79 protein-coding genes and 1 pseudogene (1 of these 80 running past the window's edge) are annotated in these 50,565 nt (G+C 59.0%); 74 read left to right on the forward strand and 6 right to left on the reverse strand.

The features are described 5' to 3' along the window. Positions 1-180: 180 nt before the first annotated feature. The 4 genes from ACHMW6_RS06145 to ACHMW6_RS06160 all read right to left on the reverse strand — a co-directional run bounded on the left by ACHMW6_RS06145 (position 181) and on the right by ACHMW6_RS06160 (position 1,973). The gene (locus ACHMW6_RS06145) at positions 181-309 is read right to left on the reverse strand and encodes a hypothetical protein (RefSeq protein ID WP_395406248.1); all 129 of its coding nucleotides are present in this window, start codon (positions 307-309) and stop codon (positions 181-183) included. Between the two features lie 2 nt (positions 310-311). Further along, entirely contained in the window at positions 312-458 is a 147-nt protein-coding gene (locus tag ACHMW6_RS06150; protein WP_395406249.1) for a hypothetical protein, read from the reverse strand. A gap of 627 nt (positions 459-1,085) precedes the next feature. Next, positions 1,086-1,472, reverse strand: coding sequence for a hypothetical protein (locus ACHMW6_RS06155; RefSeq protein ID WP_395406250.1), 387 nt, complete (start codon positions 1,470-1,472; stop codon positions 1,086-1,088). 138 nt (positions 1,473-1,610) lie between these two features. Beyond that, complete coding sequence (locus tag ACHMW6_RS06160) at positions 1,611-1,973, reverse strand: hypothetical protein (protein ID WP_395406251.1); 363 nt, start codon at positions 1,971-1,973, stop codon at positions 1,611-1,613. Between the two features lie 253 nt (positions 1,974-2,226). Here ACHMW6_RS06160 and ACHMW6_RS06165 point away from each other — a divergent pair, with 253 nt between their 5' ends. Further along, positions 2,227-2,451, forward strand: coding sequence for an Arc family DNA-binding protein (locus tag ACHMW6_RS06165; protein WP_395406252.1), 225 nt, complete (start codon positions 2,227-2,229; stop codon positions 2,449-2,451). A gap of 143 nt (positions 2,452-2,594) precedes the next feature. Here ACHMW6_RS06165 and ACHMW6_RS06170 read toward each other — a convergent pair whose 3' ends face one another. Further along, a complete protein-coding gene (locus ACHMW6_RS06170; protein WP_395406253.1) occupies positions 2,595-3,005 on the reverse strand; it encodes a hypothetical protein in 411 nt (136 codons plus the stop codon). A gap of 219 nt (positions 3,006-3,224) precedes the next feature. Here ACHMW6_RS06170 and ACHMW6_RS06175 point away from each other — a divergent pair, with 219 nt between their 5' ends. After that, on the forward strand, positions 3,225-3,377 hold the full coding sequence (locus ACHMW6_RS06175) for a hypothetical protein (protein ID WP_395408812.1): 153 nt from the start codon (positions 3,225-3,227) through the stop codon (positions 3,375-3,377). Between the two features lie 195 nt (positions 3,378-3,572). Here the strand turns inward: ACHMW6_RS06175 and ACHMW6_RS06180 are convergent. Further along, a pseudogene (locus tag ACHMW6_RS06180) lies at positions 3,573-3,794 on the reverse strand (helix-turn-helix domain-containing protein); the annotation flags it as partial. A gap of 26 nt (positions 3,795-3,820) precedes the next feature. Between ACHMW6_RS06180 and ACHMW6_RS06185 the strand changes: the two are divergent. The 72 genes from ACHMW6_RS06185 to ACHMW6_RS06540 all read left to right on the forward strand — a co-directional run. Beyond that, on the forward strand, positions 3,821-4,042 hold the full coding sequence (locus ACHMW6_RS06185; RefSeq protein ID WP_395406254.1) for a YdaS family helix-turn-helix protein: 222 nt from the start codon (positions 3,821-3,823) through the stop codon (positions 4,040-4,042). Between the two features lie 57 nt (positions 4,043-4,099). After that, a complete protein-coding gene (locus ACHMW6_RS06190) occupies positions 4,100-4,372 on the forward strand; it encodes a hypothetical protein (RefSeq protein WP_395406255.1) in 273 nt (90 codons plus the stop codon). A gap of 379 nt (positions 4,373-4,751) precedes the next feature. Next, complete coding sequence (locus ACHMW6_RS06195; RefSeq protein WP_395406256.1) at positions 4,752-5,096, forward strand: hypothetical protein; 345 nt, start codon at positions 4,752-4,754, stop codon at positions 5,094-5,096. 17 nt (positions 5,097-5,113) lie between these two features. After that, the gene (locus ACHMW6_RS06200) at positions 5,114-5,527 is read left to right on the forward strand and encodes a hypothetical protein (RefSeq protein WP_395406257.1); all 414 of its coding nucleotides are present in this window, start codon (positions 5,114-5,116) and stop codon (positions 5,525-5,527) included. Continuing rightward, on the forward strand, positions 5,524-5,817 hold the full coding sequence (locus ACHMW6_RS06205; RefSeq protein WP_395406258.1) for a hypothetical protein: 294 nt from the start codon (positions 5,524-5,526) through the stop codon (positions 5,815-5,817). Before ACHMW6_RS06200 ends, ACHMW6_RS06205 begins: the two co-directional genes overlap by 4 nt. Beyond that, a complete protein-coding gene (locus ACHMW6_RS06210) occupies positions 5,814-6,062 on the forward strand; it encodes a hypothetical protein (RefSeq protein WP_395406259.1) in 249 nt (82 codons plus the stop codon). The genes ACHMW6_RS06205 and ACHMW6_RS06210 overlap by 4 nt, the downstream gene beginning before the upstream one ends. Continuing rightward, complete coding sequence (locus tag ACHMW6_RS06215) at positions 6,059-6,406, forward strand: hypothetical protein (RefSeq protein ID WP_395406260.1); 348 nt, start codon at positions 6,059-6,061, stop codon at positions 6,404-6,406. Before ACHMW6_RS06210 ends, ACHMW6_RS06215 begins: the two co-directional genes overlap by 4 nt. Beyond that, entirely contained in the window at positions 6,403-6,924 is a 522-nt protein-coding gene (locus ACHMW6_RS06220) for a hypothetical protein (RefSeq protein WP_395406261.1), read from the forward strand. Before ACHMW6_RS06215 ends, ACHMW6_RS06220 begins: the two co-directional genes overlap by 4 nt. Beyond that, the gene (locus ACHMW6_RS06225; protein ID WP_395406262.1) at positions 6,921-7,067 is read left to right on the forward strand and encodes a hypothetical protein; all 147 of its coding nucleotides are present in this window, start codon (positions 6,921-6,923) and stop codon (positions 7,065-7,067) included. Before ACHMW6_RS06220 ends, ACHMW6_RS06225 begins: the two co-directional genes overlap by 4 nt. Continuing rightward, entirely contained in the window at positions 7,064-7,834 is a 771-nt protein-coding gene (locus ACHMW6_RS06230; protein ID WP_395406263.1) for a hypothetical protein, read from the forward strand. The genes ACHMW6_RS06225 and ACHMW6_RS06230 overlap by 4 nt, the downstream gene beginning before the upstream one ends. 28 nt (positions 7,835-7,862) lie before the next feature. Beyond that, complete coding sequence (locus ACHMW6_RS06235; protein WP_395406264.1) at positions 7,863-8,075, forward strand: hypothetical protein; 213 nt, start codon at positions 7,863-7,865, stop codon at positions 8,073-8,075. A 92-nt stretch (positions 8,076-8,167) separates the two neighbouring features. After that, positions 8,168-10,789, forward strand: a complete 2,622-nt coding sequence (locus tag ACHMW6_RS06240; protein ID WP_395406265.1) for a DNA methyltransferase — start codon at positions 8,168-8,170, stop codon at positions 10,787-10,789. Positions 10,790-10,889: 100 nt separating this feature from the next. Continuing rightward, complete coding sequence (locus ACHMW6_RS06245) at positions 10,890-11,105, forward strand: hypothetical protein (protein ID WP_395406266.1); 216 nt, start codon at positions 10,890-10,892, stop codon at positions 11,103-11,105. After that, complete coding sequence (locus ACHMW6_RS06250) at positions 11,102-11,542, forward strand: Ref family recombination enhancement nuclease (RefSeq protein WP_395406267.1); 441 nt, start codon at positions 11,102-11,104, stop codon at positions 11,540-11,542. Before ACHMW6_RS06245 ends, ACHMW6_RS06250 begins: the two co-directional genes overlap by 4 nt. Next, positions 11,539-12,015 carry a hypothetical protein gene (locus ACHMW6_RS06255; RefSeq protein ID WP_395406268.1) on the forward strand — a complete coding sequence of 159 codons (477 nt, stop codon included), beginning with the start codon at positions 11,539-11,541 and terminating at the stop codon, positions 12,013-12,015. The genes ACHMW6_RS06250 and ACHMW6_RS06255 overlap by 4 nt, the downstream gene beginning before the upstream one ends. Beyond that, a complete protein-coding gene (locus tag ACHMW6_RS06260) occupies positions 12,012-12,779 on the forward strand; it encodes a hypothetical protein (RefSeq protein ID WP_395406269.1) in 768 nt (255 codons plus the stop codon). The genes ACHMW6_RS06255 and ACHMW6_RS06260 overlap by 4 nt, the downstream gene beginning before the upstream one ends. A gap of 11 nt (positions 12,780-12,790) precedes the next feature. Beyond that, on the forward strand, positions 12,791-13,762 hold the full coding sequence (locus tag ACHMW6_RS06265) for a phage Gp37/Gp68 family protein (protein WP_395406270.1): 972 nt from the start codon (positions 12,791-12,793) through the stop codon (positions 13,760-13,762). Beyond that, positions 13,759-13,965 carry a hypothetical protein gene (locus tag ACHMW6_RS06270; RefSeq protein WP_395406271.1) on the forward strand — a complete coding sequence of 69 codons (207 nt, stop codon included), beginning with the start codon at positions 13,759-13,761 and terminating at the stop codon, positions 13,963-13,965. Before ACHMW6_RS06265 ends, ACHMW6_RS06270 begins: the two co-directional genes overlap by 4 nt. A gap of 1 nt (position 13,966) precedes the next feature. Beyond that, entirely contained in the window at positions 13,967-14,929 is a 963-nt protein-coding gene (locus ACHMW6_RS06275) for a DUF1376 domain-containing protein (RefSeq protein WP_395406272.1), read from the forward strand. Positions 14,930-14,936: 7 nt separating this feature from the next. Continuing rightward, positions 14,937-15,698, forward strand: a complete 762-nt coding sequence (locus ACHMW6_RS06280; RefSeq protein WP_395406273.1) for an ATP-binding protein — start codon at positions 14,937-14,939, stop codon at positions 15,696-15,698. Between the two features lie 235 nt (positions 15,699-15,933). Continuing rightward, a complete protein-coding gene (locus tag ACHMW6_RS06285; RefSeq protein ID WP_395406274.1) occupies positions 15,934-16,227 on the forward strand; it encodes a hypothetical protein in 294 nt (97 codons plus the stop codon). A 7-nt stretch (positions 16,228-16,234) separates the two neighbouring features. After that, positions 16,235-16,492 carry a hypothetical protein gene (locus ACHMW6_RS06290; protein WP_395406275.1) on the forward strand — a complete coding sequence of 86 codons (258 nt, stop codon included), beginning with the start codon at positions 16,235-16,237 and terminating at the stop codon, positions 16,490-16,492. 8 nt (positions 16,493-16,500) lie between these two features. After that, entirely contained in the window at positions 16,501-16,965 is a 465-nt protein-coding gene (locus ACHMW6_RS06295; RefSeq protein ID WP_395406276.1) for a hypothetical protein, read from the forward strand. Then, complete coding sequence (locus ACHMW6_RS06300) at positions 16,965-17,330, forward strand: hypothetical protein (RefSeq protein ID WP_395406277.1); 366 nt, start codon at positions 16,965-16,967, stop codon at positions 17,328-17,330. Before ACHMW6_RS06295 ends, ACHMW6_RS06300 begins: the two co-directional genes overlap by 1 nt. Then, on the forward strand, positions 17,327-17,668 hold the full coding sequence (locus ACHMW6_RS06305) for a hypothetical protein (RefSeq protein ID WP_395406278.1): 342 nt from the start codon (positions 17,327-17,329) through the stop codon (positions 17,666-17,668). Before ACHMW6_RS06300 ends, ACHMW6_RS06305 begins: the two co-directional genes overlap by 4 nt. Before the next feature lie 151 nt (positions 17,669-17,819). Then, complete coding sequence (locus ACHMW6_RS06310) at positions 17,820-17,990, forward strand: hypothetical protein (RefSeq protein WP_395406279.1); 171 nt, start codon at positions 17,820-17,822, stop codon at positions 17,988-17,990. Continuing rightward, positions 17,987-18,133: a hypothetical protein gene (locus ACHMW6_RS06315; RefSeq protein ID WP_395406280.1), complete on the forward strand. Its 147-nt coding sequence runs from the start codon at positions 17,987-17,989 to the stop codon at positions 18,131-18,133. The genes ACHMW6_RS06310 and ACHMW6_RS06315 overlap by 4 nt, the downstream gene beginning before the upstream one ends. Positions 18,134-18,136: 3 nt before the next feature. Beyond that, the gene (locus tag ACHMW6_RS06320; protein WP_395406281.1) at positions 18,137-18,562 is read left to right on the forward strand and encodes a hypothetical protein; all 426 of its coding nucleotides are present in this window, start codon (positions 18,137-18,139) and stop codon (positions 18,560-18,562) included. 63 nt (positions 18,563-18,625) lie between these two features. Beyond that, entirely contained in the window at positions 18,626-19,027 is a 402-nt protein-coding gene (locus ACHMW6_RS06325) for a hypothetical protein (RefSeq protein ID WP_395406282.1), read from the forward strand. Position 19,028: 1 nt separating this feature from the next. Then, a complete protein-coding gene (locus ACHMW6_RS06330) occupies positions 19,029-19,352 on the forward strand; it encodes a hypothetical protein (protein ID WP_395406283.1) in 324 nt (107 codons plus the stop codon). 190 nt (positions 19,353-19,542) lie between these two features. After that, positions 19,543-19,821, forward strand: coding sequence for a hypothetical protein (locus ACHMW6_RS06335; protein ID WP_395406284.1), 279 nt, complete (start codon positions 19,543-19,545; stop codon positions 19,819-19,821). Positions 19,822-19,838: 17 nt separating this feature from the next. Next, positions 19,839-19,982: a hypothetical protein gene (locus ACHMW6_RS06340; protein ID WP_395406285.1), complete on the forward strand. Its 144-nt coding sequence runs from the start codon at positions 19,839-19,841 to the stop codon at positions 19,980-19,982. Between the two features lie 520 nt (positions 19,983-20,502). Continuing rightward, positions 20,503-20,661, forward strand: coding sequence for a hypothetical protein (locus tag ACHMW6_RS06345; RefSeq protein ID WP_395406286.1), 159 nt, complete (start codon positions 20,503-20,505; stop codon positions 20,659-20,661). After that, the gene (locus ACHMW6_RS06350; protein WP_395406287.1) at positions 20,642-20,851 is read left to right on the forward strand and encodes a hypothetical protein; all 210 of its coding nucleotides are present in this window, start codon (positions 20,642-20,644) and stop codon (positions 20,849-20,851) included. The genes ACHMW6_RS06345 and ACHMW6_RS06350 overlap by 20 nt, the downstream gene beginning before the upstream one ends. 396 nt (positions 20,852-21,247) lie before the next feature. Further along, the gene (locus ACHMW6_RS06355) at positions 21,248-21,577 is read left to right on the forward strand and encodes an HNH endonuclease signature motif containing protein (RefSeq protein WP_395406288.1); all 330 of its coding nucleotides are present in this window, start codon (positions 21,248-21,250) and stop codon (positions 21,575-21,577) included. A 100-nt stretch (positions 21,578-21,677) separates the two neighbouring features. Continuing rightward, complete coding sequence (locus tag ACHMW6_RS06360) at positions 21,678-22,154, forward strand: terminase small subunit (RefSeq protein ID WP_395406289.1); 477 nt, start codon at positions 21,678-21,680, stop codon at positions 22,152-22,154. Positions 22,155-22,156: 2 nt separating this feature from the next. Next, positions 22,157-23,815: a terminase large subunit gene (locus tag ACHMW6_RS06365; RefSeq protein WP_395406290.1), complete on the forward strand. Its 1,659-nt coding sequence runs from the start codon at positions 22,157-22,159 to the stop codon at positions 23,813-23,815. 64 nt (positions 23,816-23,879) lie between these two features. Further along, entirely contained in the window at positions 23,880-24,602 is a 723-nt protein-coding gene (locus tag ACHMW6_RS06370; protein WP_395406291.1) for an NUMOD3 domain-containing DNA-binding protein, read from the forward strand. Positions 24,603-24,604: 2 nt separating this feature from the next. After that, entirely contained in the window at positions 24,605-25,213 is a 609-nt protein-coding gene (locus ACHMW6_RS06375) for an HK97 family phage prohead protease (protein WP_395406292.1), read from the forward strand. A gap of 19 nt (positions 25,214-25,232) precedes the next feature. Then, the gene (locus tag ACHMW6_RS06380) at positions 25,233-26,633 is read left to right on the forward strand and encodes a phage major capsid protein (RefSeq protein WP_395406293.1); all 1,401 of its coding nucleotides are present in this window, start codon (positions 25,233-25,235) and stop codon (positions 26,631-26,633) included. Positions 26,634-26,684: 51 nt separating this feature from the next. After that, on the forward strand, positions 26,685-26,924 hold the full coding sequence (locus ACHMW6_RS06385) for a hypothetical protein (protein WP_395406294.1): 240 nt from the start codon (positions 26,685-26,687) through the stop codon (positions 26,922-26,924). A gap of 1 nt (position 26,925) precedes the next feature. After that, complete coding sequence (locus ACHMW6_RS06390) at positions 26,926-28,293, forward strand: phage portal protein (RefSeq protein ID WP_395406295.1); 1,368 nt, start codon at positions 26,926-26,928, stop codon at positions 28,291-28,293. Beyond that, complete coding sequence (locus tag ACHMW6_RS06395) at positions 28,284-29,660, forward strand: phage portal protein (protein WP_395406296.1); 1,377 nt, start codon at positions 28,284-28,286, stop codon at positions 29,658-29,660. Before ACHMW6_RS06390 ends, ACHMW6_RS06395 begins: the two co-directional genes overlap by 10 nt. Beyond that, complete coding sequence (locus tag ACHMW6_RS06400; protein ID WP_395406297.1) at positions 29,657-30,304, forward strand: phage head-tail connector protein; 648 nt, start codon at positions 29,657-29,659, stop codon at positions 30,302-30,304. The genes ACHMW6_RS06395 and ACHMW6_RS06400 overlap by 4 nt, the downstream gene beginning before the upstream one ends. Next, entirely contained in the window at positions 30,301-31,011 is a 711-nt protein-coding gene (locus ACHMW6_RS06405) for a hypothetical protein (protein WP_395406298.1), read from the forward strand. Before ACHMW6_RS06400 ends, ACHMW6_RS06405 begins: the two co-directional genes overlap by 4 nt. Further along, on the forward strand, positions 31,008-31,730 hold the full coding sequence (locus tag ACHMW6_RS06410) for a hypothetical protein (RefSeq protein ID WP_395406299.1): 723 nt from the start codon (positions 31,008-31,010) through the stop codon (positions 31,728-31,730). The genes ACHMW6_RS06405 and ACHMW6_RS06410 overlap by 4 nt, the downstream gene beginning before the upstream one ends. 32 nt (positions 31,731-31,762) lie before the next feature. Next, a complete protein-coding gene (locus tag ACHMW6_RS06415; protein ID WP_395406300.1) occupies positions 31,763-32,437 on the forward strand; it encodes a hypothetical protein in 675 nt (224 codons plus the stop codon). Beyond that, a complete protein-coding gene (locus tag ACHMW6_RS06420; RefSeq protein ID WP_395406301.1) occupies positions 32,427-33,020 on the forward strand; it encodes a hypothetical protein in 594 nt (197 codons plus the stop codon). The genes ACHMW6_RS06415 and ACHMW6_RS06420 overlap by 11 nt, the downstream gene beginning before the upstream one ends. Positions 33,021-33,022: 2 nt before the next feature. After that, positions 33,023-33,697 carry a class I SAM-dependent methyltransferase gene (locus ACHMW6_RS06425; RefSeq protein ID WP_395406302.1) on the forward strand — a complete coding sequence of 225 codons (675 nt, stop codon included), beginning with the start codon at positions 33,023-33,025 and terminating at the stop codon, positions 33,695-33,697. Further along, positions 33,678-34,070: a phage head closure protein gene (locus tag ACHMW6_RS06430; RefSeq protein ID WP_395406303.1), complete on the forward strand. Its 393-nt coding sequence runs from the start codon at positions 33,678-33,680 to the stop codon at positions 34,068-34,070. The genes ACHMW6_RS06425 and ACHMW6_RS06430 overlap by 20 nt, the downstream gene beginning before the upstream one ends. Continuing rightward, entirely contained in the window at positions 34,063-34,617 is a 555-nt protein-coding gene (locus tag ACHMW6_RS06435; protein ID WP_395406304.1) for an HK97-gp10 family putative phage morphogenesis protein, read from the forward strand. The genes ACHMW6_RS06430 and ACHMW6_RS06435 overlap by 8 nt, the downstream gene beginning before the upstream one ends. Beyond that, a complete protein-coding gene (locus ACHMW6_RS06440) occupies positions 34,607-34,960 on the forward strand; it encodes a hypothetical protein (protein WP_395406305.1) in 354 nt (117 codons plus the stop codon). Before ACHMW6_RS06435 ends, ACHMW6_RS06440 begins: the two co-directional genes overlap by 11 nt. Positions 34,961-35,200: 240 nt before the next feature. Continuing rightward, a complete protein-coding gene (locus ACHMW6_RS06445; protein ID WP_395406306.1) occupies positions 35,201-35,842 on the forward strand; it encodes a phage tail tube protein in 642 nt (213 codons plus the stop codon). Between the two features lie 68 nt (positions 35,843-35,910). Then, positions 35,911-36,261, forward strand: a complete 351-nt coding sequence (locus ACHMW6_RS06450) for a hypothetical protein (RefSeq protein ID WP_395406307.1) — start codon at positions 35,911-35,913, stop codon at positions 36,259-36,261. Between the two features lie 53 nt (positions 36,262-36,314). Continuing rightward, complete coding sequence (locus ACHMW6_RS06455; RefSeq protein ID WP_395406308.1) at positions 36,315-36,572, forward strand: hypothetical protein; 258 nt, start codon at positions 36,315-36,317, stop codon at positions 36,570-36,572. A gap of 2 nt (positions 36,573-36,574) precedes the next feature. Beyond that, positions 36,575-36,955: a hypothetical protein gene (locus ACHMW6_RS06460; RefSeq protein WP_395406309.1), complete on the forward strand. Its 381-nt coding sequence runs from the start codon at positions 36,575-36,577 to the stop codon at positions 36,953-36,955. Next, positions 36,930-38,699: a hypothetical protein gene (locus tag ACHMW6_RS06465; RefSeq protein WP_395406310.1), complete on the forward strand. Its 1,770-nt coding sequence runs from the start codon at positions 36,930-36,932 to the stop codon at positions 38,697-38,699. Before ACHMW6_RS06460 ends, ACHMW6_RS06465 begins: the two co-directional genes overlap by 26 nt. Beyond that, entirely contained in the window at positions 38,615-39,580 is a 966-nt protein-coding gene (locus ACHMW6_RS06470) for a hypothetical protein (RefSeq protein ID WP_395406311.1), read from the forward strand. Before ACHMW6_RS06465 ends, ACHMW6_RS06470 begins: the two co-directional genes overlap by 85 nt. After that, positions 39,580-40,161, forward strand: a complete 582-nt coding sequence (locus ACHMW6_RS06475; RefSeq protein WP_395406312.1) for a DUF2460 domain-containing protein — start codon at positions 39,580-39,582, stop codon at positions 40,159-40,161. Before ACHMW6_RS06470 ends, ACHMW6_RS06475 begins: the two co-directional genes overlap by 1 nt. A gap of 5 nt (positions 40,162-40,166) precedes the next feature. Then, positions 40,167-41,009 carry a DUF2163 domain-containing protein gene (locus ACHMW6_RS06480; protein WP_395408547.1) on the forward strand — a complete coding sequence of 281 codons (843 nt, stop codon included), beginning with the start codon at positions 40,167-40,169 and terminating at the stop codon, positions 41,007-41,009. After that, positions 41,009-41,413 carry a C40 family peptidase gene (locus ACHMW6_RS06485; RefSeq protein ID WP_395406313.1) on the forward strand — a complete coding sequence of 135 codons (405 nt, stop codon included), beginning with the start codon at positions 41,009-41,011 and terminating at the stop codon, positions 41,411-41,413. The genes ACHMW6_RS06480 and ACHMW6_RS06485 overlap by 1 nt, the downstream gene beginning before the upstream one ends. Continuing rightward, a complete protein-coding gene (locus ACHMW6_RS06490) occupies positions 41,414-44,113 on the forward strand; it encodes a phage tail protein (RefSeq protein ID WP_395406314.1) in 2,700 nt (899 codons plus the stop codon). Next, positions 44,110-44,961, forward strand: a complete 852-nt coding sequence (locus tag ACHMW6_RS06495; protein WP_395406315.1) for a hypothetical protein — start codon at positions 44,110-44,112, stop codon at positions 44,959-44,961. The genes ACHMW6_RS06490 and ACHMW6_RS06495 overlap by 4 nt, the downstream gene beginning before the upstream one ends. Next, positions 44,958-46,520, forward strand: coding sequence for a hypothetical protein (locus ACHMW6_RS06500; RefSeq protein ID WP_395406316.1), 1,563 nt, complete (start codon positions 44,958-44,960; stop codon positions 46,518-46,520). Before ACHMW6_RS06495 ends, ACHMW6_RS06500 begins: the two co-directional genes overlap by 4 nt. A gap of 63 nt (positions 46,521-46,583) precedes the next feature. Beyond that, positions 46,584-47,108, forward strand: coding sequence for a hypothetical protein (locus ACHMW6_RS06505; RefSeq protein WP_395406317.1), 525 nt, complete (start codon positions 46,584-46,586; stop codon positions 47,106-47,108). A 2-nt stretch (positions 47,109-47,110) separates the two neighbouring features. Then, a complete protein-coding gene (locus ACHMW6_RS06510; protein WP_395406318.1) occupies positions 47,111-47,911 on the forward strand; it encodes a hypothetical protein in 801 nt (266 codons plus the stop codon). Positions 47,912-47,913: 2 nt separating this feature from the next. After that, positions 47,914-48,519 (forward strand): hypothetical protein, encoded by a 606-nt coding sequence (locus ACHMW6_RS06515; RefSeq protein ID WP_395406319.1) that lies wholly within the window; start codon positions 47,914-47,916, stop codon positions 48,517-48,519. Positions 48,520-48,551: 32 nt separating this feature from the next. Next, a complete protein-coding gene (locus ACHMW6_RS06520) occupies positions 48,552-48,830 on the forward strand; it encodes a hypothetical protein (RefSeq protein WP_395406320.1) in 279 nt (92 codons plus the stop codon). Next, positions 48,827-49,777 carry a hypothetical protein gene (locus ACHMW6_RS06525; RefSeq protein WP_395406321.1) on the forward strand — a complete coding sequence of 317 codons (951 nt, stop codon included), beginning with the start codon at positions 48,827-48,829 and terminating at the stop codon, positions 49,775-49,777. Before ACHMW6_RS06520 ends, ACHMW6_RS06525 begins: the two co-directional genes overlap by 4 nt. Before the next feature lie 68 nt (positions 49,778-49,845). Continuing rightward, positions 49,846-50,115 carry a hypothetical protein gene (locus ACHMW6_RS06530; RefSeq protein ID WP_395406322.1) on the forward strand — a complete coding sequence of 90 codons (270 nt, stop codon included), beginning with the start codon at positions 49,846-49,848 and terminating at the stop codon, positions 50,113-50,115. Beyond that, positions 50,112-50,348: a hypothetical protein gene (locus ACHMW6_RS06535; protein WP_395406323.1), complete on the forward strand. Its 237-nt coding sequence runs from the start codon at positions 50,112-50,114 to the stop codon at positions 50,346-50,348. Before ACHMW6_RS06530 ends, ACHMW6_RS06535 begins: the two co-directional genes overlap by 4 nt. Beyond that, a protein-coding gene (locus ACHMW6_RS06540) for a hypothetical protein (RefSeq protein WP_395406324.1) crosses the window boundary here: on the forward strand, positions 50,345-50,565 show its 5' portion. 205 nt of this gene lie beyond the right edge of the window; the window shows 221 of its 426 coding nt (coding positions 1-221); it begins with the start codon at positions 50,345-50,347; the stop codon falls past the right edge of the window. The genes ACHMW6_RS06535 and ACHMW6_RS06540 overlap by 4 nt, the downstream gene beginning before the upstream one ends.

The following is a 50,565-nucleotide window of genomic DNA, read 5'->3' on the forward strand; positions in this document are numbered from 1 at the left end:
ACTCGAATGAAGAATTGGAAACGCCGGATACGGTATCAAGTCGATGGTCTTGACTTTTTCGCCGGTTACAGACTCCGCGGCCTCACGGCCCGACTCGATGCTCGGGGCCTTGACGCAGCCTGGGCGGGCTTTGCCGGTGAAGGTGACCCAATATGACGACATTCGACTCTCCGTTGCTTGTTAGTTCGCCACGACAGGAACAGGGCGCATTGCCTCTTCGCGCTCAACCGTGTCCGCGTAATCCATCGTCCCGAAAATCAGGTAGACGAGCAGGATGATCGCGATGGCGACTCGGTTATCCTTGAACATGGTCAGCGGCCCGTATCACGAACCGACTGTTTCAGGCCCCAGCCGAGCTGACGGCGAATTTCCTCTGGCGATGGCGGCGGCAGTCGCGAATCGCGGCGCTCGGCCAGGTAGGATCGGATTTGCTGCTGCGACGGGCGGTTCGTTTGCATTGCTGTCTCCGGGTTGTTTGTTTGGACCGGCCTTCCACCGGCTCAGGGATTCTGACTGCACCTCTCGCAGGCCTGTGAGCGCATACAGGCTCGCTCCCTTGCTCGGTACCGCATTCCCTTGTGAGGGAAAAAGCGGGTTGGCTCCCGCAGCTGCCGAATCGCAGCGCCTTCTTGCGGACCCGCATCCAGCGACGGCTACGGGGATTGCGGCGGCAGGCTACCTTCACCTTGCCTATTGGCCTGGGCGGGTACTAGCCGCCCGGATCCAGTCATGTACCACCACACAGCGAACAACCATGATTGGCCGTTGTGTCGGGCCTGGCGGACGTGCCGCCAAGCCCGGTATCGCGCTACTTCAACTCTCAACTCCCCATGCTTCCTACAGCCGCTTGCGTGCACCCAGCGCTGGGCTTATAGACCACCGGAACTTAGGCCGGGCCTGCATCTATCACTGGAAGGTAAGGTCGTGATGTGCCAACCCACTGTTCTGCGCCTTCCTCGCCGCCATGCCCACTTAACCAAAACCCCAACTAAACCGCCTGGACCGATACACCGGCCTGTCCCGCTGAATGAATTCGAAGAGGCGCATAAGGCGCTGCTCTTTACGGGGAGGGAATGCGATGACCATCACGACCCCAACTGCTCAAGCGCTGTTCCCATCGAATCCAGGGCCGCCGCGCGGCGCGCATCGAGAGGCGCGTGACTGGACATCATTCCCAGCTGCAGCGCGACCTCGATTCCCGCATCGGCAAACATCACTTCCTTGACGACGCGCAGCAGTTCGCCGCCGGCGACATCGCGCCCTTGGGACAGGGCGGTGCGGGCCAGGCGGCGCAATACGTCGGAATGGAGGCACAAGTCGAGCAGGCTCGCTTCGATCTCGCCGAGCGCGGCTTCATCTCCAGCAACGATGGCATCGCGCTTAACGAGGAAGCGTTCGACGGACAATTCACCCAGGCGTGCGGCGTCGCAGCTGATGCTGGAGTTAGCGATGCTGATTTCGATGGCGCCCATGCAGATCCTCCAGTTAGTTAGTCGTTAGTCACGCCAGCGCAGCAGCAATCGGTCCAGTAAGAACCTCACGTACAACCCCGGCGGCATAGATGCCAAAGACCAGGACTATGACGACGATTAGGGCCGCGCGTTTCATGGCTATTCCTTCATTTCACCAGCTGCGACAAGGGCTTGTTTTGCAAAGGCCGCTGTAGTCTTGTTTGGCGACACTGCGTAAATCATCTGCAGCGCGCCAACGAGCGTTTCGTAAGAGTTGACCGCGTTGATCATGTACTCGATCTCTTTCACGTACTCCGCAGTCAACTCCGACTGCCTGGCTTGTTCGACCGTCATCCCCTTGAGGACTCCGAACGTGCTGCCAATCACGATGCTGCTAATTGCCACACCGTTTGCGTCGTACACCAGGTGAGCGTTACTGCCATCAGGCATACCGAGCCGGAGTGGCAGCGCCGCTGGTGATGGGCGCTTGGGTATTTCTGTGCTGCGTTTTGCTGAGTTCATGGCTGCTTTCCTGCTTCGCCTTAACCGTAGTTAAATGGTAGGTGAAACCTTCATGCAATGCAAGGTAAAACCTGAAATATTTTTCGGTTTCACCTTTATTGCGGAAATGTAATGTGCTCGGGGCGGGTGTAAGTCGGGGACTGGATCTTACTTGCCAGATAAAAGCTTTGCGGTCGCTCAAGTATGCCTGAATGTGACTCCTAATCGCAGTCACTTTGCGTAATCGAGCGGAAGGCTCCGTCAAAATCTTGGGATGCCAAGAAAACCAAGACCAGAGCTACATACAAAGACCTCGATTCGGCTGCCGCCGGCGCTGAAGGAGGCAATCCACAACGCAGCCGCACATAACGGCAGATCAGCCAATGATGAGATGCTGGCGCGCCTGGCGGCGCCAGATGACGAGCGCTTAAACGCGATCGAGCGTGAGTTGCATGAGATGAAGGGGATGCTGCGGAAAATCCTGGACGCTACAGGATAAATGTCCCGGCTCGGCGCGCCCGCACCAGGACATTGCGGCTGATTTTGCTAATGTGACAATCGGAGAGACTGTTGTGGAAAAGTGACGTCATAATGGGGTCACTTTCAGGTTTTCTTTTAGCCCGCCAAGAGCGGGCTTTCTTTTTACGCAGGCTGAAGGGTCGCGCAGGACTGGTTAATTCGATTGTCCGAGAGCACGTTTCTCCCATCAGTGGCGTCATAAAAAACTATCTTGTCGTTCCGTATCAAGAAGAAATACTGCTGCGCGCCAGTGTACCCACCAAAGCTATTCTTCGCGTTGATCATGACGCAGGTCGCCCAGCCAAACACCCGCTGCCGACCAGCGTAGCCTTTCACTGGCTCAATGTAGAAGCCATACCGAGCGCTATCCGGGTCCTTGAGCAGCATCTGCATATGAGCGGTCACTGTGACCTTGTAGTTCTTGGGCGCTGGCCCGTAGTCCGCTAAAGCCAGTTCTTGAGTAGTAGGAGGGGATGCGCAACCCGATATTGCCACAATCAATACGGCGACCCCGAAGTGGAGTGCGGTCTTCATGCTTCCTCCTATCATGAAAGGTGAGAATTGAGTGAGAATTGCCCCGTTTTCTATCAAAACTGAAGGCATAAAAGCCTTCTTCTTTTGCGTTTAAAAAATTGCACCCAACAATTAAAGTTGGTCATACCCCAAACAACATGACTGACGACAATGAAGAATTTAGACCTGGTTGTTGCGGCATATAAAGCGATGGATCAACGCGCCAGAGAGGAGACTGTAATGTTCGTGTTGATGCAAGCCAGGGAGTTCCCTGGTCCAAAAAGCTCACTCACCTTGGTCACGCCCTTGGTCGCCGCGCCGGACGAGATTGTCGACGTGAAGAAGAAGGGCCTTCCTCCCCCGGCTATCAAGTTGGTGAAATCCAGAAAGTAACTCGCAGTCCTCCAGGTTGACCCGCATCAGGAACCGCCCTGGCTCCTGGTCTACCGGCTCATAAGGTTGTGGCGGCGGGGGCTTAATCGGCTCATCCCATGAGTATCCCGCTGCGGCCGCCTGAGTGGCATTCTCAAATAGTAAATGCGGCGGGATTTCGGCCTCGCCGAGCATTTGAGCAACCCCTAGGCCAAGACCTCGCGCAAGCGGCTTTAACCGACTCGACTCAGGCCAGCCATCACCTCTTTCCCAATCGGCGCAACTAACCCCTGCCTTTAGGCCGGCTAGGTTAGCGACCTCCTTCTGAGTCAAGCCCAAGCGGTCGCGGCGAAGTTTGAGGATTTCAGGAAATTCTAATTTTTTTGGTTGCATAAGGTAAAGCCTAACAAAAAATATGCAGGCAAAACCTTGACTCATATGAAGGTTTCACCTACCATGGCTCTATGAGCACTGAACTGAAAAAAGCGCTAGACGACGCTGGCGGCGTACCAAAGATTGCCGAGCACTTCGGCATCAGCACCGTTTCAGTCTACGAGTGGATTACGCGAGGGTCAGTGCCTGCAGATAAGTGTCCGGAAATCGAGAAGTTTAGTGGCGGAGTTGTCCGCTGCGAGAGGTTGAACGACAAGGTTGATTGGACCTATCTGCGCAGCACCGCCGCATAGCGGCACGAAAAGCAGCAGCGGCACCGAAGTCCAGTAGTACGACATTGGGAGAGAAGTATGAAATCGAATAGCAGCAAGCGTGATCCGCGTGTGATCGTCGTCCGGGTACTGATGAACGCCGACGAGTTCGTCAGGTTCAGCAAGCAGTGCCAGGACGATGAAGTTTCTCATAGCGGTGCGCTCCGTATGTTGGTTAAGCAGTGGGTACATCTGAAGGATAGCGCCAAGAGTCGGGCCCAGGAATGGGCACAACATAGCCATGTTCTGCCCAGGTTGTCGTTCGGTAGCAGGGTGAACTTCGGGACCGCCCCAGCGCGCTTGCGTCCCTGATGCGATCGAGTCAGGAGCAGGGGCCGGTGAACCGTAATCCGATTCGCCGGTATGGAGCCCACTCACAAAGGTGGGCCTAACGCAAGTAAAACGAAGGATGACCGCCCATGCAGCGCGCATCAGGAGCGAAAGAGGACAGCCGGATACCAGTGGCTACTCCTGAAGAGAAGAGGCTTCGTCTGCAGGATTATTGGTTGGAGTGTGAAAAGGCCCGTCGGGCCAACCCGCGTGACCAGGCGACACAGCGCGCTGAGTACCTGGCGCGTCAAGCGATGTTTGACCAGGGATGCCAACTCCAGCAACGCAAAGCAAAGCCGATTTGACAGTGCAAACCCCCGCCGGCTCCGGCCGGCACCTATTTCAACCCGCGAGGATGATCATGAAGACGAAACAAAACTGGTTGGTGTGGTTTATCTTCTACGGCGCACTCGCGGGAATCTATTTCTTGGCGCGCGGTGATGAATACGCTCCCGCCGCCTTCCGCGGCATCCTGTGGTTCCGCATCATTACCGCCGGCCTGGTCTGCTACGCCATGCATGACCCGAACCGCATCCTGGTCGCCAGCCCGCGCTCAAAACCCTTCGGCGCCGCCATCCTTGTCGCTGAATTCTTCGTCTGGCTCGCCATGTGGCAGATGGGCCTCATCACTGAACTGATCTGCACTCTGCTGGCGCTGGCTGTCTACGAAGACTTCCGCCGCGAAGCACGAATCGCTAATTCCTGACCCTGTAGGAGGACATCATGCATACGCATAGCAATGCGGGGGTAGTCACGCCCGCTGATTCCATCACGCACCCCGAAGTCCGCATGGTCGTCGGCACACTGAGCGACCCCCTGATTGGGAATCATCACTGCATTCGCATTGAAGGCGACACGAATGCGCAGGCACTCACTGGATTCGTCGGCGCTCCTGATGACACACAGTCTCGCGCCACCGCTCGCCGCCTCGCCGACTGCTGGAACGCCTGTAACGGCCTGACCCAGGATCACTTCGACGGCGGCTGGACGGCGAAAGGCCTGAGCCGCCACGCGAGCGCAATGGAAGACAGGCTCGCCATGGCAATCGCGTTGTTGAAGCGGACCGAGGAGTATTCGACCACCCATTCCATCACCGGCCAGAGCATCCGCAAATTCCTTGCTGGAGGCGAGGTATGAGCATCCTTAAAGTTGGCGACATCTGCGTCTGGCAGAACCAGGCTGGCGCCCATGCCTACCTCAACGGCACTGAATGCACCAGCACTGCCCCGCTCGACATGCGCCTGGTTCGCGACGCACATGGCGCGGTATCCCTCGAACTGGTCTACGGCGTCGATGCCCAAATCCCATGGTTCACGGAAGTGTATGCATCGCCAAGCGAACTGCGCCTGAAGGATCAGCCATCGCCGGAGGCTGAGCAGGAATACGCTGCGCTGATCGAGCGCCTTACCGGTCGGGTGATGGCATGAAGGCATCCGTCGAAGCATACGTCGGCTACATCGACGTCGATGTCGAACTGACCGACTTTCGGACTGAGGATCTTGCTGCGGAACTTGCGCGGCGCCAGCAGGGGCCTAACGGTACGCCAGGCCTGAATACCGAAGAACGCCACCCGCTGCATGACATCTTCTATTCGCTCAAATCCGGGCAAAGTGATCGCGCCATCGAATTGACGCGCCAGTACGTATGCGACGAGCTGGGAGTCGTGCTATGACCATTACCCGCGCCACAACAGACACCGAAGTCAAAGAAGGCCAGTGGGTGCATGGCTCTCCTGTTGGTGAATACAAGCTCCAGTACGGCCTGCATTCCGAGCCCCGCCAGGTAACCCGCATCGCCGGTCAGCGCATCCACTACCGCCGCACCGATGGCACTGAGTCCTTCATGCTGAAAAGCGCGGTGCTGATCGTTTGCGACACGGAAGCGGAAGCGCAGTCCGTCTACCTCCTATCCCTCCAGCGCAACAAGATCATGACGGAGAAGATCCGCGCCACAACCGAGGCATGCGAGTCGGAATTTGCGGTGCACCTCAATCAACTGATCGAGGTTGCCGCATGAACATCAGTCTTCTGCATCACTCCTTGGGAGTGCGCCCCGACCGTCGCGAACCGTTCCGCAATCACTTCGTTGCTGGCGAAGGGCATCACGATATGCCCGACCTGCTGAAGCTAGTGGAGGCGGGCTACATGGTGCGCCGCCCAGCCCCTGCGTTCTGCGGCCATGGCGACGAAGTGTTTTACGTGACCGAAGCTGGCCGCGCCTTCGCGCTGGACAACCTGCCGCCGCCACCGAAGAAGTCCCGTTACGACGAATACCTGGACGCCGATTACGGGCACTCGTTCGCCACCTGGCTCTGCATTGATGTTCCGCAGGTCGAACATCGCACGATCTACCTTGAGGGCGGGAAGTGGCGCGAGGAGTGCCGCCTTGTTCGTACTGGTTATGGCGATTACCGCAAGCCGCGCATCGAGGGCGAGTGGAAGCCGACGAAGAAGGAGGCTAAGGCCAGCTACAAGACCGCGCTGAAGAAGCATCAGGACCAGATGCGCGCTTGGATGAAACCGGAGGCCGCATGACGTTCTTCATCCTCTTCCTGCTCGCCTTGAGCTTCGCCGGCTACTGGTCGCAGCGCAAGGCCCTGCAGCCCTTTACCCAATCCGTCATCGCAACCGGTTACGTGTGGTTGCTGGTGTTTGTCGTGTTCGGAGCGTACGCATGAAAGAGCGGCCAATTTTGTTCAGTGGTCACATGATCCGCGCGCTGTTGAGCGGCAGCAAAACTCAAACGCGCCGCGTGGTGAAACACCAACCTTCAGACCATCACTGGCAGTGCCTGCCGGGCTATGAATTGCTCGCCGGCTTGTCTGAGTACTCGGATGCTATGGGCGTGGCATTCCATCACACGATTCCGCAGAATCCAGCCACGGATAGTGATCGGCCCGTGATGTGCCCATTCGGCAAGCCAGGCGACCGCCTGTGGGTCCGCGAGACGTTCTTCGCATACGGCCGCTGGATTACTCGATACAGCGAAAAGAAGGGCCGTGACGAATGGCACTTCATCGACATGACCCTGGAATGCGACCGCGCCTACCAGTACGAGGCCGACAATCCGGATGTCCCGGTGGCGAGTGGGCGCGGCGGGCCGCTGCCAGGCTGGTACAAGCGACCGGCTATCTTCATGCCGCGGGCGGCAAGCCGAATCGCCGCTGATGTCACCGCAGTGCGCGTGGAGCCGCTGTGCGATATCAACCAGGGCGACGCGCTGGCCGAGGGCATGCTGTCTGTGCGCACTCGTGAGTGGGACGAGCAGTATTTCCCGGAATGGCGCCGCGCATTCGATGAAGCGTGCGAGCAGGGCCGCAAGCCTCCGGTTGGGCCGCTGCCGAGCCAGGCTTTTCGTGAACTGTGGAAGGACATCAACGGCGCCGACAGCTGGGACGCCAACCCTTGGGTCTGGTGCATCGAATTTCGCAAGCTATCCACATAACCCACTAACAACCAAAAAGGAGAAACCCATGTCCGCCAATACCCTGCTTGACGCCGTATCGCATCACATGGACTGCAAAAACGATCGCATGCTGTCAGCGCTGCTGGACGTGGCGCCGCCAGTGATTAGCAAGCTGCGCCACGGTCGACTGAACGTCGGCGCAACGCTGACACTGCGCATCCACGAACTGAACCCGGCGCTGTTCACGATTGCCGGTATCCGCGAACTGGTTCAAGCCTGACGCGAGCTCCACATGACCCCTCGTACCTGCTACTCCACCGAATCCCGCGACCGCGCTATTCGCGCATCTGCGGCTCCTGGCAATACTTTCGTATGTCCTTGCTGCGGGCAGTTCAAGTCTATCTGCGGTCGAAAGCTGACCAGCATGATCGGTCGCCGTCAGGTATTTCACTGCGCGCAGTGTGCGGGAGGTGGGAAGTGATGATCGAAAATACTGAAACTCGTTTGGCCGAACTCGAGCGCAACTACCTGGACTTCCTCCGCGGGAAAATCAAACTGGCCCAGGCAAAGGGCTTTGATGTTCCGCTGAGCGATATCAATCCAGCACTGAAGCCGCATACCCGCGACATCGTGCGGTGGGCCCTGCAGGGCGGCCAGCGCGCAATCTTCGCATCCTTCGGCCTGCACAAGACCGCAACCAACCTGGAAGTGATGCGTCAGATTGGCATTCACCGCCCAGGCCTGCGCCTGATCGTACTGCCGCTTGGCGTGCGCCAGGAGTTCTTCCGTGAGGCAGCGCGTCGATTTACCGACGAATGCACGCTCACACTCAAATTCATCCGCAGCGATGCCGAGGTGGACGGCGAAGACACGATTTACCTCACCAACTACGAATCGGTACGCGACGGGAAGATCAACGTGCGCCGGTTCCGCGCCGCGGCGCTGGATGAGGCGAGCATCCTGCGCAGCTTCGGCAGCAAGACCTATCAAGAGTTCCTACCGCTGTTCGAAGGCGTTGAGTTCAAATTCGTCTTCACAGCCACGCCGAGCCCGAACCGCTTTAAAGAGCTGATCCACTACGCCGGCTTCCTGGGTGTAATGGACACTGGCCAGGCCTTGACCCGCTTCTTCCAGCGCGACAGCGAGAAGGCCGGCAACCTGACGCTCTACCCGCACAAGGAACAGGAGTTTTGGCTTTGGGTCGCCAGCTGGGCCTGCTTCATCCGCAAGCCGAGCGACCTCGGACACTCGGATGATGGCTACGTGCTACCTGCGCTCGATGTGCGTTTCCATGAAATCCCGAGCGATTACGAGGCGGCCGGCGCCGAAAAGAATGGCCAAGGCCTGCTCATCCCGAATGTGGCAATGGGCCTGTCGGCCGCGGCCGGCGAGAAACGCCAGAGCCTGGAAGCACGTGTAGCGAAGGCTGCCGAAATCATCAGCGAATCGCCAGATGACCATTTCGTGATCTGGCACGACCTGGAAGACGAGCGGCACGCCATTCAGGCCGCCATTCCCTGGGCCGTCAGCGTTTGGGGAACTCAGGACTTGGACGAGCGCGAAGCGCGCATTGCCGGCTTCAGTGACGGTGAATTCAAGATTCTTTCCACCAAGCCGATCATCGCCGGCTCCGGCTGCAACTTCCAGGTGCACTGCCATCGTGCGATCTTCGCCGGCATCGGGTTCAAGTTCAACGACTTCATTCAAGCCATCCACCGCATTCAACGCTTTCAGCAGGCGTACCCGGTGCGGATCGACATCATCCACACGGAGGTGGAGCGCGCGGTGCTCGCAGAACTGCGCGAGAAATGGCGACGGCACGACGAAATGCAGGACAAGATGGGGGAGATTATCCGCTCCTACGGATTGGATCGCCTGTCCATGCAGGACGCGCTCGCTCGCACCATCGGCGTAACTCGCCAGGTCGTCACTGGAGAGCGCTTCCATGTTGCCAACAATGATTGCGTGCTCGAGGCAGCAAAACATGCCGACAATTCCGTTGGCATGATCGTCACATCCATCCCGTTCGCCAATCACTACGAATACAGCCCAAGCTACAACGACTTCGGCCACACCCAGGACAATGACCACTTCTGGGCGCAGATGGACTTCCTGACGCCGGAACTGCACCGCATCCTGCAGCCTGGTCGGATTTACGCCTGCCACGTCAAGGACCGGATCAACTTCGGCAACGTGACTGGCGCCGGCATTCCGACCGTGAGCCCATTCCATGCTGAGGCGCTATTCCATGGCCTGAAACACGGCTTCGACTACATGGGCATGATCACGGTCGTCACCGACGTGGTCCGCGAGAACAATCAGACCTACCGCCTCGGATACTCGGAAGTCTGCAAGGATGGGACAAAGATGGGCGTTGGCTCGCCCGAATACATCCTCCTTTTCCACAAACCACAGAGCGACCGCAGCCGCGGCTATGCCGATACGCCGGTAACGAAGGGTAAGCCGCTCTGTCAAGCCGATGACGGCACGCCGGTGGACTTCGACCGAAAGCTGGCGCCCATTCCTGGCACCGGCTACAGCGTTGCGCGCTGGCAGGTTGATGCACATGCCTTCTGGCGCTCGAGCGGCGACCGGCTTCTGAGTGCTGACGAGCTGGCCAGCTACGGCCCGACGCGCCTCGCGAAGATGTTCACCGACCTGTCGCTGTCGAACGTCTACAACTACGAATATCACGTGGCTGTAGGCGAAACCATGCTAGCGAATAAGGCCCTGCCGTCCGACTACATGAGCCTGGCGCCGGGCAGCAATGATCCGATGGTTTGGCACGACATCCTGCGCATGAAAACCCTGAACGGCGAGCAGTCGGCCCGCGCTGTCGAAAAGCACGTCTGCCCGTTCCAGATCGACATCGTTGACCGCCTGATCAACCGCTACAGCAATCCTGGTGACTTGGTCTATGACCCGTTCTGCGGCCTGGGCACGGTACCGGTGCGCGCGATGAAGCTCGGCGCCGCGGCGCCGGCTCGGAACTGAACTCCGCCTACTTCGCCGACCAGGTGCACTACTGCCGAATGATGGAGCGCGAACTGGATATGCCGACGCTCTTTGACTTCGAGAACGATGCGGAGGCCGCATGACCGCGCGTTCAGTCCTCAGCCTGGACCAACTCCAGCGGACCATCAGGCTTGCCAACGTTCTTAAGGTTGTTTCTGGCATCGCATTCAGGGCACGCGAAAAAGCAACCCTTGTTATCGACCGTTGGTTCGCAGTCGGAAAACTCCAGTTCCACACCGCAGCTTACACATTTCCACATGGCCGCCTCCTTGGTGAAAAGGGAATCGTAGCATGAAGCCCTCTACACCCCTGAAACGCAAGACCCCGTTGAAAAGCCAAGGGTTCGCCCGCGCCGACCGCATCGAAGCCCGCGAGGTATCGAAGCTACAGCGCAAGGCTCCAGCCCGCAAAGCCACGATGAAGACGAAACAGCGCGCGGTGACGACAGAAGAAAAAGCCTTCTGGGATCGGCTCGCGGGCCTTGGCTGTATCGCCTGCATGAAAGATGGAGTCTACCAGCCGGTTGTGAGCATTCATCACGTCGACGGCCGCACTAAGCCAGGCTGCCACAAGCTGGTTCTCCCGCTGTGCGCCGGCCACCACCAGGACGGCACAGGCGAGGATAAGTCCTTGATCGCAGTGCATCCGTGGAAAGCACGCTTTGAGAAGACATACGGCACGCAGGAGGAATTGATGGCCGAGTGCGCGCAACTGCTGGAGACTGCCAAATGAGCATCCTTGCACTTGACCCCGGACCTGAGCAAACCGGCTGGTGCCACTTCGACGGCAGCCGCGTTCTTGCCTCCGGCGTGGACAAAAACAATTCCGTGCTCGGGATTCTTCTTCGACATGAAGGTGAACTATTGGCCATTGAGATGATCGCATCTTATGGCATGCCCGTAGGGCGCGAGGTCTTCGAGACGTGCGTTTGGATCGGCAGATTCATGCAGACCTGGCGTCAGCCCGATCAAGTGCAATTAGTCTATCGCAAAGACGTGAAGATGCACTTGTGCGGCTCCAATAAGGCAAAGGACGGCAACGTTCGGCAGGCACTGATTGACCTCTTCCCGCGCGCCGGCGGCGGCGCCACCCCACAAATCGGAACAAAGGCCCAGCCGGGACCGCTGTATGGCGTCAGCACGCACGTATGGCCGGCATTGGGCGTGGCAATTACGGCATTGGCACTGAAGGAGGTGCAACCATGAGCAAAGTCGAAGTCCGCTGCATCTGCTGCGACAAGCCCTTTATCACCTATCAGGGCAGGGTTGATCGAGGCGAATCGAAGTACTGCTCTCGCGCCTGCGCATACGCCACCTTTGGCTATCACAACCTGGTCCTTGCTGCTTTACCCGGCACAACCGCCACTCTGGCAGAAAAGACCAAGTTGTCCATTGATTGCGTGGTGGATGCCATCACGAGGATGATGAGGGCCGACAAGTGCTACCCCACGGGCCTCGAGATAGTTCCCGAGGGGCGCGGGAGCGGTAAGACCGTCTATCAGCTCTCTTTCGCCGCCGGCCCATACCCTGAGGATTGCGACCTGCCGCGCACGCAGCGCGAAGCACTGGCAACGCTCATTGATCGCAAAATCTTCGACGCGCTACCGGGAACGCAAGTCTCCATAGTGGAGAAGACTTTGCTTTGCCCGTCTACCGTCAGCAAGCTAATTCGGCGCATGAGAGCTCGCGGAGAATGCCACATCGGCCGCTGGAAGCGCGCAAAGATGGGTGGCCCCGTCGCCGTCTACAAGTTAGGCCCAGGCATTGACGCGGTCTGCAATGTCGAAAAACTCACAAACCGGCAAAAGTATCTGCGCCTGGTGGCCAAAGTCACGAAGGCCGGAAAGCTCGATGAGCACCGCGCCACTCGCGCTGCATACGCCCGTGCGCGCTATGTACGCGAACACGGGGATCAGGTTATCAACGCATTGTTCGGCCGCCCGGCTGAACGGAACCGCGAAGCGGCATAAGGAGAAGAGAGATGAGCGAGAACAGCAAAATCGAGTGGACTGACCACACGTTTAATCCCTGGGAAGGCTGTCAGAAGGTAGGCCCGGGCTGCGACCACTGCTATGCGGAGACGCGTAACGCGCGCTTTGGTGGCGGCACGGCTATCAACTGGGGTCCTGGCGCTCCGCGTCGTCGCACTAGCGTCGCGAACTGGCGCAAGCCTGTCGCATGGGACAAAGCGCACGCCGAGTTCTTCGCCACGCATGGCCGGCGCCAGCGTGTATTCTGCGCCAGCCTGGCCGACATCTTCGATAACGCGGTCGACCCAGTATGGCGCCGCGAGCTTTTTGACCTGATCGAACTGACACCAAATCTCGATTGGCTGTTACTGACGAAGCGAATCGGCAATGCGGCCGAAATGATTTCTCGCGCCAAGGTCAGTGACTGGCTCAAGGGGCAGCCCAACGTCTGGTTGGGTGCCACAATCGTCAACCAGAAAGAAGCTAACCGCGACATTCCGAAACTCTTGGACGTGCCAGCGCGCGTGCGATTCCTCTCAATGGAGCCACTGCTTGGCCCGGTTAGCCTTCGCTTGCGTCGGGCCGCCACAGAGAGTGACCGGCAAGACATGGATGGTCCATGCAGTCACATCACCACGAAAGCGGGGGCTGGGATTCATTGGGTTATCGCTGGTGGTGAATCCGGTGCTGGTGCCCGTCCGATGCACCCTGACTGGGCGCGCGATCTTTACATGCAGTGCCACGAAGCTGGCATACCGTTCCTATTCAAGCAATGGGGCGAGTGGGCGCCACGCGGGCCAGAATCGATGGGATACCCAATCATCGACAACGTGCCTCGCATCAGGCTGACGGATGCCGGCCATAACGGCCAGGATCTGACTGCGCGCGGCGGCAATGACGTCTGGATGCAACGCGCTGGTAAGAAGGCGACTGGCCGAATGCTCGACGGCGAACGGTGCGATGGCTTCCCGAGGGCAGCATGAAACGCAAACTCTGGCAATGCCTCGTCAACGGCCGCCCGCAATTCATCGTCATCCTCGTGCTACTGACAGTTCTTGAAACCATCTACCAGATCGTCACGGGCCGCGATCTGACTGGCGCCATTGCTACGCACACGGTGCTGCTCGCCCTGAATTGGTACTCCTGGGATTACCAGCGTCGCCACAGTGGAAGGCAGGGGAAGTGATATGAGCGAACTCCCGGCGCCATTAACGCAGCCAGATTGCGACCTGACGGACTTCCCGTTCATGCCGCTGCAGATCATGCGCCTACGCCGGTCGAAGGCCTGGCTGCTCGCGAAGCGCAATCCTGCGCTTGCCTTCTACATGGTCAACCTATGGACTGCGTCATGGCATGAGGTGCCAGCCGCATCGCTTGAGGATGACGACGACGTGCTGGCCGAATTCGCAATGTGCGACCCGATCAAGTGGGACAAGCTGCGCGGCAAGGTAATGCACGGCTGGATCAAGTGCAGCGATGGCCGGTTGTATCACCCTATTGTTGCTGAGAAGGCAGTAGAGGCATGGGACGCAAAGACCGATCAGCGATGGCGTACAGAGTGCGCGAGGATCAAAAAGCACAATGACCGGCACAAGATGTCTATACCACGTCCCACATTCGAGGAATGGATGTCACAAGGCTGTCCTCAGGGACAAAGGCTACCTGTCCCTAGGGACACATCAGGGACGGGTGCGGGACAAGGCGGGGAAACGCCATCCAAGAGAGAGGGAGAGGGACAGAGAGAGGGACAGGGACAGGGAGAATTAAATACTTCCGTTCCTAACGGAACGGGCGCTGCCGCGCCGCCGGAAGGCATTTCCCCCTCCGATGCGATTTTCCAAGTCGCGGTTCCTTGGCTTGTGGAGCGCGGCATGCCCGACAAGTCCGCTCGCTCATTGCTCGGTGGCGCCCGGAAGCAGTTGGGCGACGACGGCGCCTGGGCTCTCGCGCAAGAGTGCATGGATGAGAAGCCGCTCGAGCCGGCATCTTGGCTCGCTGCCGCACTGAACGCCCGTATTGGCCGCAAGCGCGGCAACGACAAATTCCAAGTGGCGAACGCGGACCACACAAGCACAGAAGCTGCAGCAGCGGCCAGCGTGGAGCAGCGCGGCACCGTAGTGCCAGAAACCGGCGAAGTACCTTTCGATTGAGGCGATCATGACGTTTAAATCCGTAGGCGAGATAGCAGCATTCCCTGGCACAAATCCATTCACTGGAACGTGTCCTGAGCATGGCGAGAGCACCGTCCTGATCTTTTCCTTCCAGAAGAATCAGGCGTGGTTTTGCTCTGAATGCGCAAGCGTCAAAGTGCGCGCCGAGGACGGGGCTAGATGGCTAAGGGAGCGCCGCGAAGCCATCTATCGATCCGCGACGCTGCCGGAGAAGTATCTCGGCCGAACGTTCCCAGCCACATCAGCGGCGATGCGCACGGCCCGCGCACAAGCTAAGGCGTTCCTGGATCAACTCAAACGGGAGAGGCTCTGGGCCACGCTGATCATGATCGGCAAAAACGGCACCGGCAAGACGCTACTCGCGACCGAACTGGCGGAATACATGATCAATAAGATGTCGCTCACCGTTCGCTACTGCACGGCGAATCAGATGGTCTCCGAGATTCAGGCGTCCTACAGCACGGAAGGTAAAACGCAGGAGGGTGAAATCCTGCGGTTCGCGAACTATGACGTACTGATCATCGACGAAATCGACGCGAAGCCTGATAAGGAAAACGCCAACATCCTGCTCACGGAAGTCATCAACAGGCGCTACAACAGCCTGCGTCCAGTGATCGCAATCAGCAACCAGCCGCTCGACATGCTGCACAAGTTCGTCGGCGATCGCGTCGAATCGCGCTTGCATGAGAACTCGTTTGTCTGCTCGTTCAACTGGCCCGACTTCCGTAAGTTGCCAATGAAGCCATGAAATGCCTCGACTGCATCCGCATCTTGCCGCCGCATAAAGGGCCGAACGGTCAGAGCATGCCGCACCAAGGCAAGTGCCCGGACGATCCAAGTGGCGCAACCAAGAGCCTGCGATACGAACGCCAATGCGCAAGGTTCAGGGCGATGACAGATACCGAGCGCATAGCAAAGCGCGCTGAATGGGAAAAGATTTTGAACCCGCCTAAGAGGGCGAAAACGGAAGAAGGAGAAGAGGGATGAGCAAGCTGTTTCGAAAGGACGTGGTGAGCCGCGAGATCGATCGAAAGCTACCGCAAGCTGGCAGGATTCAGATTTCGTGGCATTGGGGCTTCTTCCCTCGTTACTTCGGGAAGAACAGCTGGTATCGATTTTATACGAGCATGCGCGGTGCGAATTTCGGCCAAATGAGCATCGGGCCGCTTTTCCTCTCTTTCCCCATGCGCTGGCTGGAGGATGTGGCTCGATACATGCACCCTGAAGTGTTTGAGTCGCAACCACCGGCTGCGCGCAAAGTCCACGCTGATTGCTGAGGCCACCATGCCCGACAAAGAGAATCTAAAACTCCGCAAGATGGCCGCCGATTGGCTGCGGGCCCTGGCCACCCAGGTCGAAGCGGAACCGTTTTGCAACGCCACGTTTTATCAAAAACATATTCATGGTGCGGTGCCCTTTGACCCGAATGACCCTTGCTATTCGCTTGGCCCGGTGATCGGAACGGAATACACCATCACCTTCGCATTGCGTGAACCGGCGAAGCAGCCGTCCTCGCGTCCTGATCGTGTTCGCAACTGGTGAGCCCAACTATGAACCACAACGAAATCCCAAAACTCGAACGCCTGCGCGCCAGCCTGACCAGTCTCATCGCGCTCGCAGAAGCGAAGACCATAGAAGCAGACCCAGACGGCCGAACGATGGCCGAACTGGAGCACGACGGCGACTTGCCGGTACCGATTATGGATGCGAGGGTACAGCTGGCGCTGCTTGGAAGGATGATCGAGGCGCAGCCGGTTCAGGATGGCCATCAGCTCGTGCCTATGGAACCGACCGAAGATATGGTGATCGACGGCTTTGAGGCGGCATCCGAATTCCGTGACTCTCCCGAGTGTGCGGAAATGAGCGGCTGCCAGGCATCCGCCGAAGCGGCAAGAATCTGCTACCGCGTCATGCTGGCGTCGGCGCGCGGCGTGCACCTCTCGTATGCGGACGGTGAGCTAGTGTCGAAAGTCCCCTACGGCGCCATCATTGAGCGCGTGAAAGGTGGTGCGTGATGGGTTGGAGTATCGGATACGACGACAATCTGAAGCGGGATGTTGGATACGGTGTCCCGGCCTTCTGCGACCATCCTGATTGCAACAAAGTCATTGACCGTGGGATTTCCTACGTATGCGGCGGAGGCATCTTTGGCGGAGAGCATGGGTGCGGCATGCATTTCTGTGGCGATCACATGCGCCACAACAATGAAGCCCAGGTATGCGAGCGCTGCCTTAAGGGTAGGGCGCGATTCCCGGTAAAACCTGATCACCCGAAGTGGATTCGGTGGAAGCTCAGGGATAAAAGCTGGGCGACCTGGCGTAAAGAGAATCCTGAAGCAGTCAAGGCGATGCGCGCTGCGCTGAAAGGCGGCGAGGCATGAGCGCAAGCGAGTTAATAGCTGCTGGTCAAGTTCTGGTTTTTCTTGACTCCACGTCGGATGGCGACATGTTCGAACGGCTGCTTGTGGCAAGCCGTGAGTTCCGCGTGGCTTCCGAGGTCGCCCGATTCAATTCTGAAGGTCCTTTGATCGAGGGGGATCGAACTGACTGGCTTGCCCATGTGGGTGCGGAAAGTAGGTTCATCAATTGGATGGTGACAGAGGGACTCATTGCTGATGCGGTGGGGTATGTCAAGTTCGGTGTGTATGTGGCGCAAGATGCGCGCAATGCTCTGGAGTCGCGCCAACTTGATTTTTGGCTGGAACAAGGGGAATCCTAATGCTAATGACCAAAGAACAGGCCACCGAGGCTCCGAAGCCCTGCGATCACGAATACCAGCCGTTCAGCGAGTCGATCATAGAGCACGTGCGCAACTGGAAATGCATGCACTGCCACGACGTCAAGGGTCAGCAGTTGCCAGGGAGACCAGCATGAAGCGCGAATACTGGTATGTAGTTTGGCTGGCATTCCTCTTCGTTGTGGCTGTGGGTGGTTGGACCTACACCTTCACCGAGAAGACAGAGTGCGAGGCACGCGGCGGGATGTATTTGCGCGGCATATGGGGAGCACCGAAGTGCTACGACGTGAGAGGTACAAAGTGATCATCCTCGCCATCACCCTCATCCTGGCTGGCCTCATCACCTTCACCATTAAGCGCGGCCGGTGCGCCGCGTGCATCGTCGGGCCTATTGCTATCGGCGCGAGTATCTTCGTTGCCAGCTTCGTTCAACAGGCCGGAGCGTGAACCATGGGCGCCACCAAGAAACCCCGCAAGCAGTACAAGCCCAAGCCTAACGTCCTGCCGCTGGGCATCAAGAACGCTCAGCGGATGGAATTCCCAGGCTATGCCGCCAGCCTGGCACTCGGACAAGCGCACTTCTGCGAGCAGCACGTCTACGACCTGCTATCGAACGCGGATATGGTGCGCCGCATCGCACCAGACAACCACGAGATCCTTCCGATCGCGCAAAGGATGGTAGAAGCGGTTGCCGAAATCCAGAACCGCGCCCAGCGCACCGGCAAGCACGGCGTCACCGGCGACGAGCTGCGCGTGTTGCGTGAAGGGCTGGGCCTGACGATGGACTACTTGCGCACGGTGCCCAACGTCGCGATCGACCGTGCCGCGCGCGCCGCGGTTGCTGAATTCAACAAGAGGGGAGCGCTGAGGGTATGAGAAAGCAGATGCACTTTTTTAAAAACGGTGCTATAACGCGCGCAGTCAACGGGGAGGCATGTAATGGGCGTCTTTGATCAAATGGTAAAAGAACTTCAAAAGACCGAACCGGCTCAGCGTGTGCCGGATAAGATCGAAGTCGTCGCGGAGCGCGGCACACCGTACCAACAGGTGATGAAGGTGTGGCGCCAGTGGCAAGGCCTCTCCGATCGGCAGGAATCCGGGGGCTGGAGCCACCCGCAGGACTCAAAAGAATTGATGGCCACTGGTGAGGCAGTTGAGGCGATGGTGAACGATCTGCCGCGTGTCCAATGGTGGGCCGTCCGCAAGGCGCATGGCATTTCACCCGCCGCTTGGCGCTTCCCGAATGCCGATTATGCGGGCGAACTGCTGCTGGCCGAGGACACGCTGACCGCGAAGATGCAGCGCAACGTGAACACCAAACGCTACTTCATGGAGCGATGAGATGAAAAAGACCGTCAAGATGATTATCAATCGCCGTGAAGAAGTACTCATGGAGGTTGAATTCCCAATCTACAGCCAGCACGATCTCACCGACCACTATCCATGCGTCTACTACCGTCGCCACGATGCCGACGGCCGTCGCATGACGATTCACTATTCGGATCATGGTCGCGGCCCAAGCTATGAGTTGAAGGTCGAGCGAAATGTAGCGCTTGAAGCAAGCGACCCGGACTACCCCCTCGGGCGCGGACAGTTTGCCTGCACCGCCGAGGAATTCAACAACATTCTGCGCGATGCGGTTGAACTCGCTGAATCGATGAAATAGTTGTTGACACTCATCCGCAAGAGGCGCAAAATTTGCACCCAGATGTTAGATGTCATTAGTGCGTCTGACATTGGCTCACAACCCACCGATAGTGGTTGGAGCCTGAATCCCAACCCGCCCCTCACGGCGGGTTTTTCATTTGGGGCGCAAGACCGTAAGACACCACCCCGTCAACTCCAAGAGGTGAAAAATGTCTGATGCTGTAATGGTCTGCAAACTCCAGCTGCACTCGATCCAAGGTGGCGCATCGCTGTGCGCGGCCGATAATTCCCAGATGCCCGCATCCCGTCTGCGCTTCGGCGCCGTATGGGAAGGCTCGACCGAGAAGCAGCAGATGTCGGAAAACGCGGTCTTCGGCCACTGGACGCCATGCGCAGAATTCACTGCGTTGGTCCGGAACGCCGGTGTGATCGAGAAGCTGAAAGAAGGCAAGAAATACTACGTGACCTTCACGGAAGCGCCTGACTGATCTACGTGGGGCGAGTGATGACCGAACCATCCCGCCCCAAGTACCGCGAACACCTCTACCCGCAGCCTGCCGAAGACAAACCGCTGACGCCTGACCAGGCGCGCGCAGAGCTGGGTTGGAAGCTGGTGCCGGAAACAAAGGACTACGGCCATGACGACTGAGGGTTGGGACGGATAAGAACTGATGCGCCCGCCATAGCGCGGATGATTAACTCATTAGGTGCGCCCCAAAGCCAGCCTGGACGCAAGCTGACACTGGAGCGTCGTAGCCTTACGAAACAAGGCGCCACACGCAAGGCGATTACTCCCGTCATAGACGACCACCCGCCCCATACTGCCCTGTAAGGCTGCGGAGCTAACAAGCGCCCAGCATGGCCGGTAGGGGTATGAAGTCTCCCTGATAGTAGTCGTCTGTCGTGTGGTGACAGCACTAGACGCGATTAGCCTCGTCAGCATGTGTCGCGGTACCAAGCGGATGACGAACCGCGCTGCACCACAACCAGTAACCTCCCTATCAGCCTAACCGCTGGTACTCGCCGCCTCACCCGGGCGGCTTTTTTATTCGCGGGCCCGCCATGCGCATCCCACGCTTCAACCGCCACCAGGACAGGATTGCGCTGGTAGTCGTTGGCTTCGTGCTGCTGGCCGCCGGCGTGCTGTACGCGGCCCTGGAGCTGTCGAAATGAGCAAAGAGCCCGAAATCAGCGCGTCCGATGCGGCCGCGCTCATCATCTTCGGCATTGGCGCCATCCTGATCGCACTGGCCATGTGGTCTCGCCCAGCTTTCGATGACATCGTGGGCGAAATCCTTCGGTACTGCTATGTCCGGCGCTACGGCTAACTGGCGGTACTTCCGCAGCCTGTTCACCCGCTTCGCACTGCGCGACCGGGAAGGTGTGTTAGACAACCTGGCCCAGCGCCTGGAAGACGCCGAGACAGCCATGACCATCATGCGCGCCAAGGGATATGAAGGTGCAACCCTGGCTGACATGGTGAAGAAGGCGCCGCCTGCGAGTCTGAGGCATTCGTGACACCAGACGAGGCGATCCGCAAGCACGCCAACCTGGCTCGCCACTGCAAGAAGCGAGGCATCCCGTTCAGCCTGACACTGAAGCAGTGGGTGGATGCCTGGGGTGATCGGATTGAGGATCGAGGTAGGTTGCAGTTGCAGAGGATCGAGAAGGCGCTTGGGTTTGTGGTGGGGAATGTGAAGGTGGGCGAGAGGCCGAGGAAAGTATGAAGGCAACTCTTCTTATTGTGACGCTATTAGTTGGCTGTCAACAGGCCGACTTGGATTGTGAGCCGATAGACAAGTTCGCATCCCGAGATGGATTGATGGTCGCCGGTGGCGCGGCACTCCCAACGAAGTTCCGGTATCAGCGATTCGAGTGCCCTGACGGTACACACGAGTGGCGCAGAGTTGATTGATGAAGCTGCAGACCCTAAAGCCCAGGCTGTCGACCCTCAGGGTTAATCGCATCGCACCGCTGGCCAGCAGCCCGGACGCAACGCCCAGGCTGCGCGGCCGCGCCGGTGTAGAGCGCCGTGCCAAGTGGTTAGCTAAATATCCGTTGTGCGTGGCGTGCGAGGAGCAAGGCCGCACCACCATGGCCAACGTGGTTGATCACAAGATCCCACTATGGAAAGGCGGCCGCGACGACGAGTCGAACTTCCAGTCCCTCTGCCAGACCCCATGCCATGACGAGAAGACCGCACGCGAGGCAGCGGAGCGAGCGGGAAAGGTTGCCAAGTGGTAATTAAAGGTGGGGGGGTAGTCCAGTTTCCAAAGTGAAACATTAACGGACACCGCACTCTGCCCCACGCACAGAAAATTTTCCCCTTTGAGGGTTTTGTTAAATGGCTTTAACAGGAAGGAAGCTGAAGTTTGCAGCAGCCAAATTGGGTGGTTTCTCCAATAAGGATGCGGCGATCAAGGCGGGCTACAGTGCCGCCACAGCTTCACAGGCTGGCTCACGCCTTGTTAAAGACAAAGATGTTGTCGCTTATTTAAAACAGAACAAGAAAGATGCCAAAAAGGTATCTGAACCACCACCAGCAAGCGAGCCGCCGGAGTACGTAAGTCAGCCTTTTGATTTATCCAAGGTGCTGATGTTTTCCGATGCACTGGACTTCTTGGTCGCCTGCATGAATGACCCGGAATTGGATAAGCGGTACCGAATCGATTGCGCCAAGAAGATTGTTGACTTCCAGCACGCGAAGCCTGGCGAGAGCGGCAAGAAGGATCAGAAGCAGAAGGACGCGGAAAAGGTGGCAGGCCGATTTGCTTCTGCTGCGCCGCCGCGTTTGGCTGCTGCCGGCGGTAAGAAAGTCTGACTATGGAGTGGTCAACAGCCTGTCCCGACTGGGATCGGAGATTGATTGCGCGCGAATCGATCATTCCGCCGCCAATATTTCCCGATCAGGCAGAGCAGGCGCTTGCGATCTTTAAGCAGTTGCGGGTGGTTGACCTCCCCGGTAAGCCGACATTCGGTGAATGCAGTGAGCAATGGGTCTTTGACTTCGTGGCCGCGATCTTCGGCGCCTACGATGCGGAGACTGGCAAGCAGCTGATCCGCGAGTATTACCTCCTGATCAGCAAAAAGAACACGAAGTCCACAATCGCCGCCGGCATCATGTTGACGGCCGTGATTCTGTGTTGGCGTGAGGAGGAGGAGCATCTGATCCTGGCGCCGACAAAGGAGGTCGCAGACAACAGCTTTAAGCCGGCTGCCAGCATGATCCGCGCTGACGAGGAGCTGACCGCGCTGTTTCAGATTCAGGACCACATCCGGACGATCACGCATCGCGTGTCGCGCGCATCACTCAAAGTTGTAGCGGCCGACACCGATACGGTATCCGGCAAGAAGTCCGGTCGCATCCTGGTGGACGAGCACTGGTTGTTCGGCACCAAGGCAAATGCGGAAAGCATGTTCATGGAGGCCACCGGCGGCCAGGTTTCTCGGGAAGAGGGTTGGGTGATCTATCTGACCACTCAAAGTGACGACCCGCCGGCCGGTGTGTTCAAGGAGAAGCTGCAGTATTACCGCGATGTGCGTGATGGCAGGATTCTTGATCCGAAATCGCTGGGTGTGATCTACGAATATCCGCAGAAGATGCTGGAGTCCAAAGCGTACATGGATTCGGCGAACTTCTACATCACCAACCCGAACCTTGGGCGCTCGGTTAGTGCGGAATGGCTGGAGGATCAACTCAAGAAGAACCAGACGAAGACTGACGGGGCCTTCCAGCAGTTTCTTGCGAAGCATCTCAATGTTGAGATTGGGTTGTCGCTTCGCTCTGACCGCTGGGCTGGCGCGGATTTCTGGATGGACGCGGCTGAGCCGAAGTTTGGCCTGGAAGAACTGCTGGCTCGCTGTGAAGTAGTCGATATCGGCATCGACGGCGGCGGCCTGGATGACTTGCTTGGCTTCGCGGTGGTTGGTCGGTGCGCGACAACGCGCAAATGGCTGGCCTGGGGCCATGCCTGGGCCCATCCGTCCGTGCTGGAGCGCCGCAAAACGGAAGCGCCGCGGTTCCATGATTTTGCAAAGCAGGGCGATCTGACGTTGGTGCGCCAGATGGGTGAAGACGTTCAGGAGGTGGCCGACTACGTGGCGCAGATCGAAGCATCGGGCAAGCTGGATAAGATCGGCGTGGACCCGAGCGGTATTGGCGCGATTCTGGATGCACTGGTCGAGGCTGGCATTCCCGAAGATCGGATTGTCGGTATCTCCCAAGGCTGGAAGATGACCGGCGCGATAAAGACAACCGAACGAAAGTTGGCTGAAGGTGTCCTCGTTCACGCCGGCCAGGATCTGATGGCATATAGCGTCGGCAATGCAAAAGTCGAGCCGCGCGGCAACGCGATCATCATCACCAAACAAGCAAGCGGGACAGCCAAGATTGACCCGCTGATGGCCTTATTTAATGCCATCACCCTCCTGTCGCTGAACCCTGCGGCACCTGGAGCGAAACACCAGATGTTCTTTGTTTGACCCTGAATGAATCTAACTACGAACCCGCCTTGAGCGGGTTTTTGCATTTTAAGGACCGCCAACATTGGACTCTGGAATTTACGAAATTCTGAATTCAGTGAATGGCAAGCGCTATGTCGGCAGCGCCAAGAATTTTCGGCTGCGGTGGAAGGCTCATCTGTTGCATTTGAACCGCGGCACGCACCACAGCCGTCATCTTCAGTCGGCTTGGGTTAAGCACGGCGCGGAGGCGTTCCGGTTCAACAAGTTGTTGATCTGTGAGGCTAAGGATCTGATTTTCTTCGAGCAACGCGCATTTGATGCGTTCAAGCCTGAATACAACATCGCACCAATCGCTGGAAGCTGCCTAGGTGTAAAGCACAGCGAAGAAACGAAGCAAAAGCTGCGCGTCGTAAAACTTGGGAACCAGCACACGCTGGGCTATAGACATACACCCGAGGCAATTGAAAAGCTTCGCGCTAAGCAGACCGGAGTCGAATCCCCAACAAAAGGAAAGCCGCGCAACCCCGAGGCGGCAGCCAAGACTGCAAATGCGCATCGCGGGATGAAGCGTTCCGATGAAACGCGGGCTCGCATTTCTAAAGCGATGGCTGGCAAAAAGAGGGCGCCAAAGACGGATGAAACGAAGGCCAAGCTGTCGGTAGCAATGAAAGCTAGACCACCAAATCCAGAGCGCGTAGCAAAGATGGCCTCAACAAAGCGCGGTTCAAAACTTACCCCGGAACACAAGGCAAAAATCGGCGCAGCTTCGCGTGCGGCATGGGCTTTACGGAAGAAAAAGGACTGACTATGACTATGCAACGTGCTTACAGCCTTCTTGAGGTGAAGGAGTTTGACGAGGAGCAGCGGGTCATTCACGGCATGGCTACCACTCCAACACCTGACCGCACCGGCGACATCGTTGAGCCTATGGGTATTCAGGTAGCCCCTGATATTCCACTTTTCCTGTATCACGATTCTCACTTGACCGTGGGTCGTGTGAAGTTCGGAAAGCCCACAAAGCAAGGTGTGCCATATGAGGCTTCGCTACCTAAGGTTGTCGAGTTGGGGAATCTGCGCGATCGCGTGGATGAAGCCTGGCAGATGCTGAAGTACAAGCTGATCACCGGCGTATCCATTGGCTTCCGCGTCATCGATGGTGCCTATGAAATTCTGAAGGGTGGTGGCATTCGTTTTCTGAAAACCGAAGTGCTTGAACTATCACTGGTTCCGATTCCCATGAATGCGGAAGCCACTATCACCTCCATCAAATCCGCAGACGAAGCAATCCGCCGCGCCGCGTTCGGCAATAACGGCTCCCGCGTCGTCCGCCTCTCCGCTGAAGACATCAGCAAATCCTCGCCCGGCGCCTCGGGAACTGAAAAGCCACGCCTTCCTGGTGTGGTCTACCTCAAATAATCCCGAAAGGAATTTGGCTATGCCTACCATCGCCGAGCAAATCACTGCGTTCGAACAGAAGCGCGCCGCTACCGTGGCCCGCCAGGACGCAATCATGACCAAGTCTAGCGACGAAGGTCGCACCCTGGACACCGCCGAGAAGGAAGAGTACGACGGCTGTGCCTCGGAAGTGAAAGAGATCGATGAACACATCACCCGCCTGAAAGCGCACGAAGAGCGCAACCGGGCTGCCGCCGTGGTTGTTGACGGTGCTCCCGCAAATCCGGTAAAGGGCGCAGCCGCACCGCGCGCCGGCGCCCAGCCGAACATCATCGCTGTTCGTCCGAACATCGAAAAAGGCGTGAAGTTCGCCCGTTACGCGATGTCGCTGATCCGCGCCAAGGGCAACCTGAACGACGCCCTGTCGATCTTCCAGAACGAAAAGCGCTGGATGGACCAGACTCCGGAAATCGCGCAAGTGCTGAAGGCTGCTGTTGCGGCCGGCGACACCACCACCTCCGGCTGGGCCTCGGAACTGGTCTACAACCAGAACTTGGCGGCCGAGTTCATCGAGTACCTGCGTCCGATGACCATCCTGGGCAAGTTGAACCTGCGCCGTGTTCCATTCAACGTGCGCATGGGCCAGCAAAACGGCACTGGTACCGCCTACTGGGTTGGCCAAGGCGCACCGATCCCGATGTCGAAGGCAAGCGTTACCAGCCAGTCCCTGGGCCAAGCCAAGTGCGCCGGCCTGATGGCGATCGATGAGGAACTGGCGCGCAGCTCGTCCCCATCTGCGGAAATCCTGGTGCGCGATGACCTGGCCGCCGTGATCTCCACCTTCATGGATGTTCAGTTCGTTGACCCGAACGTGGCTGCTGTTTCCAACATCTCGCCAGCATCCGTGACCAACGGCGTTACCGCCGTGACCGCAACCGGCACTGCGGCGGCCAACCTGCGCACCGACCTGGCAACCCTGCTGAAGACTATGGCCGACGCCGACGAGAACATCAGCGACTGCGTCTGGATCATGACCCCGAACCAGGCGCTGCAAATCAGCCTCATGCTGAACTCGCTCGGCCTGCCGCTGTATCCGGAAATGGGCGTCAATGGCGGCAAACTGCTGGGCATCCCAGTGATCACCTCGAACTCCGCGAACATCCCAGGTTCGCCGAACTCGGGCTGCATGATCATCCTGGTCAACCAGCGCGAAGTGTTCCTGGCCGACGACGGCCAAGTCACTGTGGACGTGAGCCGCGAAGCCAGCATCCAAATGCTGGACAACCCGACCAATACTTCCACCGGATCGACCACCGCCACCTCCATGGTGTCGATGTTCCAGACCCACTCGCTGGCACTGCGCGCGACTCGCTTCATCAACTGGGCGAAGCGTCGCAATACCGCCGTTGCATACATCAAAGAAGCCGCTTACGTGGCCTAACTGATGGCACGAAAGGCCCGCTTCGGCGGGTCTTTCATTCTGGAGATTGAGATGACCATCCGCATGAGTGCTGATACGCACGAATACGCCGGCAGAGTGTATGGCCCTGGCGAAGAAATCGATGTGCAGCCACAGGACGTTGCTTTACTGGTCGCTCTGCGCCGTATCGAGCGTACGGAAGATGACCCGATTCCCGGCTTTATGACGCGTGAAATGCTTGCCACGCCAGCGCCAGTCGCCGTGACGACCAGCAAGCCGAAGTTCGGCAAACACAACCGCAAGGCGGCATAACGTGCGCGTATTCGGCCTCGACATCTCAATTCGCAAGGCTGCGCTGACGCCGGTGCGCGCCAACTCCGGCTGGTTCGGCATCATCCGCGAATCCTATGCCGGCGCGTTTCAGTCGCATGTCGAAGTCGATGCCCCGCGCGACCTATTGTCCTATTCCGGCCTGTATGCTCCTGTCACGCTGATCGCCGGCGACATCGCAAAGCTGCGCCTCAAAATGACTGAGCGCCAGGCGAGCGGAATCTGGACGGAAGTCGAATCCGGCTCGCCGTTCCTACCCGTCCTGCGCAAGCCGAACACCTACCAAACCCGCATCCAGTTTGTTGAGTTCTGGATGCTGATGAAAATCCTGTACGGCAACGCGTACATCCTGAAGGTGCGTGACAACCGCAACATGGTGATCGAGATGCACGTGCTCGACTCCGAGCGCGTACTTCCTCTGGTTGCTCCGAATGGCGATGTCTACTATCAGATTTCAGCTGACTTCCTGGCTGGACTGCAGCAAGGCTTGACCGTCCCGGCGTCGGAGATCATCCACGACCGCATGAATTGCCTGTGGCATCCGCTGGTCGGTATCGCCCCGATCTACGCCGCAGCGCTTTCCGCTACCCAGGGTCGCAAGATCCAAAACAACAGCGCCAAGTTCTTCGAGAACATGAGCCGTCCGAGCGGCATGCTGACCTCGCCAAACGCCATTGACGATGAAACGGCGCTGCGCCTGAAAACGGGGTGGGAAGAGAACTACGCCGGCGGCAACCTGGGGCGGCTGGCAGTGGCCGGTAGTGGCTTGGAGTACAAAGCCTTCACCATCCCAGCCGAGCAGGCGCAGTTGATTGAACAGCTTGAATGGACGGTCAAGGATATCGCCCGCGCGCTTCTAGTCCCGCAATTCATGGTCGGCGGCGCTACCCCATCTGGCAGCTCGGTCGAGGCCGAAACACTGCGCTATTACACGCAGTGCTTGCAAAAATATTTAGAGCAAGCGGAAGCCTGCCTGGATGACGGGCTGGCGTTGCTCAACACATACCGAACCGAGTTCGACACCGAAGGCCTGATTCGCATGGACTCGGTTGCGCAAATCGAGGTGCTGAGCAAGGCGACCGGCGGCGGCATAATGGCGCCGAACGAGGCACGCTACAGGATGGGGCTTCCTCCTGTTGCTGGCGGCGATACGCCGTACCTGCAGCAGCAGAACTACTCGCTGGAGGCACTGGCCAAGCGCGACGCCCAGACCGATCCATTCGGAAATCAGGGACCCGCCGCAACTCCCGGCGCTACACCTACGGACGAACCCGCGCCAGCCGATGACGCTGCGGCCAAGCAGGCGCAAGAACTGATTGAGAAAATTTCCAAGGGACTGCAATGTCAATAGACCTGGATAAGATCGCCGAAGGCGTCATTGCAGCGGTCAAGGGCTTCGTTGCCAATGCTGTAAGCGGACTGTCGCAGCGCATCGACGGGCTGGAATCTGCTGTGAAGGCATGGCAGCCGGTCGATACCAAGGCGATTGCCCGCGAAGCCGCTGACCTGATTCCGGCGCCTAAAGACGGCCAGCCCGGCAAGGACGCTGACATTGAGGCGATCCGCGGCATGGTCGTGGCCGAGGTGGCGAAGATCCCCCGCCCAGAGAACGGTAAGGATGCCGAGCCCGAAGCGATCATTCGCGCTGCCCAGGCTGCCATCGAGGCCTTGCCCAAACCAGTGGATGGCAAAAGCATCACGGCGGAAGACGTTGCGCCGATGCTGGCTCAGCTCGTCGCAGACGCTTTCAAGGCCGTGCCGACGCCGGCCGATGGTAAAGATGCGGACCCGGAAGTGATCCGGTCCATGGTGGCCGAGGCGCTGGATGCATTGCCCAAGGCAAAAGACGGTACCAGCGTAACGGTTGATGACGTCGCGCCGGTCATTGCTGAGGAAGTACAGCGCGCCGTGAGCGCTCTGCCGCCGGCAGCGCCTGGCCGCGATGCTGACCCGGCCGAAATCGTCAAGATGGTGGAGGCTGCGGTTGCTGCACTGCCGAAGCCAGAGAACGGAAAGGATGCTGATCCCGCCCTTGTCGCGAAGATGGTGGCCGAAGAGGTCGCCAAGATCCCAGCGCCAAAGGATGGGAAGGATGCCGATCCTGAGCAAATCCGCACGTTGGTTGCCGAGGCTGTCAAGGACATCCCAGCACCGAAAGATGGCCAGTCCGTCCCGATTGAAGAAGTACAGAAGATGGTGGCCGAGGCGGTCGCAAAGGCTGTCGCCGCAATCGTTGTGAAGGATGGCGCTCCTGGCCGCGATGCCCTCCACCTCGAAATTCTGCCGGCTATCGATACCGAGAAGTCATATGTGCGCAATACCTACGCCACACACAATGGCGGCCTGTGGCGTTCCTACGAAACGACGCATGGCATGAAAGGTTGGGAGTGCGTCGTTGATGGCGTCGCTGGGATCGAAGTGCAGGCCCCGGACGAGCGCACTTGTGTGGTCGTCATTCGCCAAGCAAGCGGCGCCGAGGAGCGCAAGGAATTCACCATTCCCGGCGTGGTCGACAAGGGAATCTTCCGCGACGGCGAAGCATACAAGCGTGGCGACGGCGTAACGTTCGGCGGCTCCTGGTTCCTCGCTCAGAAAGACCAGCCGGCCGGCAAGCCGGGCGAGTCCAGTGATTGGCGTCTGGCCGCTAAGCGTGGCCGCGATGGTAAAGATGCCATGCCGCCGGCAGTTAAAGAAGTTGGCCCAGTGAGGCTGAAATGATTTTCGCCCTGGAGCGCGTCAGCAATCCGGACATCGAGCCGGTCAGTCTGGAGGAAATGAAACTGCACCTCCGCGAGTACGATTCGATGACGGAAATGGATGACACTATTTCATCCCTGATCACCGCCGCGCGCGAGTGGGTCGAGCAGTTCACCGGCCGCGCGTTGGTGGATCAGACCTGGCGCCTGACGATCGAGCGAGACGGAACGCTGCCGGCCGATACGGTATCGAATGCTGCGGTCTGCGGCCAATGGAAGATGGCACGCGAAAATGAAATCTCCCTACGGAAGTCTCCGGTCCTGACGGTTGAATCGGTCATTTCGGTCGATACCGCTGGCGCAGAAACCACAATCGAGGCCGAAACCTACGCGCTGCGCCTGGCTGATTCGAAATACCCGAAGGTCGTAGCTCTAAACGGCGCCAAGTGGACGCAACAATACCTGCAGATCACCTTCCGCGCCGGCTACGCCGACCGGGCTGCAAGCCCGATTCAGGATGCAACTGCTGTCCCGGCCCGCTATAAGCAGGCGATCAAGTTGTGGGTGCAGGCGAACTACAACCCGAATGTTGATGAAATCGACGCACTGATGAGGGCCGCTGAAAATCTCATCAAGGGTGAACGAGTGGAGTTGTCGTTGGCATGATTTTGAATCGAATTCCAGGCGACCGCTTCAGTGAGGTGTCGCCAGAGTGGCAGGGCGAGACGGTCGTGATTCTGGGTGGAGGTCCTAGCCTGACTGCGCAGGACGTGCAGACGGTAGCCAGCGCCCATGAGTGCAGGGCTGTCAAATGCATAGCTGTGAACGACGCCTATCTGCTGGCTTCCTGGGCGGATGTTCATTACGCGGCCGACCTACGCTGGCATGCGTGGCATAGCGCCGGCATTGCGAAGCCTGCAATTGGACTGGCAGCCGAGGAAGTGCGGCAGCGATGGGCAGCGTTTTCGGGGCAGAAGTGCAGTATCGAGAATGGCACCGGTGTCGTGGCGGATGACTCGGTGCACGTACTTCGCAACGCGCACGGCGCCGTGCACGGATACGGCCTGTCTGCAGATCCTCGCATGCTGGTGACTGGCCGAAATTCGGGCTTTCAGGCGCTGAACCTGGCTGTATTGGCTGGCGCTGAACGGGTGATCCTGCTGGGATTCGATGGAAAAGCGGCACCGGATGGCCGATCGCACTGGTTTGGCGAGCACCCCGAATCGATGGCGAGTGCGGTCTACAGCTACTTCCGCCAGGCCATGTCGGCTGCGGAGAATGACCTTGCCGCTGCCGGCGTGGAAGTGTTGAACGCTAGCCCGGGAACTGCTATTGACTCTTTCCCTAAGGTCAGTTTGAGGGATGTGCTGTGAAGCGGTTGCGCGGTGGCGGCGGTCTGGGCGACAGCTTATATGTGCGCCCGATCTGCGACGAGTTGATCCGGCGCGGCGAGGAAATCACGGTCCTGACCAACTTTGCGGATGTCTTCATCGGCTCTGGAGCCAAAGTGGTGCCGTTCAGCCGAGACAACGTCCAGATCCTCGCGCACTACGTAAGTGGCAAGTCGAACCCGGACACAAATCAGTGGCAGGACGTTTGCAACAGTGCCGGCGTCCAGGCTCCGATGCAGTTTCAGTGGGGAGTTCGGAACGAAGATCTAGCGAGTCAAGCGAGGGATCGCGCCGCGGGACGTCCGATCATCCTGGCGCACGGCGGACGCAAGCCGATGGGCCGGATGGATGGCTTTGCCATGGACCTGATGCCGGAGCGCGCTGGTTTTGAGGTGGCATTGGGTGGTTTGAGCGATTGCCTGACGATTAGTGTAGGCGGCACCGTGGGCCTGGAATACGACATGCCGGTCGAATGGGATCTAACTGGTAAGACGAACGTTTCCGATCTGCTCGATCTGGCTTCGCTTTGCGATGGTGTAGTGGCGCAATGCAGCTTCGCGGTGCCAATGGCGGAATGCTTCGACAAGCCGCTGCTGGCAATCTGGAGTCAGAGGGCGGCCGGATCGAATCAGGCATACATCCGGACGATCACGCCGCAGAAGGTTTTCGAGCAAGCAAACTTCGACATTCGTAATGGATGATTGGGATCAGCAGCGGATTACTGAGGCGGCCAATGCGTTTCGTAAGCTTTGAGGAAGTGGCTGCGCGCCTGAAGGGTAAGCGCATCGCTGTCGTTGGCAGCGGGCCTGGCAGCCTGGACAACGAGCCCGGTTTCGTGGACAGCCATGACATCGTGGTCCGTGCAAACAACTACAAGACCGGCGACAACCAGGGCTTCCGGACGGATGTGCATTACTCGTTCTACGGCACCTCGATTCGTAAGACGCGCGAAGAGTTGGCCGGTGATGGTGTGACGCTCTGCATGTGCAAGTGCCCCAACTCGAAGCCGATCGAATCCGAGTGGCATGAGCGCATGGGCAAGCAGGTTGGCATTGATTTCCAGTACATCTACCGGAACCGAGCGCCATTCTGGTTTTGCGACACCTTTATTCCGGACGATGCACATTTCTTGCGGTCGTTCGAACTACTTGACCGGCACATCCCGACGACTGGCTTCTCGGCCATCTTGGACGTGTTGGCCTGCGAGCCAGCGAATGTTTACCTGACCGGCTTCGATTTCTTCACCTCTGGCATCCACAACGTGGACGAGAAGTGGAAAGCCGGGAATCCGGAAGACCCAATTTGCCACCGGCCGGACTTAGAGGCGGCATGGCTGCGCGCCAACCGTGCAGGACTGACTTTTGATAAACGACTGCAGCAGATCATGGAAGCAAACGATGAACGTTGACCCAGCCTATAAACCTATGTTCTGGTCCATGCAGATGGAAAAACAGGTAGGTGACCGGCTCGATATCGTCATGACCGATCCGGATCTGTTGAAGGTCTATCAGCGGTTCGGCGGCGGCGTGTTCCGCCGATCGAGCGTGTTCCATGGCCTGGGCCGAATGCTGGCGGCGAACGACGTGCGCGGCAAAGTTTGCTTTGAGGTTGGGACATGGAATGCGCTGACCTCGATCGTGCTGTCGAAGCATTTTGACAAGGTGGTCACGGTCGACATCGCCCACAATGACATCAAGCGCGACATCATCAAGTACCTAGGCATCACTAATATCGAGTGCATCGACATCGCAGATAACGCCGAAAAGGCGAAGATCGCGAAGGTCACGGAATTCGATTTCGCCTACCTGGACGGCGACCACGCAAACGACACGTACACGGATTTCGAGCTGGTGAAGCACTGCGGCCGCGCGCTGTTCCATGAGGTGTGGCCATTCCAGGAGCCCGTCTGGAACCTGGTGCACTCCCTGCCCCTTGGTCAAGTGGTGCACGGCGGCTTCGGCCTGGCGCTCTGGGATAGCACGAAGGGCTAGTCATGGATCGGCTCATTGCACACTTCGATGCGGTCGAAGATGGGGATCTATCGCTCTGCGTTTCTGATGGAGTGGCGTTCCAGACCCAGATGCAGGCCGCCCGCGTTCCTTACGACGATGTCTATTTCGACAAATATGCAGCCTACGAGGATACGCCGATTGCCAATGCGCTGAACCGTGGCCGCTGCTCGCTGCTCGCCCGGCACGCCGCCGAGGGTGCAACGGTCCTCGACATCGGCGCCGGCTGCGGGACGTTCGTGCGTGCCGCGGCAGCATGGGGCTTCGAGTCGCGCGGGTTCGACGTGATCCCGAAGACGGTCAATTATCTGAAAAGCATCAAGGCATACGCCAGCGATCCGGCAATGTTCGATGTAGTGACGTTCTGGGATTCGCTCGAGCATATCGACAACCCGGGCGAGGTGCTGGAGAAGATACAACCGGGTTCCGTGGTACTGGTTGCGATCCCGATCTTCGATGATCTGCGCAAGATCCGCGAGTCAAAGCATTACCGCCCTGGCGAGCACCTGTACTACTTCACCGAGGCTGGATTTATCCGCTGGATGGGCCTTCGCCGGTTCCATCTGCTGGAAATCAGCGGCCACGAAACCGACGCCGGCCGCGAGAGCATCGGCGCGTACGCCTTCTACCGGGACACCTATGAAGTCCAGTCGCTTTAATCGCCGGGTTTCGGTGCTGCGCAAGTCCACTTCGCAGGATAACCGCGGCGGCGAGGTGGTTCAATGGGTGCCGCTTGTGGCGTTGCCTGGTAGCCCGGTGCTTCCGGAGCGCTGGTGGGCGGAGGTGCAGGATGTGCTGCCGTCGCGCGCCGAGCGGGTGGATGGCGCCGTGGCTCTGGGCGAGGGTATGACTCGGATTCGGATGCGCTACCGGACGGACATTGACGCCACCATGCGCATCACCGTCCATGGCGACATCGACCAGACCTATGAAATTCGCTCCGGCCCTGCAGAAATCGGCGGGCCAAAGGATCGCATCGAAATGATATGCGAACGGTATTCCACCAAGATTGAGCCGCCCGCAGATGACTGATTCGATCACTGTCAAGATGACCGGGATACCCGAGTTTAGCGCACGGTTGCGCGCTCTCGGTATCGACATGGAGCGCAAGATTGTGCGCGCCGGTGCCCTGGCGGCCGGCATCGTGTTCCGAAACGCGGCCCGCGAAAATGCGCCATCGCTGAAACCTAATACCCGACGCAAGGATCGGACTCCGGGCGCACTGAAGAAGTCTATCTACGCCACGCGGTCGAAGAGCAAGTCGAAGCCGGGATTGGAAACCATCGTGGTTGCGGCAAGGGCCGGTTCGAAGACGAGCAAGAAGGGTGTCGCAACCGCGTTCTACTGGCGCTGGGTCGAGGATGGGCACGTTGCTCGCGGCCCGGGTGGCAAGCTGAAGGGTGGCAATCGTAGCCGTGCGCTGCAGCGATCGCGCCTGAAAGCCGGCGGCAAGTTTGTTCCCGGCGTTGCATTCCTGAGGCGAGCCTTCCAGGGTAAGCAGGATCAGGCGGTCGCTGCATTCAACAAGCGCATCGAAGCCCGTATTGCAAAAGCACAGAAAGCACTGAATGAGCGCTGAATCCATAGTCTACGCCGCACTGAATGTGGTTGGCGTGACGACGCACGTCGGTAGCAATATCTGCGCAGCGATTCTGCCGCAAGGGAGGAAGCTGCCGGCCATCGTCTACGTGCGGACAGGCACGGAGAACACGACGACCATTCACAGTGCCGCGCCCGTTGCTTCACTGGTAACGATGGACATCTGGTGCATCGCAGAGAGCTTCGCCAAGGCGGAGGACATTGCGGACGCGGCGGAGGTCGCGATGGTGCCAGTCGTAGGCTATCCGGTCGACCGGCGCCAGGAAGTTGACCCGGAAACCGAGGCTCTGATTACGATCCTCACTTACAACATCTGGACATGAGCCCTTCAACCAAAAAGCTCCACGAGCATCTGATCCGCCTGGTGCGAGGCATCGTCAACGCCTGGGAAACCTGGCTGAAGGAGCAAACAAAGCAGTAACCCCAATTTAGCCCGCAGGCAGCCACGCGACCGCCCTCGCTGCCAAGGCCGGCTGAACGACAACCACGAGCCCGCAGTTGGCCATCACCGTAAGGTGCCCGCCAGCTACATGCCGCCTCGTCTTCATTGATGAGGAAGCATTATGACCAACGTAGTGAAATGGAGTGGCGTACAAGTCGCCATTCAATCCGACCTGGCTGCCGCCGATACGATCTCGGCAATCACCAAGGCAAATCCCGGTGTTGTCACCGCAACCGCACACGGCCTGAACAACGGCGATTACGTGAAGCTGACCGTCCAGGGCATGTTCCAGGTTGACTCGCGCGTGTTCCGCGTCGCGAACAAGACGACCGACACGTTCGAACTGGAAGGCGAAAACACCACCAACTACGACACGTTTAGCTCCGGCTCTGCCGAAGCAATCACGTTCGGCACGACCATGACTACCGCCGTGGGCCTGCAGGCTTCCGGCGGCGACTTCGATTTCATCGACGTCACGACCATTCACGACAACGTGAAGAAGCAGGTACCGGGCACCGCCGCAGCCGGCGTGTACACGTTCGACAACCTGTGGGACCCAGCCGATACCGCGCTCGCAGCACTGAAGTCGGCGTCGGACAACCAGGCGCAGCGCTGCGTCAAGTTCCGCTTTGCTGGCGGCCAGATCGTCGCCTTCAACAGCTACATCGGCTTGACCATGCTGCCGACCGGTAACGCCCAGGACAAGGTGACGACTCCGATGGTCGCAACTATGTTCGGACGCCCGACGGTATTCGCGTCGTAATCACCCGCTGTGCGCAGCGGCTGGCGGTCGCGCTGCGCACAGTTTTTCAACCAACGTAAGGAACCGCAATGGAATTGCTGAAGAAGTCAGATGTAAAGCCGGTCACCCTCATCGAAGAAGTGGTGCCGGTACCGGAGTTGGGCGGCAGCGTCATCGTACGCAGCGCCGGCCTGTCTGAGCGCATGACTCTTTCGTTCTCGCCGCAGAACGGGAAAAAGGACTTCGCCCATATGGCTAATCTGCTCGCGGTCTGTGTGTTGGATGGCGACCATGAGCCACTGTTTAGCCCGGCTGAATGGGAAGCCTTCGGATCAAAACACCTCGCCGCGGCATGCGGGCTGTGGGATGCCGCTTGGCGCCTGTCCGACTTTAATGGGGATCAAGCAGCAAAAAACGAGAAAGCCCCGAACTCAGACTAGCGATGCTGCTAGCCCTGAGGATGGGGCGAACTCTGGGGGAATTATGCGAAAGCATGTCCTCCGCTGAATTCAGCCTGTGGGTCGAGGCGTACAAAGACGACCAGTGGGGCGAGCAAAGCGCTTACTGGCGGGCCGGCATGGTGGCATCCACTGTCGCCAACTTCGCCGGCAAGCAACTCGCCGCAAACGGCAACACCAAACCGCAAGACTTCATGCCGAACTTCGGCGACGAAGAAACCGAACCGCAGGAACCGGACCCGGTTGCCTTCTTCACCGCAATAGCCAATGCAACGGAATTTAAACAGGGATAGCGATGCCATTACTGAGCATTGACATCGAGGCGCGTTACGCGAAGTTCCAGGACGCTATGTCTCGGGTCGAGCAAACGGCCAAGAAGTCGGCGACGAATATTCAGGGGGCTTTCACGTCCCTGAACTCCACGCTGGCGGGCTTGGGTGTTGGCTTGTCTGCGGCAGGACTGGTGGCGATCGTAAAAAATGCCATCGACGCGTCCGATCACCTCAATGATCTGTCGAAAAAGACAGGTGTGACCGTTGAAGTGCTGGGAGGCCTGGGCTTTGCCGCTGCACAAGCAGGCGGAGATCTGGAAAGTATCGCCGCTGCCGCCGGGAAGCTTAATAAGTCGATTGCCGAGGCGGCGTCGGGTAATGCGGAGACTGGCGCTGCGTTTTAAGGCGCTTGGCATTTCCGTGCAAGATGCATCCGGAAAGTTGAAGACCGCCGACCGGGTAATTGCGGAGGTTGCCGATAAGTTTGAGGGCTATGCCGACGGTCCTGAAAAGGCTGCGATCGCGCTCCGCCTGTTTGGCAAAGCGGGAGCTGACATTATCCCGCTGCTGGATGACGGCGGCGATGCACTGCGCCGCAACATCGAATACTTCCAGCGGTACTCGGGCGTCACGCAAGAAACAGCGGAGAAGGCAGATGCCTTCAACGACACCCTCGAGAAGATCAAACTGCTCTCGGGCGCAGCGGGCAACCAGGTTGCCGCAGAACTCCTGCCGACTCTGCAAGCATTGGCCGATCAAATGCTTCAGGTTAAGGAGAGCTCAGCAGGCTTCAGTGGCGTAGGTAAGGCGATTGCGACGGTTATCGAGGCCGTGTCCGCACTTGGCGTCAACACGTCTTATGTCTTTAAGCAGGTTGGCAATGAGATTGGCGGCATTGCTGCGCAACTCACCGCACTGAGCAAGCTGGACTTCAGCGCCTTCCGGAAGATCCGCGAGGCAATGAAGGAAGACGCAAAGGCGGCGCGCGAAGCGGTCGATAAGCAGACCGATCAAATTCTTAACCCGAAGGCTGAACCCGCCGGCAAGCCGGAAGAAAAGCCCAAGACCAAACCGGCGGCGCCACGCCTGCCAGGCGAAGACGGCGGAGCCAAGATCCTAGAGGGTCAACTGAAGGCACTGGATCGCCTATCCGATCGCGAAAAGGAAATCCTCTCGGCGCGTAATGAATTCCTCCAGACCTACTATCAACAAGACCTGATCTCGATCCGCGACTATTACGAGGCTCGCAGGGCGGCCGCTGACGAAGCGCTGCAGGTCCAATCCGCAAATATCGACAAGGAGATCGCTCTCCTCAAGGCCCGCCGAGGCAAGGATGCGAACGAACAAGCAGAGAACCAGTCGAAAATTAACGAACTCGTGGACCGCAAAGCGAAACTGCAACTGGAGGCTGGTCGCGATGCAATCAAGTCGACCATCGAACAGGCTGCGGCATCGGATCAGCTCGCCCGATCTATCGCTGACATCAACACGCAGTTGCTTGAGCAGCAGGGGCTTTCCGGCGAGGTGGCCGCACGCCGCTTTGATGAGCAGAATCGCCTTTTGCGCCAGCGCCTGGAGACTGAACTCGCTGCCGCCCAGAAAAAGCCTGACAGTGACGGTATCACCACCATCCGAGGTTCGCGCGCGCTGAATGCGCTTGATAGACTGCGCGACATCGCGATCGCCCAAGGCAAGATCAACGAGCTACAGGAAATCGGTGCCCGCATCCAGTCCGATCTAAGCATTGCCAGCGATCGCGCTCAGATCGCAGCGGAAAACGGAAGCATCACCGAACTGGAAAGCCTGCGTCAGATCAGTGACGCCCGCGCCCAATCGGTAGTTGACCTCCAGGCGGTTGCCACGGCATACGCCCAGATGGCCGCCCAGACTGGCAATCCGGCCATCGTCCAGCGTGCCAAGGAAATGCAGGTCGAGGTGGAGAAGCTGGCTGCGTCTGCTGACCTAGTGCGCGCCAAGTTCCAAGATACGTTCTCCACCGGCTTCGAATCGTTCTTCGACAAACTAACCTCGGCACCGCGACGATCCGCGATGCCTTCAAGGCGATGTTCCAGGACATCACCTCCGAAATCAACAAGATGGTGGCGCGTGACCTGTCGAAGGAGTTGTTCGGCAAGGGTGGTGGCTTGAGTGGGATTGTTGATTTCGCCTCGGAGATCTTTGGCGGAAAGAGTAAAACGCCTGATGCTGCCAGCGCGGCTGTTGCCTCTGCGGCAAAAGCAGCCGGTGCGGCGCCAGAGGTTGCGGCCTCTACAGCCGCCGCAGCAGCACTAGCATCGCTTACGACCGTGACTACGGCCGCAGATAGCTCACTGATCACGCTGGCGACTACGACCATTGCTGTCGATACGGCATTAACCACGCTGGCCGCCTCCGCGCTGACTGCATCGGTAGCGATGTCAGCAGTGGCGGCGAAGGGTGCTAGCGATGGTGCTAGCGGCATCTTTGATCTTGTAAAGGCGGCAGCAGCTTCCGCGAAGGGAAACATCTTTGTTGGCGGCGGCATCATCCCATTCGCCAAGGGCGGCGTACCGGACATCGTCAAGGCTCCTCGATACTTCCCGATGGCCGGCGGCAAAACTGGCCTTATGGGTGAGGCTGGGCCCGAGGCAATCATGCCGCTGGTTCGTGATCACGAAGGCAAGCTGGCCGTTCGGATGCTCGGCGAGCGCGGCGCCATCGGAACGCTGCAGCTTGGGCGCGATGCATCTGGCCGCCTGGCGGTGCATGCGGCAAATGATTCCTCCATTCAGAAGTTCGCCGTGGGCGGTGTGTTCGGCGGGTTGTCACCCAACTTTAAGACAAATGCAAGCTCGATCCAGATGCCGAGCACCCAGAGTATGTCCATGACTCCCGGCGCTGGCGCTGAGCGCATCGCCATGGTTACCGGCGGGGCGTCCAAGCAGGAAATCAACGTCAACGTCCCGGCCGGCACTTCGCAGGCCAGCGCGAGCCAGGTCGGCGCAGTCACAGCGAGAGCCATCGCGCGCTCCAATAGGCGGAACAACTGATGTCCTTCCTCGAAACCCCATCCTTTCCGGATCAGTTGGCCTATGGTCTGGTCGTCGGCCCAATCGATTCGCGCACCCGGATTCGCACGCAATCTGGACAGGTCACAATCAACCGAAATTGGACGCACTACCTGACCAAGTTCGACGGTACGACCACGGCCAGAACGCAGGCGCAGCGCAACGAGATCGACGCGTTTTTTCGCGCTGTCGGCGCTGAAGGTTTCCGGATAAAGGACTGGTCCGACTATTCCGCCGGATCGTCTGGTGTCTGCACCCTGATCAGCGGGAACAACTATCAGCTTGGCAAGACCTATGTCGCCGGCTCGAGCACCTACACCCGCAAAATCCAGAAGCCGCGGAATCGGACGTTGTCGATCGCCGGCGGCGGCTCGTACACGGTCGACTACACGACCGGCATCGTGACGCGCAACTCGGGCGCCGCGCCGACCACCTGGACCGGGGAATTCGATGTGCCGGTGCAGTTCGATGAGGACGAGTTGGTATGGCAGATCACCACGCGCGCCGCCGGTGGCCTGATGTATGTGGCTGACAACCTGATGATGACGGAGATGCGTCTGTGAAAAGCATGTCCTCGGAATTGAAGGCGCATTTCGCGCAGCCTGTCACTTCGATTTGCCATTTGGTCAAAATGACTCGCCGCGATGGCTTCATTCTGGCGGTTACGCCAGATTATGACCAGAACATCACTTTTGACGGAACGACCTACATATCGGCCTTCGGCGTAATTCCCACCGCCGCCGAAACCAGCGCCGCCCTGAACGTTGACACCATGGAGGTAACGGGCGCACTGCAGGCCATGGGCGTCAATGAAGCAGATATCGCGGCAGGGTTGTGGGACCTATGCGAGGTGCACCCGCTGCGTGTGAACTACATGGACTTGTCCATGGGCGCCGAAATATTGAATCGCTACACCTTCGGCGAGATCTCGCTCGGCCGGTCTTCGTTCACGGCCGAATTCCGTGGCATCACGCAAAAGCTGCAGCAGACTCTAGCCGACGTGGTCAGCCCGACTTGTAACGCAAACCTGTTCGATGCGCGCTGCGGCGTCCTGGAAACCGAAGGCGTCTACAAGTTCAGTACCCAGGCCATTACCACCGCGACCAGCCAGCGACAGTTCACGGTTTCCGCACTGACGCAAGACGCGGATTTCTTCACGGCCGGCAAGGTGACGTTTAGCTCCGGCGCGAATGCTGGGCTGTCGATGGAGATTAAACAGCACTCTGCGGGCGGCGTGATCGTCCTGCAAGAGCCGATGCCGTATCCGGTCGCGGAGGACGACGAACTGACGGTGTGGGCCGGCTGCCGGAAGCGCGCGACCGAGGATTGCCTCGGCAAGTTCGACAACATCATCCGGTTTAGGGGATTCAACAAGATCCCCGGCCAGGATCAAATGTACAAGGGCGTCTGATGCGCAGAGAAGATCTAGTCGCCGCCGCCTTGTTGATGGTCGGAACCCCGTTCCACGCGCAAGGCCGCGCCCCCGGTGTCGGCCTGGACTGCATCGGTGTGGTCGCGTGCGCCGCGCGCCAGTGTGGATATGAACCACAAGACCGCCAGGCATATCCGATGCGTCCGAATGGCGAGCTGCAGCCGGCGCTTGAAGCGCAGTTGGAGCGGGTAGGCCAGCCCGAGCCGGGCGATGTACTGCTGATGGCGATCGACGGGGCTGAGCCCCACCACGTCGCTATCTACATCGGCAATAACGAAATTGTCCACGCATTCATCACCGCCCGAAAGGTGGTGAAGCAGACCTATACCGAACACTGGCGCCGCATGGTCGTCGCCGTCTATCGCTTCCCTGGAGTCGAATAAATGTCTTTGCTCGGTACCGTAGCAGCGGCGGTTACGTTCGCCATCACGGAGAATCCAAAATTCGCGCTGATGGCCTATTCCATAGGCTCCGGGATTGATGCATATGCAAACCAACCCGACCGCATTGGCCCGCGCCTGGACGACCTGCGCACGCAGATGTCGGTGTATGGCAACCCGATTCCTTTCGAGTATGGCTGCAACCGGCACGCCGGTACGGTTATCTGGCCAAGCATCCTGGAAGCGGTCGAGCATGAGACGACCGAGAGCGCAAAGGGCGGGCCGGAGCAGCACAATTTCACCTATACGCTGTCGCTCGCGGTTCTGGTCTGTGAAGGGCCGATCGCGGGTATCCGCCGCATCTGGGCAAACAAGAAATTGATTTACGATGTCTCGGTTGCGAACGAAGGTGCTACGCAAGATCCTGCTGTCGGCGCAATCCGCTTCTACAACGGCACCGAGGATCAGGAGGTCGACCCACTGATCGAAGCAACGGACGGCCCGAGCCCGGCATACCTTGGCTATGCCTACGTCGTTTTCGAGGACTACGACGTGACGGAGCTGGGAGGCCGCCCTCCGCAGTTCGAATTCGAAGTGGTTTCTGCAGGCACGAGCGACATTCCGGACGCCGTCACCTTCGGCGATCATTACGGTGTAACGGGTAGTGACGCCGCGTTCAACTGGTCGATGGATAGCAACGGTATATGGGTTGCGACGACGACCGGGCATGCGGTGTTCGATGAGGATACCGGGCAATACATTATCGACCCCGGAACAAACCGTGCTCAATTTCAGCAATACGACCCTCTCACCAGGCAACTGCTATGGGCCTATAACGTTCCGATCGTCGGCGGCAGCTACGAATATCTGATCCAGGGCGCAGCCGTCTGCTCGGGTGGGTATTTCTTCGTGGGTCGAAACTCGGCTGGCGTGGACGGCCAGAATTATGCGCTTGGCGTGGCGGTTAATACGTCGACCCGGGAAGTATTCCCGATGGTATGGGAGTGCATCCATAATGGCTTCAACGACGTGTTTTACTGGCCTTCCGTCCCGGTTCCAGTCCTCGAAAACAACAAGGTCTATTTCGCGGGCGGTAATGGTTTGTCATCCGGGTTTAGCGTCGGCTTCATGCCGCGCAGCCTGGAGAGCGAGGAAAACCCGGGAACCTACACCCACTACACGGCGGACTTTACGGTAACTCCGCCGCGGTGGAATGCGCCTCAGTCGTGGCGGCAATCGCGCGGTCTTTCCTCATGCCCAGCTGGTGAGTCGTTCGATGGCGTGAGTATGACCCTGCCGGACTGGGCGTACAAGGTCACGACCATCAGCAACCCGAACGCGGCCATTGTTCAGGGCTACGGCGGCTATATCACTTGGGTGGGGCATGGTCCGCGCGTAACGGGTTTCGACACTACGGCGCCATCCATCCAGCACTCCGACACGCTGCCAAGCAACCCCGCCGAAATGCCATGCATTGCGTGGGATGAGGTCAATCAGACGATCTGGGCGTTCGTAAAAGGGCCCGCCACATCCAACTATTCCCGCCTCTACAGCATTGTCAATGGCAGCAGTTCGCTGATTGTCACCGATACCGGCTTTGAACTGCCAGCTATACCAGGCGAAGCCCAAAGTAACGACGTAAAAGGGATGTGCCTGGACGAGGCAACCGGCCATCTTCGCCTGCTCGTGGGCGGCGGTGTCGGCAATCCGGCCTACATGATGCTGGTGGACCCGTTGGCGGAAAGCATTGTCGATTCGTTCACGCTGTCCACCTCTGTCCCGAGCGCCCGCGGCCCGATGTTCGATGTACCGAGCGAACGCAAGGTGATTTACTCCAGTGGGTATGACCTCTACGACATCCCTTATGGGACACCCATCGAGCCGGCTGACGTCTTACTGAGCGACATCGTCACCGACATTTGCCTGCGCGCCGGGCTGGAAGAATCCGACATCGATGTGTCGCAACTGACCGACCTCGTAAAGGGTTATATCGTCCCGCGCCAGATGACGGCCCGCGCTGCGCTCGAACCGCTGCAGCAAGCCTATTACTTTGACGCCGTCGAGTCCGAAGGCAAGATCCGGTTCGTCAAGCGCGGCTCCTCAACCGTGACCACCATTCCGGCAGACGACCGCGCGGCACACGAGCCAGGGCAGGATATGCCTGCCAGCCTGGAGGTGCTGCGCGCCTTCGAGACTGAATTGCCGATCCAGTGTGACGTGGAGTACCCGGACTTTGATGCGGACCACCAGATCGGCAACCAGTACGACAGGAGACTCACGAAGGACACGCGCCACCGCATCAACCTGCAATTGGCAATCGTGATGAATGCGGTCAAGGCCAAGGAAATCGCGAGGACGACGCTGTATCAGGCATGGCAGAACAATTCGTTCAGGTGGACCACGACGCGCAAGTACTCCTATCTGGAGCCGACCGACATCGTCAGCCTGCCGACAGATTCCGCTACCTACCGCGCCCGCATCACGAATCGCCGCGACCAGCCCAACGGGATCATCGAATGGGAAGGCGCGCAAGAGGCGGTCGAGGTGTACTCGCAATCCGGTGCCGATGGCGTGACGCCGCCGTATTCGCCGCAATCGGTGTACGTGGCTGATCCAACCCTACTTGAGTTGCTGGATATCCCGCTGCTACGCGATGAGGACAACGATGCAGGATTCTACATAGCCATGGCGGGGCAAGCATGAGCTGGGCTGGCGCGCAAGTATTCAAGAGCGCTGACGGCTCGACCTATGATGGCGTTCTCTCGTCCTCGTCCGCATCGATCATCGGGCAGGCATCGACCGTGCTGGGCGACTTCGCCGGTGGGAATGTGTTCGACCACACGAACAGCGTGACGATCGCACTACTGATGCCCGGCGAGCTATCGAGCTACACCAAGCCCCAGGTATTGAACGGCGCCGGGGCTATCGCCCTGAGCGTTCCGGGCGGCTGGGAGATTGTGCAATACATGACCGCCACGCTGCTGTCTCCAGGCGTTTATCAGCTTTCAGGCCTGTTGCGCGGCCGGCGCGGCACCGAGTGGGCAATCGGCCGGCATGCGGCGGGTGACACGTTTGTCTTGCTGACGACCACCGCCTTGCGCCGGATGAACTTCGGGACATCGGAGATTGGACTTGCTCGCAGCTACAAGGGCGTCACGTTCAGGGCCAAGTTATCCGATGCAACGGCGCAGAGCTTCACGAATCGCGCCGTAGGCCTCAAGCCTTACGCACCGGTCCACTTGACCGGATCGCGCGATGGATCGAACAACCTGACGATCAGTTGGACCCGCCGCACCCGCATCGGCGGCGAGTGGCGCGACTTCGTGGATGTGCCGATTGGTGAGGAATCACTTCAATTCGTCGCGGAAATCTGGAATGACGACTTTACGACGCTGCTGCGCACCATTTCCAGCATCACCACGACCAGTACCACTTACAGCGCCGCAGATCAAACCACTGACGGCCTGACGCCGGGTGATCCGGTTTCCGTTCGTATCTATCAAATCAGCGCCGTTGTCGGACGGGGCTCAGTTCTGGAAGGCCAAGCATGACCGATACCGCAAACCTTGCCGTCACCAAGATTGACAGCGCTCAGGCGCAAAAGGAAGTGACCGCGAACGAGGCGTTCGATGTCTTTGACGCCGCCTTGTCGGGTCTCACGAAAGCCCTTTCGGACGCGAACTACACACTGTCCACGGCCACCGTGCCGCAGGAATGGCAATACGGCGTCATCAAGTTCACCGGCACGCTGACGGCGGGGCGTAACATCATCGTCCCGACGAACAAGAAGCAGTACACCATCATCAATGCGACCTCTGGCGGCTTTGCGCTGACCGTGAAGACCAGCGGCGGAACGGGTGTGGCGGTATCCGCTGGCGTCATCACGACAGTCTACTGCGATGGAACGAATGTGGTGGCAGTCACGCCGGGCGCCGGTGCGGGCACCGTCACCAGTGTGAATATCACCGCCCCGGCGGCGGGCATCACGGTAAGTGGCGGCCCGGTCACGACTTCCGGCGCTATCACGCTAACTCTGGCTGATGACCTAGCCGCGCTGGAGGCGCTGTCCGGCACGGGCATCCTGGAGCGCACCGGAGCGAATACCTATGCGCTGCGCATACTCGATACCGATGGCACGATGGCGGCCAACAGCGCCACCAGGATTCCGAGCCAATCAGCCCTTGTCACCTACGTTGACTCCCGGATTACCGGTGGCGCATCGGACGTGATGATCTTCAAGGGGCTCATCGACTGCTCCTTGAATCCAAACTACCCGGCAGCCGATGCGGGCAACTTGTATAAGATCAGCGTGGCCGGTAAGATCGGTGGCGTCTCTGGTCCGAACGTCGAGGCCGGGGATACGATTTACTGCATTACCGATTCCTCAGCCTCCGGGACGCATGCTGGCGTCGGCGCGAATTGGGCAATCACACAGGTCAACCTTGACGGCGCAGTGACCGGGCCGGCATCGGCGACTGATAATCACGTTGCGTTCTTCAATGGCGCAACCGGCAAGATTGTCAAAGACAGCGGCTTGACGCTTGCCGGCACCAATACTGGCGACGAAACCGCGACCACCATTGGCGCGCTGATTAGCAGCGCGAGCGCCAAGACGACGCCAGTCGATGCCGACTACCTGGGCCTGATGGACAGTGCGGCATCGAACATCCTGAAGAAGGTTAGCTGGGCGAATATCAAGGCGACACTTAAGAGCTATTTTGATACCTTGTACGCGCCACTGACGCAGCCAGCCGTGCTGTCGTTCTTCTACCCTGGCGCACCGACAGCAAGCGCACTCGTTGGACACCTTATCGCGCCGGCCGGCATTTCGACGCTGACCTTCGCCGCGGCAATCGCCGGCAGTTCCGGCAAGGCGCTCACAGCAGCCACCGCGCAGACCGACTTCGATGTGCGCAAGAACGCTACCACCAGTTCAGGCGGTACCAGCGTAGGGACCATCCGATTTGCCGCATCCGGAACCGTGCCTACCTTCATCGCGGCATCTGGCTTCTCGCTCACAGGTGGCACCGACTACCTAACGGTCTGGGCGCCTGCTACTCCAGATGCCACCCTCGCCGACATCGGCGTGGGCCTCTACGCAACGCGCTAACCCTCCCGAACCTCCTGTTATCCGCTTCGCCGCGGAGGCTCCTGCACATCCCGAGGATTTCAAATGTCCGATATTAAACAGAAGTACCCAGCATCGAATGCTGACACCGTCGCGCTGACCATCACGCTCGCATCGCTGGCGACCGACTCGAATCTGCGCACCGGCCGCGAGGGCGCGCATGTGGACAACCGCAGCAACCTGGACACGGACCACTTGGTCAGCGGCATGATCACGGTTGGCACTTCGCCGACGGCGGGCAAGGTCATTGAGGTGTGGGCCTACGCGCCCATTTCGATCAGCAGCGGCACGCCGACCTACCCGGATGTATTTAGCACCGGTGACGCGGCCAAGACGGTGACGAGCGACAACGTAAAGAATTCCGCGCTGCGCCTGGTCTGGTCCACGGCCATCGATAGTACAAGCGACCGCTCTTACTACATCCCGCCGACATCGATTGCGAGCCTGTTTGGCGGTGAATTGCCGCCCTATCGGGGCGTCTTCGTCACACACAATACTGCCGTGAACTTGAATTCCACAAGCGGCAACCAGGCTATCAACTACCACCGCATCCAGAAGCAGACGGTGTAAGTATGAAGTGGCTCCGCAACGGTAGGATTAAGCCGGTTAGCTCGGCGCAGTTGAACAGGGCAAGCCCCTTCGCGCGCGATGCTGTGATTCACGCTTTCAACGACGCAAGCCTTGTACCGCTGGGATATGTAACGCAGGGGCTGCGCGGGAGTATGGTTGGTACCGGCATAGGCTTCGCGCAGAGCAATGGCATGCCGGCTATACGCTTGACGGCGACGAACGACTATATCGAAATCGACCCTAACGCGCCAAACCCACGCTTGCAGAGCACCGCATTTACCTTGCTGGTTGCGTTCCGTCAGGATAACTTCGCGGCCGTCAGCACGCTGGTTGAGAGCGATTATGCATTCACATCGACCACGAACAGTTTTCAGCTGAGGGTTGAAACGAACGGCACCATCCTGGCCGTCAAGGATAACGTCGCCGTGATCTCTGCCAGTTCCTCTAGCGATCCGATCGTGAAGCTGGGGAAGGTCTGCGTGCTTGCTGTCTCATATGACAACACGACCTGCAATATGGCCTTGGATGGGTATGACATTACCCAGTCCACATCGGCCCAGACGGTGTCGAGCAATTACCACTACGCGCTCGGTATCAAATCGGGCGACAGGCCAGACGAGAATACTCGCCCACTTGATTTCTACCTATTCGGGTATTGGCCGCGGGCGATGTCGCGCCGGGACCTCGTACAGCTTTCGAGAGATCCTGGACAGCTATTTGAACGCCGGCACCAGCTATGGCTTCCGCCGAGCGACACCGTGATCGTATCTGGGCGCCGTCCGCAAGTCTTCACGATGACCTAGTCATGCAATTCCAAGCCCGCTTCTTTGACGAAAATCCCAGTGATTCGAGTCTGCTTACTCACGTCCGTGAATGGAAAATCGCGGTTGCTGATGATGCGTCGGGCCGCGAGTTGGTACGGGCGGCAATGCGGGCTTGTGCGTGGCCCGATGTGCCTTACAAGGTCAAGTTCCATCAGTTCGGACATTGGGTGAAGGTGGAGGTTGATATTGCGGAGCGCCCTGACCAACTGATATCGATCATGGTCGAGGATGTTTCGCAGAACTTTACCGCACGCAGCTTTGCATATAGAGCCCCCACGAAATCGCAGATCGCGCAGGCAGTGCATACGCGCCTAGCGATGCTGGGGGTTTTCGTGGTCTGCCTGGCTGGGCTACTGGTGATTATTCCCAGACATCTTTGGTGCGCGATCGCCAATCCAGATAAGGCGATGGGAATCGCCGTGGCGATCGACCGCGCCGCCAATGGCGCTCTTAACGGCGACCCGAACGAGACGGTTTCCAGCCGCGCCCACCGGGCCCGCCTGAATAAGGAACGCTGGGGATGCTGGCTTTGCAAGGTGCTGGACTGGATCACCAAGAACCACTGCCGGGATTCGGCAGGGAAGTGATAACCGCCTTCGGGCATTTACCGGGGAAGTGTATGGACTGGATGCAGGTCGCATTGGGCGCGTTGGCGCTCCTGAATATCGTCGGGGTCGGCTTTGCCAAAGTCCTTCACTCCAACTTCCATGAGGTCAAGAAGCGAGGCGAGACGACAGCACGCGAGCTGGCGGAATTCAAGCTCCACTGCTCGGAAACCTACTCCACGAAGGACGACTTGACGAAGGCCATCGAGCAGTTCAGCCGGTCCATCGACGCCGTGTTCCAGAAGCTGGAGCGCATTGAAGACAAACTTGATAAGAAGCAGGACAAAGAATGAAAGACTTCCTCCGCGGCTTGAGGCGCCATCGCGCGCTATTCCTCTTTGGTGGCGCGATCATCGCCGCACTGCTCTCGTTCGAGTCCGATCCTGACGGCGGGCTCTCCACGCTGCTCGGCGGGCTGGCGGTCCTGCAGGGTGTTTGGGCGGTTGGCGCGTCGCATTGGGCGCGCAAGGCCCTAATGGACTATCCGGAAGCCGACATGCGCAGCCTGTTCCGTAAGGCTGGACAGAGCCCGACCGGCGCCGGCCTGGCGCTGATCGCGGTGGCCGTGATGTTCGTCGGGTTGCTGGTCGTGTTTGCTCCGCGCGCCCATGCCGGCGAGTTGCCGCCCGGTGCGCTGAAATATGGGACCGTCCTGAAAGCCGAACAGATGCGCTATTGGCCCGGCCATCCGGATCCGGCAATCCTTGGCGCCCTGGTCGAGCAGGAATCGTGCGTCAGCCTCAAGTCCTCGCGTTGCTGGAATCCGGCAGCCAAGCTGAAAACCGACCGGGAAGAGGGCGCCGGCATGGGGCAAGTAACCCGCGCATACCGCGCTGATGGATCTCTGCGTTTCGATACCCTGGCCGATTTAAGCAAGCGTTACGCCCCGCTGGCCGACTGGTCCTGGGGTAACGTCTACCAGCGGCCCGACCTCCAGCTGCGCGCCGTGGTCCTCCTATCCAAAGAATCAGCCATGCCATTCCGTGCGGCGCCGGCCATGCTGGAGTTCGGTGATGCTGGCTACAACGGCGGGATCGGCGGCGTACAAAAGGAGCGTAGGGCCTGCCAGATGACAAGAGGTTGCGACGCCGGCCGATGGTTCGGTCACGTGGAGGCGCATTGCCTCAAGTCGCGGCAACCGCTGTACGGCAGCCGGTCGGCGTGTGACATTAACCGCGAGCACGTCACGAACGTGATCCAGGTTAGGCGCTCGAAGTACGTGCCGCTGCTGGGCGGGTAGCATCATGGACCCGCGTATCTCGGGGCGGCATCGCCCTGATTGTCGGCGCGTTCGCCGCCGGCTGGTTTGTGAACGGCTGGCGCCTGGATGCAAACCATGCCGAGGCCATCGCCACCCTCAAGCAAGAGCGCGACGACCTAGCCACGCAGGTCCGCGAGCAGAGTCACGCCGTGGACAAGATGGTAACCCTGTCTGAAGCCGCCGACAGCCGTCGCAAGCTGGCTGAAGACCTGACCCGCGCCACAATTGCCAGTGCCGACCGCCGCGGCGCGGCTGCCGCCTCCAGCAAGGCAACAAACTGTGATGGCGTGATGCGCGATGCGTGGGGTGCGAAATGAAGTGGCTCCTGATCCTGTTGCTGGCCGGCTGCGCCACGAAACCCATCACCGCCGACAAGCCGGTGTACGCGCCCTGCGTGAAAGACGTGCCTGCGCGGCCAGTGGAAACCTTCGGTGAAGGCGAATACCCGGGCGAGGTCCAAGCCTCGAAATCGGCCGTCATCGATTTGTCGACCTGGAAGAAATACGCCCTGCAGCTTGAGGGCGTCATTGCCGGTTGCGTGCCCAAATGACCACCATCGTCTGCGACCGCAAGAGTATGGCAGCAGATAAGCGCATTTCCGGCGATGGCGTCACATTCAAGACGGCCAAGATCCACCGCGTGCGCGGCGCCCTGATTGGCTTCTGCGGCAATCCGGAGCAGGCGCTGCAGTTCATCGAATGGCGCCGCAACCCTGGCGCCAAGCCGACTTTCGCAGAACCGAGCTTCGAGGCTATCGAGCTCACGGC

Origin of the sequence: Pseudoduganella sp. UC29_106, from assembly GCF_044055365.1 — a bacterium.
GTDB lineage: Bacteria > Pseudomonadota > Gammaproteobacteria > Burkholderiales > Burkholderiaceae_D > Rugamonas.

Bases quoted from the DNA above. Each gene is read 5' to 3' on its own strand.
- ACHMW6_RS06170 (WP_395406253.1), bottom strand. From the start codon at position 3,005: ATGAAGACCGCACTCCACTTCGGGGTCGCCGTATTGATTGTGGCAATA.
- ACHMW6_RS06235 (WP_395406264.1), top strand. From the start codon at position 7,863: ATGTCCGCCAATACCCTGCTTGACGCCGTATCGCATCACATGGACTGC.
- ACHMW6_RS06305 (WP_395406278.1), top strand. From the start codon at position 17,327: ATGAGCGCAAGCGAGTTAATAGCTGCTGGTCAAGTTCTGGTTTTTCTT.
- ACHMW6_RS06220 (WP_395406261.1), top strand. From the start codon at position 6,403: ATGAACATCAGTCTTCTGCATCACTCCTTGGGAGTGCGCCCCGACCGT.
- ACHMW6_RS06445 (WP_395406306.1), top strand. From the start codon at position 35,201: ATGACCAACGTAGTGAAATGGAGTGGCGTACAAGTCGCCATTCAATCC.
- ACHMW6_RS06195 (WP_395406256.1), top strand. From the start codon at position 4,752: ATGAAGACGAAACAAAACTGGTTGGTGTGGTTTATCTTCTACGGCGCA.
- ACHMW6_RS06330 (WP_395406283.1), top strand. From the start codon at position 19,029: ATGAAAAAGACCGTCAAGATGATTATCAATCGCCGTGAAGAAGTACTC.
- ACHMW6_RS06165 (WP_395406252.1), top strand. From the start codon at position 2,227: ATGCCAAGAAAACCAAGACCAGAGCTACATACAAAGACCTCGATTCGG.
- ACHMW6_RS06375 (WP_395406292.1), top strand. From the start codon at position 24,605: ATGACTATGCAACGTGCTTACAGCCTTCTTGAGGTGAAGGAGTTTGAC.
- ACHMW6_RS06515 (WP_395406319.1), top strand. From the start codon at position 47,914: ATGCAATTCCAAGCCCGCTTCTTTGACGAAAATCCCAGTGATTCGAGT.
- ACHMW6_RS06490 (WP_395406314.1), top strand. From the start codon at position 41,414: ATGTCTTTGCTCGGTACCGTAGCAGCGGCGGTTACGTTCGCCATCACG.
- ACHMW6_RS06435 (WP_395406304.1), top strand. From the start codon at position 34,063: ATGACTGATTCGATCACTGTCAAGATGACCGGGATACCCGAGTTTAGC.
- ACHMW6_RS06475 (WP_395406312.1), top strand. From the start codon at position 39,580: ATGTCCTTCCTCGAAACCCCATCCTTTCCGGATCAGTTGGCCTATGGT.
- ACHMW6_RS06400 (WP_395406297.1), top strand. From the start codon at position 29,657: ATGATTTTCGCCCTGGAGCGCGTCAGCAATCCGGACATCGAGCCGGTC.
- ACHMW6_RS06350 (WP_395406287.1), top strand. From the start codon at position 20,642: ATGTCCGGCGCTACGGCTAACTGGCGGTACTTCCGCAGCCTGTTCACC.
- ACHMW6_RS06245 (WP_395406266.1), top strand. From the start codon at position 10,890: ATGACCGCGCGTTCAGTCCTCAGCCTGGACCAACTCCAGCGGACCATC.
- ACHMW6_RS06415 (WP_395406300.1), top strand. From the start codon at position 31,763: ATGCGTTTCGTAAGCTTTGAGGAAGTGGCTGCGCGCCTGAAGGGTAAG.
- ACHMW6_RS06255 (WP_395406268.1), top strand. From the start codon at position 11,539: ATGAGCATCCTTGCACTTGACCCCGGACCTGAGCAAACCGGCTGGTGC.
- ACHMW6_RS06155 (WP_395406250.1), bottom strand. From the start codon at position 1,472: ATGGGCGCCATCGAAATCAGCATCGCTAACTCCAGCATCAGCTGCGAC.
- ACHMW6_RS06335 (WP_395406284.1), top strand. From the start codon at position 19,543: ATGTCTGATGCTGTAATGGTCTGCAAACTCCAGCTGCACTCGATCCAA.
- ACHMW6_RS06215 (WP_395406260.1), top strand. From the start codon at position 6,059: ATGACCATTACCCGCGCCACAACAGACACCGAAGTCAAAGAAGGCCAG.
- ACHMW6_RS06480 (WP_395408547.1), top strand. From the start codon at position 40,167: ATGTCCTCGGAATTGAAGGCGCATTTCGCGCAGCCTGTCACTTCGATT.
- ACHMW6_RS06185 (WP_395406254.1), top strand. From the start codon at position 3,821: ATGAGCACTGAACTGAAAAAAGCGCTAGACGACGCTGGCGGCGTACCA.
- ACHMW6_RS06200 (WP_395406257.1), top strand. From the start codon at position 5,114: ATGCATACGCATAGCAATGCGGGGGTAGTCACGCCCGCTGATTCCATC.
- ACHMW6_RS06360 (WP_395406289.1), top strand. From the start codon at position 21,678: ATGGCTTTAACAGGAAGGAAGCTGAAGTTTGCAGCAGCCAAATTGGGT.
- ACHMW6_RS06295 (WP_395406276.1), top strand. From the start codon at position 16,501: ATGAACCACAACGAAATCCCAAAACTCGAACGCCTGCGCGCCAGCCTG.
- ACHMW6_RS06365 (WP_395406290.1), top strand. From the start codon at position 22,157: ATGGAGTGGTCAACAGCCTGTCCCGACTGGGATCGGAGATTGATTGCG.
- ACHMW6_RS06205 (WP_395406258.1), top strand. From the start codon at position 5,524: ATGAGCATCCTTAAAGTTGGCGACATCTGCGTCTGGCAGAACCAGGCT.
- ACHMW6_RS06440 (WP_395406305.1), top strand. From the start codon at position 34,607: ATGAGCGCTGAATCCATAGTCTACGCCGCACTGAATGTGGTTGGCGTG.
- ACHMW6_RS06150 (WP_395406249.1), bottom strand. From the start codon at position 458: ATGCAAACGAACCGCCCGTCGCAGCAGCAAATCCGATCCTACCTGGCC.
- ACHMW6_RS06495 (WP_395406315.1), top strand. From the start codon at position 44,110: ATGAGCTGGGCTGGCGCGCAAGTATTCAAGAGCGCTGACGGCTCGACC.
- ACHMW6_RS06525 (WP_395406321.1), top strand. From the start codon at position 48,827: ATGAAAGACTTCCTCCGCGGCTTGAGGCGCCATCGCGCGCTATTCCTC.
- ACHMW6_RS06340 (WP_395406285.1), top strand. From the start codon at position 19,839: ATGACCGAACCATCCCGCCCCAAGTACCGCGAACACCTCTACCCGCAG.
- ACHMW6_RS06250 (WP_395406267.1), top strand. From the start codon at position 11,102: ATGAAGCCCTCTACACCCCTGAAACGCAAGACCCCGTTGAAAAGCCAA.
- ACHMW6_RS06175 (WP_395408812.1), top strand. From the start codon at position 3,225: ATGTTCGTGTTGATGCAAGCCAGGGAGTTCCCTGGTCCAAAAAGCTCA.
- ACHMW6_RS06535 (WP_395406323.1), top strand. From the start codon at position 50,112: ATGAAGTGGCTCCTGATCCTGTTGCTGGCCGGCTGCGCCACGAAACCC.
- ACHMW6_RS06310 (WP_395406279.1), top strand. From the start codon at position 17,820: ATGAAGCGCGAATACTGGTATGTAGTTTGGCTGGCATTCCTCTTCGTT.
- ACHMW6_RS06385 (WP_395406294.1), top strand. From the start codon at position 26,685: ATGACCATCCGCATGAGTGCTGATACGCACGAATACGCCGGCAGAGTG.
- ACHMW6_RS06320 (WP_395406281.1), top strand. From the start codon at position 18,137: ATGGGCGCCACCAAGAAACCCCGCAAGCAGTACAAGCCCAAGCCTAAC.
- ACHMW6_RS06355 (WP_395406288.1), top strand. From the start codon at position 21,248: ATGAAGCTGCAGACCCTAAAGCCCAGGCTGTCGACCCTCAGGGTTAAT.
- ACHMW6_RS06265 (WP_395406270.1), top strand. From the start codon at position 12,791: ATGAGCGAGAACAGCAAAATCGAGTGGACTGACCACACGTTTAATCCC.
- ACHMW6_RS06240 (WP_395406265.1), top strand. From the start codon at position 8,168: ATGTCCTTGCTGCGGGCAGTTCAAGTCTATCTGCGGTCGAAAGCTGAC.
- ACHMW6_RS06395 (WP_395406296.1), top strand. From the start codon at position 28,284: ATGTCAATAGACCTGGATAAGATCGCCGAAGGCGTCATTGCAGCGGTC.
- ACHMW6_RS06460 (WP_395406309.1), top strand. From the start codon at position 36,575: ATGCCATTACTGAGCATTGACATCGAGGCGCGTTACGCGAAGTTCCAG.
- ACHMW6_RS06520 (WP_395406320.1), top strand. From the start codon at position 48,552: ATGGACTGGATGCAGGTCGCATTGGGCGCGTTGGCGCTCCTGAATATC.
- ACHMW6_RS06380 (WP_395406293.1), top strand. From the start codon at position 25,233: ATGCCTACCATCGCCGAGCAAATCACTGCGTTCGAACAGAAGCGCGCC.
- ACHMW6_RS06210 (WP_395406259.1), top strand. From the start codon at position 5,814: ATGAAGGCATCCGTCGAAGCATACGTCGGCTACATCGACGTCGATGTC.
- ACHMW6_RS06420 (WP_395406301.1), top strand. From the start codon at position 32,427: ATGAACGTTGACCCAGCCTATAAACCTATGTTCTGGTCCATGCAGATG.
- ACHMW6_RS06425 (WP_395406302.1), top strand. From the start codon at position 33,023: ATGGATCGGCTCATTGCACACTTCGATGCGGTCGAAGATGGGGATCTA.
- ACHMW6_RS06325 (WP_395406282.1), top strand. From the start codon at position 18,626: ATGGGCGTCTTTGATCAAATGGTAAAAGAACTTCAAAAGACCGAACCG.
- ACHMW6_RS06405 (WP_395406298.1), top strand. From the start codon at position 30,301: ATGATTTTGAATCGAATTCCAGGCGACCGCTTCAGTGAGGTGTCGCCA.
- ACHMW6_RS06455 (WP_395406308.1), top strand. From the start codon at position 36,315: ATGTCCTCCGCTGAATTCAGCCTGTGGGTCGAGGCGTACAAAGACGAC.
- ACHMW6_RS06160 (WP_395406251.1), bottom strand. From the start codon at position 1,973: ATGAACTCAGCAAAACGCAGCACAGAAATACCCAAGCGCCCATCACCA.
- ACHMW6_RS06470 (WP_395406311.1), top strand. From the start codon at position 38,615: ATGTTCCAGGACATCACCTCCGAAATCAACAAGATGGTGGCGCGTGAC.
- ACHMW6_RS06485 (WP_395406313.1), top strand. From the start codon at position 41,009: ATGCGCAGAGAAGATCTAGTCGCCGCCGCCTTGTTGATGGTCGGAACC.
- ACHMW6_RS06290 (WP_395406275.1), top strand. From the start codon at position 16,235: ATGCCCGACAAAGAGAATCTAAAACTCCGCAAGATGGCCGCCGATTGG.
- ACHMW6_RS06345 (WP_395406286.1), top strand. From the start codon at position 20,503: ATGAGCAAAGAGCCCGAAATCAGCGCGTCCGATGCGGCCGCGCTCATC.
- ACHMW6_RS06145 (WP_395406248.1), bottom strand. From the start codon at position 309: ATGTTCAAGGATAACCGAGTCGCCATCGCGATCATCCTGCTCGTCTAC.
- ACHMW6_RS06275 (WP_395406272.1), top strand. From the start codon at position 13,967: ATGAGCGAACTCCCGGCGCCATTAACGCAGCCAGATTGCGACCTGACG.
- ACHMW6_RS06280 (WP_395406273.1), top strand. From the start codon at position 14,937: ATGACGTTTAAATCCGTAGGCGAGATAGCAGCATTCCCTGGCACAAAT.
- ACHMW6_RS06225 (WP_395406262.1), top strand. From the start codon at position 6,921: ATGACGTTCTTCATCCTCTTCCTGCTCGCCTTGAGCTTCGCCGGCTAC.
- ACHMW6_RS06505 (WP_395406317.1), top strand. From the start codon at position 46,584: ATGTCCGATATTAAACAGAAGTACCCAGCATCGAATGCTGACACCGTC.
- ACHMW6_RS06450 (WP_395406307.1), top strand. From the start codon at position 35,911: ATGGAATTGCTGAAGAAGTCAGATGTAAAGCCGGTCACCCTCATCGAA.
- ACHMW6_RS06190 (WP_395406255.1), top strand. From the start codon at position 4,100: ATGAAATCGAATAGCAGCAAGCGTGATCCGCGTGTGATCGTCGTCCGG.
- ACHMW6_RS06300 (WP_395406277.1), top strand. From the start codon at position 16,965: ATGGGTTGGAGTATCGGATACGACGACAATCTGAAGCGGGATGTTGGA.
- ACHMW6_RS06500 (WP_395406316.1), top strand. From the start codon at position 44,958: ATGACCGATACCGCAAACCTTGCCGTCACCAAGATTGACAGCGCTCAG.
- ACHMW6_RS06465 (WP_395406310.1), top strand. From the start codon at position 36,930: ATGCGGAGACTGGCGCTGCGTTTTAAGGCGCTTGGCATTTCCGTGCAA.
- ACHMW6_RS06285 (WP_395406274.1), top strand. From the start codon at position 15,934: ATGAGCAAGCTGTTTCGAAAGGACGTGGTGAGCCGCGAGATCGATCGA.
- ACHMW6_RS06510 (WP_395406318.1), top strand. From the start codon at position 47,111: ATGAAGTGGCTCCGCAACGGTAGGATTAAGCCGGTTAGCTCGGCGCAG.
- ACHMW6_RS06430 (WP_395406303.1), top strand. From the start codon at position 33,678: ATGAAGTCCAGTCGCTTTAATCGCCGGGTTTCGGTGCTGCGCAAGTCC.
- ACHMW6_RS06230 (WP_395406263.1), top strand. From the start codon at position 7,064: ATGAAAGAGCGGCCAATTTTGTTCAGTGGTCACATGATCCGCGCGCTG.
- ACHMW6_RS06260 (WP_395406269.1), top strand. From the start codon at position 12,012: ATGAGCAAAGTCGAAGTCCGCTGCATCTGCTGCGACAAGCCCTTTATC.
- ACHMW6_RS06270 (WP_395406271.1), top strand. From the start codon at position 13,759: ATGAAACGCAAACTCTGGCAATGCCTCGTCAACGGCCGCCCGCAATTC.